Source organism: Pseudonocardia terrae (assembly GCF_021343995.1).
GTDB classification, from domain to species: domain Bacteria; phylum Actinomycetota; class Actinomycetes; order Mycobacteriales; family Pseudonocardiaceae; genus Pseudonocardia; species Pseudonocardia terrae.
Window position 1 is genome coordinate 1 of the sequence record NZ_JAJTTE010000003.1, and the last position, 56,971, is coordinate 56,971.

Consider the following 56,971-nt stretch of genomic DNA (forward strand, 5'->3'; position numbering starts at 1 on the left):
GCCCAGCCGCATCGCCACGGCCACACCGGCGCCCACGAGCACCACGGCACCCACGATCCACGGCCAGACCGGCATGCCGCCGGACTCGGCCGGGGCCGACTGCGCGGCGGGGGCGGCGCTCGGTGCCGCGTCGGCCGGCTGGGTCGGCGCGGCGGGGTGGCCGGTGCCGGTCCCGGCCGTGGTCAGGGTGAAGCCGACCTTGCCGGAGACGGGGTGGCCGTCGTCGGAGAGCACCCGGTAGCCGATCTCGTAGCGACCGGCCGGGCCGAGCGGCCCGACCGTCGCGCTGACCGAGTCCCCCTGGGCCTGGACCTCGCCGTTGACGTAGTCCTCGCCGTTCGGGCCGACCACGGTGATCGTGTTGAAGCCCTGCTGCATGGTGTCGCTGAAGGTCAGCGTGACCTTCTGCGGGCCGGTGGCGAGGCTGGCGCCGTCGGCCGGATCGCTGCCCTCGAACTCCGCGTGCGCGAGGGCCGGGGTGGCGCCGAGCAGCAGGACGAGCCCGGCGAGCAGGCCGGCGGCGGCGAGGCGGGCCAGGCGGATCATTTCTCGCTCCCCACCGTGATGTCCTCGGTCCGCGGAGCCGGCTTCGGGGCGGGACGACGGCTGCGCAGCAGCGCCCCGCCGCCCAGGCCGAGCCCGAGCGCGCCGAGCAGCAGGCCGATGCCGCCGAGCCAGCGGGCGGTGGTGTCGGTCGTCGACGCGGCCGTCCCCTCGGTGCCTGCGGCCGCGGCGCCGTCGTGGCCGCCGTGCCCACCGGTGGTGGCGGCCGTCAGGGTGACGGTCGGGGCCGGGTGCTGCGGCTCCGCCCCGCCCGGGGTGGTCGGCTCGTTCCAGGCGACGACGCGGCCGTCGTCGTAGGTCTGGGTGGCGGGCAGGACCAGCTGGTCGGTGCCCGTCGGCAGCGGGCCGAGCGACAGCGGGAAGTCGACGAACTGGCCGGGCCCGATCCGGGTGCCCGGCTGGGCGGTCCAGGTGACCTTCAGGACCCCCTGGGTGACCTGCTGCCCGTCGACGTCGACGGGCGCCGGCAGCGCACCCTTGGTGACCTCGGCCGTCCAGCCCGCCTGCGGGGTCGTCCGGGCGGAGGTGATCGGGTGGTCGGTCGGGAAGGTGACCTCGAGCTTGGTGGTGCCGGCGGTGTCGGACTCGTTGGGCACGCGCATCGAGATCACGGCGTAGCCGCCCTGCTCGGCGGTGCTCGGCTGGGCGGTGACGTGCGCGAACGCCGGGACGGTCCCGGCGAGGAGGAGGCCGCCGGCGGCGGCGGTGACGGCCGCCGCGCGCAGCGCGGTGCGGCGGGTGCGGGTGAACACGGTCTGGGTCCTCTCGGCGCGCCGGGCCTCGGCGCGCGGGGTGCGGACCGGCCCTCGGGGGGCCGGCGGGTGCGATCAGGTGGCGGCGATCGGACCCGGTGCCGGCGGACCCCGGCGGAGGACGGCGCCGACGGCGGCGCGGCGGACGTGCCCGGCCACCCCGGCCGCGGGCACGGCGAGCGTGCGCAGCGGGGCGTCGGCGCGCAGGGGTGCGAGCCGGCGCGGCAGGACCCGGCGCAGCGCCCGGGCCAGCGCCGAGAGCAGCCGGTCGACGTCGCGCAGGAGCAGCCCGGAGAGCACCGTGGCGACGGCGTGACCCGCCAGCATCTGCGGGCCGGACGCGACGCCGGTGTGGTCGTGTCCGAGGAGCTCGAGCAGCTCGTGCAGCACGAACTGGCCACCGCCGAGCACCAGCAGGGTGCCGAGCGGACCGCGGACCCGCTCGGCGGTCGACGTGACGGCCAGCGCGAGGAGGGGGAGCAGCACGACGAGCAGCCCGAGGTCGCCCAGGGTGCCGCCACCCGCCAGGTGGCCGAGGGCGGTCAGCAGGGTGCTGAGCGAGGCCAGGACGACCCCGCGCAGGACCCGCGCAGGGGCCGGACCGGCCGGTGGGCCGGCCCGGAGCGGGCCAGGCCGGGACTGCATGGGCACAGACGGTAGCCGAGTCCCGGGCCGGCTCCGGGATGGGTCGGGTTACCGGCGGATCCCGAGGAGGTCGAGCAGCTGGTCCTCGATCCGGTCCAGCTCGCCCGCGACGGCGCGGAACGCCGTGCGGCGGCGGGCCGACGGCATCTGCTCGGCGGCCCGGACGGCCACGGCCAGGTCGGCGAGCCGGGGCCGCATCTCGCGCACGAAGGTGGTCGCGGCGGGGCCGGCGTCGGGTGTGTTCTCCAGCTCGGTGAGCGCCTCGCCCGCGCGGGAGAGGCGCGCGTGCAGCGCGCCGCCGCGCCCGGTGTAGCGCCCCAGCTGGTCCGCGGGCACGCCGAGCCGGCGGGCCCGGTAGGTGTCCCACTGGTCCCGGGCGACCGCGCCGGCGGCGATGGCGTAGGGCGCGAGCAGCGGCGCGACGGCCTTCCCGACGGCGATCAGCCGCTTGGTGTTCGCCGGCGTGAGGTCCTTGGGCGCGGCGGTGCCGGCCTCCTTGGACAGCTCCTTCTGCGCCTTCCCGGCCTCCTTGCGGGCCTTCTTGGCCGCCCGCCGCCCGGGCTTGTCCGCGGTGACGGCCTCGACGGCGGCCAGCGCGGTGCCGGCGGCCCGGCTCACGGTGTCGCCGGCCTGCTCGGCCGCCTTGCGGGCCCTGCGCTCGGCCTTGTCCGCCGTCTTCGCGGCCTTGTCCGCCGCCTTCGCGGCCTTCTTGTCGACCTTGGTGGCCTTCGCGGCGGCAGGCGACCCACCTCGTCGCAGTGCCATGTCTCCGGTGCCTCCCGCGTCGCGTACCCGTTTCCGGTGATCAGCGGCAGCCTAGAGGGCGCGGCGCGCCGTGGCCGACGCGGAGTTGTCGGTGTCGGTCTCTACCCTCGGGTGTGTGACGGCGACGATCAACGGTGCGGGCGGGCAGGCGGGCCCCGGTGGCCCGGTGCCCGGGCGCGGCGAGGGATCGGCGCCCCCTCCCGGCGGACCCCGCGTTCCCCTGCTCGATGCGGCGGCGACCACCCGGTGCCGGCGACGGGTGCACCTGGACCACGACCCGTCGGCGGCCACGGCGCCGCGGGCCCTGCCCGATCCGGCGCTGGAGCAGCGCCGGGCGGACGTGCGGGAGCACCGCGCCCGGATCGCGCAGGCGGTGGCCGGTGCGCAGCCCGCGGCGTGGCGGGCGGTGCCCGAGGGCCTGCCCGCCTCGGAGCGCGCCCGGCTGACCGGGGAGCTGGTCGCCGCGGGCGCCGGCGTGATCGGCGGGGCCGTGCTGCCGGTCGACCCGGCGGGCCGGCGCGGCTCGGCCGAGCTGCTGGTGCGGGTGCCCGGCGGCGGGTACGTGCCCGTGGTCGTCGTGCGGCACCGGATCACCGATCCCGGCGCCGGTGCGGCCACCACCCCGCTGACCGCGCCGTTCCCGCAGCTCGCGGTCGTGGACGAGGAGCGCAAGGTGCGCTCGCAGCCGCGGGACCTGCTGCGGCTCGCGCACCTCACGCGGATGCTGCGGACGGCGGGCTGGGCGCCGTCGGGCGAGGTGGACGGTGCGGACCGGGGCGGCGTCGTCGGCCTCGACGCCGACGTCGTGGTGTGGCACGACCTGCGGGCCGGGCACTGGCCGGGCGACCGCAGCACCCTCGAGGAGTACGACGAGCGCTTCGCCGACCGCGTGGCCGTCGCGCTCGCGGCGGCCACCGGGGCCGAGCCGCTGGCCGAGCCCTCGCGCGTGCTCGAGTGCCGGCGGTGCCCGTGGTGGCCGACCTGCGAGGCGCGGCTCACCGCGGAGCGGGACGTGAGCCTGGTGGTCCGCGGCGACACCGCGGTGGCGCTGCGCGAGATCGGGATCCGCACGGTCGACGAGCTGGCGGACCTGGATCCGAGGGCCGAGCCGCCCGTGCCGCTGCCCGGCACCCCGTACCCGGACGTCGTGGCGCTGGCCCGGGGCTGGCGGCGCGGCCTGGCCGTGGCCCGCCGCGTCGAGCGGGTGCCGGTGTACCGGGCGGACGTCGAGGTCGACGTCGACATGGAGAGCTTCGGCGAGTCCGGCGCCTACCTGTGGGGCGCGGCGCTGTCGTACCCGGGCGGTCGGCGCGAGGGCGACGAGCCGGAGGGCTACCGCGCGTTCGCCACATGGGAGCCGGTGCCGACGCCGGACGAGGGCCGCTCCTTCGCCGAGTTCTGGACCTGGCTCTCGGGCGTCCGGGCCACCGCCGAGCGGACCGGCCGCACGTTCGCCGCCTACTGCTACAACGAACAGGCGGAGAACCGCTGGCTGCTGTCCTCGGCCACGCGCTTCGCGGGCATGCCCGGCGTCCCGCCGGTCGAGGAGGTCCGCGAGTTCATCGCCGCGGAATGGTGGGTCGACCTGTTCGCCGTGGTCAACGAGTGGTTCCTGTGCGCTCAGGGCAAGGGCCTGAAGAAGGTCGCCCCCGTGGCCGGGTTCAGCTGGCGGGACCCGGAGGCCGGTGGGGAGAACTCGATGCGCTGGTACCGGGACGCCGTGGGCATGGACGGTGCCCCGCCGGACCCGGCGCAGCGCGAGCGGCTGCTCGGCTACAACACCGACGACGTGCTGGCCACCCAGGCGTTGCGGGAGTGGATGACCACCCGCGCGGTCGACGAGGTCCCGCTCGCCTCGGAGCTGTGACCGTGTCCGAAATCCGCCAGCGCGGGCCGGGAGGACCGGAGCATGCTGGGCGGGTGCAGCTGAGCTGGCGGATCGTCCCCGCGCCCGAACCGATCGGCGCGCTCACCGTCGGGGTGAGCGAGGTGGGCCTGTGCCTGGTCGGGTTCGGGGCCGTGCCGGAGCGGGCGGCGGCGGCCGCCGCGCGGTTGGGCGCCGAGCCCGTCGAGGATCGTGAAGGGACCGCCCAGGCGGCGGCGCAGCTCGCGGAGTACCTCGCCGGCGAACGTCAGGGGTTCGACCTGCCGCTGGACTGGCGGCTCACCCACCGCACCCAGCGCACCGTGCTCCAGGCGCTGTTCGCCCACGTCCCGTTCGGGGCGACCACCACCTACGCAGAGCTCGCCGCACTCAGCGGGGCCTACGAGGGCCACGGCTACACCGCGGCCCGCGGGGTCGGCTCGATCATGGGCTCGAACCCGATCCCGGTCGTCGTGCCCTGTCACCGGGTCATGGCCGCCGGTGGGCTCGGCGGGTTCGGCGGCGGCCGCGCGACCAAGGAGTGGCTGCTCGCGCACGAGGGCGTGCTGGCCCCGACCCTGTTCTGATCTTCCGGCCGCGACCCACATCCCCTGCGGGCCGGACGAGGAACGCCCTCGGCCACGCTTCCGTGCTGGAGAAGATCACCGTCCGGGACCGCCTGCCGCCGCATCCGGCGTTCAACGGTCGCAGGCGACGATCATGGACGCCCTGTCCCTTGTGGTGATCGCCGGTCCGGACCGGATGCGGCCGGTTCCGGCGCTCAGCGGTCCCAACCGGCGATCATGAACGCCCGTGGGGCTTGCCGCCCTGGTCGCGCAGCACCGTCGCGCGGCGATCGTCGGCGCCTCCGCGGGTCGGGCCGGCCCTCCGGTCGCCACCGGCGGCCGGCCGGTGCGAGGGTGGGAGCGTGGCACCCCGCACGTACGAGAAGCTCGGCCCCGCCGGCGCGGCCGCGAGCACCCACCATCTCGGCACCTCCACCGCCCTGACCGTGCTGGCCCGGGGCGGCAACGCCTTCGACGCGGCCGTCGCGGCCGGGTTCGTCCTGCAGGTCGTGGAGCCGCACCTGTGCGGCCCCGGCGGCGAGGTCCCGGTCGTGTTCACCACCGCCGCGGACCCGCGGCCGCGGGTGCTCTGCGGGCAGGGCGTCGCGCCCGCTGCGGCGACGATCGACCACTACCGCGCCGAGGGCTGCACCATCGTGCCGGGCACCGGGCTGCTGGCGGCCACCGTCCCCGGCGCCTGGGACGCCTGGCTGACGTTGCTGCGCGACCACGGGACCTGGGAGCTGGCCGACGTCCTGGCCCCCGCGCTCGGGTACGCCGCCGGCGGGTTCCCGCTGGTCCCGCGCATCCCGGACACGATCGCGACCGTGGCCGAGCACTTCCGCCGGCACTGGCCCGGCTCCGCCGAGCAGTGGCTGCCCGACGGCGGGATCCCCCGACGGTCCCACCGGCTGCCGGTGCTCGCGGCGACCTGGGAGCGGCTGCTCGGCGAGGCGCAGGGGCCGAGCCGGGAGGCGCGCATCGACGCGGCCCGGGCCGCCTGGTACCGCGGGTTCGTCGCCGAGGCCGTCGACCGCTTCTGCCGCACGCCGGTGCGCGACGAGACCGGGCACGACCACGCCGGCGTGCTCACCGCCGACGACCTGGCCGGCTGGTCGGCCACCTACGAGGACGCCCTGGTCGTCGACGCCGGGGCGGGCTGGCAGGTCGCGAAGTGCGGGCCGTGGTCGCAGGGCCCGGCCCTGGCGCAGACGCTGCGGCTGCTCGACGGCACCGAGCTGACGTACACGGACGGCGTCGCGACCGCCGACACCGTGCACACCGCCGCCGAGGCCGCGAAGCTCGCCTTCGCCGACCGCGAGGCCTGGTACGGCGACAGCGCCCCGGTGCCGATGGCCGACCTGCTGGCGGAGGACTACACCGCGGCCCGGCGCCGGCTGATCGGCGACCTGGCCTCGCGCGAGCTGCGCCCGGGCTCGCCCGGCGGCCGGGACCCACGGCTGGCCGCGCTGGCGACCGACCACGACCGGCCCATCGGCAAGGGCACCGAGGGCCCCGGCACCGGCGAGCCGACGGTGGCCCGGCTGGGCGGGGGCGCCGCGACCGGCGAGCCGGCCGCCGAACCGGCGCTGACCAGGCAGGGTGTGGCCCGCGGGGACACAGTGCACATCGACGTCGTCGACGCGGCCGGGAACATGGTCTCCGCGACGCCGTCGGGCGGCTGGCTGCAGTCCTCGCCGACGATCCCGGAGCTGGGGTTCTGCCTGGGCACGCGGGCGCAGATGTTCTGGCTGGAGGAAGGACTGCCCAGCTCGCTGGTGCCGGGCCGGCGCCCGCGCACGACGCTCTCGCCCGGCCTCGGCCTCCGCGACGGCGAGCCCCGCATCGCCTTCGGCACCCCCGGCGGCGACCAGCAGGACCAGTGGCAGCTGTGCTTCCTGCTCGCCCACACCCGGGCCGGGCTCGACCTGCAGGCGGCGATCGACGCCCCGGCCTGGCACACGACGTCGTTCCCGGCCTCGTTCGCACCGCGCGGGTGGGAGCCTGCGGGGCTGGTCGTCGAGTCCCGCCTCGGGCCGGAGACGGTCGACGAGCTCGCCCGCCGCGGCCACCGGGTCACCGACGCGGGCCCGTGGGCGCTGGGCCGGCTGTCCGCCGTCGGGCGGGGGGACGACGGCCTGCTCGCGGCCGCCGCCGACCGCCGCAGCGGCGTGGGCAGCGCCGCCGCCCTCTGAGCCCCTGAGACCGCGTTATGGCTCCATGACGCTCCCGACGGCCCCGTGGCAACGCGTTATGGCTCCATAACGCTCCCGAGAACCCCCGGAGAACGCGTTGTGGCTCCATGACGCACTGGGGAGGGCCTCGGAATGTGCGTCATGGAGCCATACGTCGTGAGAATCTCAGCCCAGGACGGCCTGGATGTCGATGTCGATCCGCAGCGTGCGCCCGATCGCCAGCACGCCGGCGAGGACGCTCTGGTTCCAGGAGATCGCGAAGTCGTCCCGGGAGATCTCGGTGGTGGCCGAGAAGGCCGCCCGGGTGCCGCCCCACAGGTCCGGGCCGGTGCCGCGGTACTGGACGTCGAGGGTGACCGGCGCGCTCACGCCCTTGAGTGTGAGCACCCCGTCGACCCGCCAGTGCCGGGTGTCGATCCGGACGAGCCCGTCGGACTTGTAGCTGATCTCCGGGTAGACGTCGATGTCGAGGAAGTCGGCGCTGCGCAGGTGCGCGTCGCGGTCGGCGTCGTCGGAGTCGACGCTGCCCGGGTCGATCGTGACCTCGACCGAGCTGTTCTCCAGCGGGTCGGCCACCTGGACGCGCCCGGCGAAGCCGCGCAGCCGCCCGTGGATCCGGCTCATGCCCAGGTGCAGGGCGGTGGCGCGGATGCTCGAGTGGTGCGGGTCGATCGTCCAGGTGCCGGGCATGGGCAGGACGTCCCCGCCCACCTTGGCCAGCTCCAGCACGCCCATCGTGGACCGCTCGCCGGCCACCTGGACCGTGCGCGCTGCGGGCTCGTGCCCGGCCGCCGCCGCGATCACCGTGTACGGGCCCTGGGAGAGCCCCTCGAGCACGAACCCGCCGTCCTCGCGGCTCGCCGCGCGGCCGCGCTGCACACCCGTCGCGTCGACGGCCGTCAGCGTGCCCCCGGTGACGGGCCAGCCGTCCGGGGTCATCAGCCTGCCGGTCACGTCGCTCATCGAATTCCCTCCGTCGTCCCGTTCTGCGTCGCCCCGGTCCCCACGGTGCCGTTGTGCGCGCCGTTCTGCGCGGTGCCGTTCGACACGGCACCGTTCCGGGTGGCGCCGTCGTGCGCGGGGGCCGGGAACTCGACGTCGGCCGTGGTCACCCCGCCGGAGCCCACCTGCACCACCGACGCCACCGGCGCGTAGCCGCTGGCCGTGAGCGTGTAGGTCCCGCCGGGCAGGTTCTCGAAGACGAACGAGCCGTCCGGGCCGGTCACGGTCGACGCGACCACGGTGCCCCGCCCGTCGATCAGGGTCGCGAGCGCCTCGCCGACCCCGCGGCCGTCGCTGGCGGCCACCACGGTGCCGACGAGCCGGGCCCGCCGGGGCAGTTCGACGTCGTGGTCGGTCACCATCCCGGTCCGCAGCTCGACCGCCGCGGCGACCGGCGCGAACGTCGTCCCGGTGACGGTCAGCGTGTACCGCCCCTCGGGGACGCCCTCGAGCCGGTAGCGGCCGCCGGCGTCGGGCTGGCCGGTCGCGGCGACGTCGCCCCGCGCGTCGATCAAGGTGATCGTCGCGTCGTCGACCGGCGTGCCCTCGCCGTCGCGGACGAGGCCGCGGACCGCGCAGGTGCCGGCGAGCGGGACGTCGTGCCGCACGGGCCGGTCGGCCACCGCCACCATCGCCGCGTACGGCTGGAAGGCGCCGGAGGTGGCGACGACGAGGTACGTGCCGCCGTTGGCCAGCGGGATGCGGTACCCGCCGTCCGGGCCGGTCACGGCGCGGCCCTCCTGGTGCCCGGCCGGGTCGGTGACGGTCACGACCGCTTCGGGCAGGCCGGTGCCGTCGGCGCGGTGCACGATGCCGTTGACCTCGGGACCGGGGCCGTACCCGGCGGGCGCACCCGCACCGGCCGGCGCGGGAGCCGGTTCGGCCGGCAGCGGCACGGGCTCCCCGGCGAGGTGGTGCCGGCCGCCGTCGGGGCCGGGCGCCTGGCCGGCGCCGTTGCGGGCGGCCACGGCCGCGCCGACGGTCCCGGGGTGGGCCGGGGCGTGCCCGTTGCCGGCGTGCCCGTTGTGCAGGGCCCGGAACTCCTCGATCGGCTCGACCGCCGCGGTCACGGTCGCGGGGGCGGGCGGGGTGCCGGCCTCCTCGGCCAGCCGGGCCTGGGCGCCGGACATGGTGCGCAACGGCAACTCCTTGATGAACAGCACGATCACGAACGCCAGCGCGATCACGCAGGCGGCGACCAGGTAGGTCAGCGTCATCGAGTCGGTGAACCCGACCAGGAACGGCCGGGCGAGCCGCGCGTCGATCTGCTGCAGGAACGCGGAGTCGTTCAGCACGCCGGAGGCGGCCGACAGGTCGCCGGACCGCGCGCCCTGGACGATCTGGTGGTTGGCCGGGTTCGCCACGACCGCGGGGTCGGCGAGGGCGGAGCGGAAGACCTGCCCGGCGGCGCCCTGGAAGGCGCCGGCGATCTTGTCGCCCACCGTCGAGAACATGATCGACAGGAAGATGGCGGTACCGAGTGTGCCGCCCATCTGCCGGAAGAAGGTCGCCGACGCCGTCGCCACACCCATGTCCCGCGCGGGGACGGCGTTCTGCACGGCCAGGACCAGGGTCTGCATGCAGCACCCGAGCCCGAGGCCGAACATCGCCATGTAGAGGTCGAACTCCCACAGCGCGATGTCGACGCTGAGCCGGAAGTGCAGGATCACCAGGGCGCCGGCCATGAGCGCCGTGCCGAGGACCGGGAAGATCTTGTACTTCCCGGTGCGCGCGGTGACCTGCCCGGACACCACGGAGGCGCACATGATCCCCGCGACCAGCGGCAGCATGAGGAAGCCCGACTCCGTGGGCGTGACCCCGTGCACGATCTGCAGGAACTGGGGGAACAGCGCGATGCCGCCGAACATCCCCATGCCGATCACGACACCGGCCAGGCTGGTCAGGGTGAACACCCCGTTGCGGAACAGCCGCAGCGGGAGCAGCGCGTCGTCGCCGTACAGGCGTTCGCAGAACACGAAGGCGAGCAGGCCGACCACGCCGATGACGTAGCAGACGATCGCCGAGGTGGAGCCCCAGCCCCACTCCCGGCCCTGCTCCGCGACGATCAGCAGCGGCACGAGGCCGATCGCCAGGGTGAGCGCCCCGGGCCAGTCGATGCGGTGCGGGCGCGGGGTGTGCGGGACGTTGAGGACCTTCGCCACGACCACCAGGGCGATGGCGCCGATCGGCACGTTGACCAGGAAGATCCAGCGCCAGCCGTCGATGCCGGCGATCGTGGCCTGGCCGGAGAGCACGCCGCCGATGACCGGGCCGAGCACGCTCGACGTGCCGAACACGGCGAGCATGTAGCCCTGGTACCGGGCCCGCTCCCGCGGCGGCACGATGTCGCCGAGGATCGTCAGGGCCAGCGCGAACAGGCCGCCGGCGCCGAGGCCCTGCACCGCGCGGAAGCCCGCGAGCATGTACATCGACGTCGAGAAGGTGCACAGCACCGAGCCGACGAGGAAGATCGAGATGGCGGTGAGGAACAGCGGCTTGCGGCCGAAGATGTCGGAGAGCTTGCCGTAGAGCGGCGTGCTGATCGTGCCGGTGATCAGGAACGCGGTCGTGGCCCAGGCCTGCTGGGAGAGCCCGCCCAGGTCGTCGGCGATGGTGCGGATGGCGGTCGAGACGACGGTCTGGTCGAGCGCGGCCAGGAACATGCCGAGCATGAGGCCGATCAGGATCGTCACGATCTGCTTGTGCGACAGCTCACCGCCCCGGTCGGTCGGGGCGGCCGGCCGCGCGGGCGCGGCGGCGGCGGGTGGGCTGGTCATCGGGGGTCCCCCTCGGTCGTGCGGTGGAGATCGGCGACGAAGCGGCCGAGCAGGTCGGCGAACTGGCCGCGGGACTCGGGGGTCCAGTCGGCCAGGGCGCTGAAGAGCTGGGCGGCCCGGCGCCGTCGTTCGGTGTCGAGGACCCGGTGGCCCTCGGTGGTCGCGGCGAGCAGGCTGGCGCGCCCGTCCTCGGGGTCGGCGCGGCGCTCGACGAGCCCGGACCGGACCAGGCCGGCGACCTGCCGGCTGATGGTCGACGGGTCCGCGCACATCGCCGCGGCGATCTCCCCGGAGCGCTGCGGGCCCTCGGTGGCCAGCCGCGCGAGCAGCGGGAACGACGCCGTCTCCAGCTCCGCGCCGCGGTAGGCCGGCCCGATCCGCTTGATCAGGCGCATGAGCATCACCAGCTCGTGCACCAGACGGTCCGCGACGTAGATGTCGTGGTCGTCGACGGTCCGGTCACCCCGGTCGGAGAGCGGGGGCGCGCCGTCGATGTCGGCCGTCATGCCTGCTCCTGATGGTCTCTTTACCTTGACTTTGCGTGTATCACGCAACGAGTTGCTGTACGCAAGCATGAACCTGCGCATGCCTCCGCGCAAAGCGATTACCCGCTCCGAGGCGGTGATCCCCACCACCCGTCGGGTTACGGTGCCTTCGTGGCGCGGCCGACGGTGGTGGAGAACGTCTTCGATCCCCGGGTGTTCGCCGGCGGCGTCCCGCACGAGGCGCTGCGCCGGCTGCGGGACGAGGCGCCGGTGTCCTGGCAGGAGGAGCACGAGGTCGGCATCTGGCCCGCCGGGCCGGGCTACTGGGCGGTGACCCGCTACGACGACGTCCGGCACGTGCTGCGCAGCCCGGCCGACTTCTCGTCGTCGCTCGGGGCCACGCAGATCCGCGACCCGGACCCGGCGGACCTGCCGTTCATCCGCCGGATGATCCTCAACATGGACCCGCCCGAGCAGGTCCGGCTGCGTACGCTCGTGACCGGCGCCTTCACCCGGCGCCGGCTGGAGCGGTTCGCCGCGACCGTCCGCGAGCGGGCGGCAACGCTGCTCGACGCGGTCGCGGGGCGGGGGAGCTGCGACCTGCCCGCCGACGTCACGGACGACTTCCCGCTGCAGAACCTCGCGGACCTGCTCGGCGTGCCCGCGGCGGACCGCGCGCAGCTGCTGCACTGGACGAACCGGGTGATCGGCTACCAGGACCCGGAGCACGCGCAGGTCGTGCTCGGTGCCGACGGCCGGCCCGTCAACCCGCGCTCGCCCGCCCAGCTCGCGGACATGTTCGGCTACGCCGAGGAGCTGGCCGCGGCCAAGCGCCGGCACCCGGCCGACGACGTGATGACCGCCCTGGTGCAGGCGGAGGTCGACGGCGAGCGGCTCACCGACGCCGAGCTGAAGATGTTCTTCTTCCTGCTGGTCGTCGCCGGTAACGACACCGTCCGCAGCGCACTACCGGGCGGGGTGCTGGCGCTCGTCGAGCACCCGGCGGAGTACGCCCGGCTGCGCGCGGATCCCGGCCTGCTGCCCTCGGCGATCGAGGAGATGCTGCGCTGGCACCCGCCGGTGCTGACCTTCCGCCGCACCGCCACCCGGGACCTGGAGCTCGGCGGGCAGGCGATCACGGCGGGGGACAAGGTCGTCGTCTACCACGTGTCCGCGCACTACGACGAGCGCCGCTTCCCCGACCCGCACCGCTTCGACATCGGCCGCACGCCCAACGACCACCTCGCCTTCGGGCAGGGTCCGCACCTGTGCCTGGGCGCCGCGTTCGCGCGGCTGCAGCTGCGGGAGTTCCTCGGCGAGCTCCTCACGCGGCTGCCGCAGGTGGAGCTCGCGGCCGAGCCGCGGCGGCTGACCTCGAACTTCATCAACGGCATCACCCGGCTGCCGCTGCGCTGGTGACCCCCGTCTAGTCTCCGCCGCAGCGATCACGGGAGGCGTGCCAGTGGGTCGGACGGGCCGGATCGGGAGTGCGGTCACGGGGTTCGCGTTCGTGCTGGCGCTCGCCGGGTGCGCCCAGCCCGGGCAGCTCGGCCGGCCGGCCCCGGCCACCACTGCGGCCCCGGGCGCGCCCGTGGCGCCCGCCGCCGCGGCCCCCGCGGGCCCGCAGACGGTCGGGCGCGGGGTCGTCGACGTCCCGCTGCGCTTCCGGACCCCCGCCGACGCCGCCTACACCGTGCGCACCCTCGACCTCGCCCCGGGCGAGGCGCTCGGCTGGGAGACCCACCCGGGCACCGAGCTGACCCTGCTCGACGCCGGCGAGGTCACGGTGCAGGAGGCCGACGCGTGCGCGCCGCGGGTGCTCGCGCCCGGCCAGGTCGCGGTCGTGGGCGAGGGGGTGGCGCACGTCGTGCGCAACACCGGCACCGGACCCGCCCGGCTCGTGGTCACCAGCTTCCTGGCCCAGCGCGTGCCCGAGGCGACCCCCGTGCCCTCGCCCTGCCCCGGCGAACCCGCCCCGGCCCCCGCCGGCCCGGCGAGCTGAGCCCGCGGCACGACCCGGTCGAACGGGGGCGTCCGGGCCCGTCGGTGTGGGACGATGGTCGCGTCGGGGACCCTTATGACCGGGCGGAGTGCATGGCGAGGAAGACCGTGACCGCCAACGACGGGCGGACGTGGGAGGTCAGCAGGCGCATCGACTGGTCGCCGCCCGCGGTCGGCGACGAGTTCGAGCACGACGTCGACGGTGGCCGCGGGGCCGTCGTGATGGTCGTCTGCGCGCTGATCGTGTTCGGCGTGGCCGTCGTGGCCTGGCCGCTGCTCTCCCAGTCCCAGGTGCACGTACCGGTGGCCTACTGGTTCGCCGCGATCGTGATCCTCGGCTTCTTCCCGGTCCGCTGGTGGCTGCGTCGCCCGTGGAAGATCGTCGCCGAGACGGACGGGCACTACGGCTCCGACGCCGGCCGCGAGCACTGGGTGGGCAAGGTCCGCGGGGTCAGCCGCGCCCAGGAGGAGATGCGCGTGGTGGTGCTCTCGCTGCGCCAGCGCGGCACCCCCGGCCACGCCGACAGCCCCCTGCAGCCGGTCAACTGATGCCCGAGCTCCCCGAGGTCGAGGCGCTCGCCCAGCACCTGCGCGACCACGCCCTGTACCGGCCGGTCGCGCGGGTGGACGTGGCCAGCATGAGCGTGCTCAAGACCTTCGACCCGCCGGTGTCGACCCTGGCCGGCCGGGTGGTCACGGGGGCGAGCCGGTTCGGGAAGTTCCTCTCGGTGGACGTCGAGGACCGGCGGGACGAGCCGGGCCTGCACCTGGTCACGCACCTGTCCCGGGCGGGTTGGCTGCGCTGGCACGAGCAGGCCACCGCCACCCCGCCCAAGCCCAGCGGGCGCGGCCCGCTGGCGCTGCGGGTGCACCTCGACACCGTCGGCGGGCCGGGCTTCGACCTCACCGAGGCGGGCACGCAGAAGCGGCTCGCGGTGTACCTGGTGCAGGACCCGCTAGAGGTCCCCGGCATCGCGAAGCTCGGGCCCGACGCGCTGGAGATCGACCGCGCCGGGTTCGGCGCGCTGCTCGCGGGGCGCACCGAGCGGATCAAGAACCTCCTCACCGACCAGAAGGTGCTGGCCGGGATCGGCAACGCCTACAGCGACGAGATCCTGCACACCGCCCGGCTGTCGCCCTACGCCGTGTCCGGGCGGCTCGACGAGGACAAGGTCGACGTCCTCCACGAGGCGATGCGCGGCGTCCTGAGCGACGCCGTGGACCGGTCCGTGGGGCAGCGCGCCGCGTCGCTGAAGGGGGAGAAGCGCTCCGGCCTGCGGGTCCACGCCCGGACCGGGCTGCCCTGCCCGGTGTGCGGGGACACCGTCCGGGAGGTGTCGTTCGCCGATCGGTCGTTCCAGTACTGTCCGACGTGCCAGACCGGCGGTAAACCCCTGGCCGACCGGCGGCTCTCCAGACTCGTGAGGTGACCACCGTGGCGGACGTGCTGTCGTCGCCGCTGGTGCTCGTCCTCGCGGCGGTCATCGTGGCGCTCGTCGTGGTCATCGTGGTGCTCCTGGTGCGCCGCGCCCGTCGGCACACCTTCGCGAGCCCGCTCGAGCGGGCCACCTTCTCCACGCTGCACACCGTGGCGCTCGCCGCGCCCGCGCTGCGGGACGGACTCAACCCCAACTCCGCCGCGTACGCGCTGCCCTACCTGCGCACCCTGCTCGACACCTGCGCGCTCACCATGACCGACGCCCGGGGCGAGGTCCTGGCGTGGGACGGCGACGCCGACCAGCACAAGCCCGACGTCGTGAGCCTCGCCGACCAGGTGATCTCCACCGGCCGTCAGCAGGTGCTCTCGCACTCGTCGATCGCCTGCCAGTACCCGAGCTGCGACGTCCGCGGCATCGTCGTGGTGCCGCTGGAGAGCGACGGCGCGATCATCGGGACCCTGGCCGCGCTCACCACCCTGACCGCGGGCCCGGTGCTGCTGCGGGCCACCGCCGAGGTCGCGCGCTACGTCTCCAGCCAGCTCGAGCTCGCCGAGCTCGACGAGTCGCGCGCCCGGCTCAACCGGGCCGAGGTGCGGGCGCTGCGGGCGCAGATCTCGCCGCACTTCGTCTACAACGCGCTCACCACGATCGCGAGCTTCATCCGGACGGACCCGGTGCGGGCCCGCGACCTGTTGATCGAGTTCGCCGACTTCACCCGGTACTCGTTCCGCACCGCCGGCGAGTACACGACGCTGTCGGACGAGCTCACCAACATCGAGCGCTACATCGCGCTGGAGAAGGCGCGCTTCGGCAACCGGCTCAACATCAAGCTGCAGATCGCGCCCGAGGTGCTCAACGTCGTGCTGCCGTTCCTCGCGCTGCAGCCGCTGGTGGAGAACGCGGTACGGCACGGGCTGGCCAGCAAGCCCAACGGCGGCACCATCACCATCACCGCCGAGAACGCCGGCGCGGAGTGCGTGATCATCGTGGAGGACGACGGCGTGGGCATGGACCCCGCCCGCCTCACCGAGGACCTCGACGACGCCCACCTCTCCGGCGCGCACGTCGGCCTCGGCAACGTCGACGACCGGATGCGCTCGGCGTTCGGCGACGACTTCGGGCTGGTCGTGGACACCGCCGTCGGCGCCGGCATGAAGATCACGTTGCGGGTGCCGAAGTTCCGCGCGGGCATCCGGGTCTGACGGCGCGGGCCCCGGGCCGCGGGGCCGGACGCGCGGGCCAGCGACGATCACCGCTGCGGCGGGTCCGGATCGGTAGCGTGTGCACATGGACGCCCTCCGCCTGCCCGACCGCCTGACCTCGCGCCTTCCCGGACGGCTCGGGGAGAAGGGCGACGCGCCGGTGGTCCCGCTCGTCCGGCTGCACGGCGTGATCTCGCCGCACCCCGGGCCGGTGCCCCGCGCGGTGATCAACGCGGCCTCGACGGACAAGGTGCTGGAGCGGGCGTTCGGCACCGAGCGGATCGTGGCCGTCGGGCTGCTGGTGAACTCGCCCGGCGGCTCGCCCACCCAGTCCGCCCTGGTCGCGGACCGGATCCGCGGGCTCGCGGACGAGCACGACGTGCCGGTGCTGGCGTTCTGCGAGGACGTCGCGGCCTCCGGCGGGTACTGGCTGGCCTGTGCGGCCGACGAGATCTACGCCCACCCGACCTCCATCGTCGGCTCGATCGGCGTGATCAGCTCCGGGTTCGGGCTGGAGGGCTTCATCCAGCGCTTCGGCATCGAGCGCCGGCTGCACACCGCCGGCAAGTCGAAGTCGCGGCTCGACCCGTTCCTCCCGGAGAAGGACGAGGACGTCGCGTGGCTGCGGGGCCTGCAGGACGAGCTGCACGGCCTGTTCCGCGAGTGGGTCACCGAGCGCCGCGGCGACAAGCTGACCGGCGGCGACGAGCTCTTCACCGGCGAGGTGTGGACCGGGGCACGGGCCGTGGAGCTGGGCCTGGTCGACGGCCTCGGCACGGCGCGGTCCGTGCTCACGGAGCGCTTCCCGGAGGCGAAGCTGGCCCCGGTCGAGGGACGCAAGGCACTGCTCGCCCGGCTGGGCCTGACCGCCCCCGCCGCGGCCCGCTTCGGGGGCCTCGACGCAGGCGGTCCGGCGGACGCCGCGCTGGGGCTGGTCCAGGCGGCCGACATCAGGGCGACATGGGCGCGCTACGGTCTGTAGCCTCGCCGGCGGTGGGCGAGCCCGAGAGAACCCCCGGTCCTCACCCGTTCGACCAGTAGCCGATCGGTCGCAGATTGGTGAGATGCCCTGGCATCCCGCACCGATCACCGTCACCATGGTCGGCAGGGCCGGGGGCCGCCCACCGACGAGGTGCGCGCCCGGTCGCGCACCGGGAACGCAGGATGAGGAGATCGTGGACAGCACCGACAGCTCCGGAGGTCTGGTCGTCCTCGCAGTGGACGACGAACAGCCGGCTCTCGAAGAACTGGCGTTCCTGCTGAACGAGGACCCGCGGGTCGGCGAGGTGCTCAAGGCCTCGGACGCCACCGAGGCCCTCCGTATCCTCAACGCCCGCAGTTCCCGGGAGAGCGTGCACGCCGCCAACGCCGCCCGCGCCGCGGGGGCCCCGCACCCGGCCGCCGGCACGCGCGTGGCGGAGAAGACGGACGTCGACGTCGTCTTCCTCGACATCCGCATGCCTGGGCTCGACGGGCTGGAGCTGGCCCGGGTCTTCTCCTCGATGGCCCAGCCGCCGGAGGTCGTGTTCGTCACGGCACACGACGACCGTGCGGTCGACGCCTACGAGGTCGGCGCCAAGGACTACCTGCTCAAGCCGCTTCGCGAGGAGCGGCTCGCCGCCGCGCTGGACCGGATCATCGCGAACCGGGCCACCGCTGCACCGGTCGATCCGGTTCCGCAGGAGCGGGACGAGGACGAGGTCATCCCCGTCGAGCTCGCGGGCACCACCAAGCTGGTGCCGCGCTCGGCCGTCCGGTACGTCGAGGCCCAGGGCGACTACGCCCGGCTGCACACCACCGAGGGCAGCCACCTGGTCCGCATCCCCCTCTCCGTGCTGGAGGACCGCTGGCGCGACGCCGGGTTCGTGCGCATCCACCGCTCGTTCCTGGTGGCGCTGCCGCTGGTCACCGAGCTGCGGCTGTCCGGGTCGGGCTACGTCGTGCGGGTCGGCTCCGGCCCGGACACCGCGGAGCTGCCCGTCTCGCGCCGGCACACCCGTGAGCTGAAGGACCGCCTGGTCCGCGCGACGAAGCAGGCGTGGAGCCAGAGGTGAGCACCTCTGTCGACGGCTCTCCGCCGTCGATGAGCCCCGACCCGGGAGACGACGGGTCCGACAGGCGCCGGCGCACGGCCCCGGCCGGCCCCGAGGACTCCGGGGCACTGTGGGTGCAGGAGGAGATGCGCCGACGGATGGGCGCCAACGCCCGCTCCGGCCGCGGCCGGCACGCGCGGGACGAGGCGGACACCGAGCAGTTCGGCGTGAGCGAGCTGCGGGCGCGGGTCTCCCGCGGCGTCGCCGGGCCGACCGACTACACGAACTACCCCGACTACGAGGACGAGGACGAGGACGGGGACGACGGCCCCTTCGGCGGCCCCGAGGTCGAGCAGTTCGAACGCGTCCTGGGCCCGGCCAGCGTGCCGCTGCGGATGCCGCCCCCCGAGGCCTACGACGACGGACGCGGTGACCCGTGGCGAGACGGGCACGGCGGACCCGGTCCCGGGCCGGACCCGCAGGGGCCGCCGGCGGGCCCCGGCGGGATGCGGCAGAGCGGCGCCCCCGGCAGCCCGTTGGCGCGGGCGGGCCGGCCCGCGCTCGCGCCGGACTCCCTCGGCGCGCGCCCCCCCGCCCCCCGGCCCTCCGCGGGGGGCGAGCACCCCCAGGCGTTCACCGGCGAGTTCACCCCGGAGCCTCCCTCCCGCGCGGTCCCCCCGCGCCCGGACCCCGACGCCGAACGCACGGACGTCGGCGTCGTCCCGCCGATCCCCGCCGAGGACCCCGGGCACCCCGGACCGCCGTTCGAGCAGGCCCCGGTGTTGGAGGACATGCCCTACGCGGCGGCCGCCGCCCCCACGGACGCCACGCCGGCCGTCGACCCCGCGAGCAGGATCCCGCTCTCCGCCCGCACCGCCGGCGCCCCCGCGCCCGCCGTGGCCCCCGCCGCACCGACCGGCGAGCCGGCCCCGGGCCGACCCGTCGGTGCCCGGTTCCGGCCGGTCGAGGAGGAGCAGCCCGAGGGCGTCCCGCGCCGCGTCCGCGTGGTGCTGTCCGAGCGCAAGGGCGTGGCCCGCACCGTCCGCACGGTGGTCGACGTCCAGGAGGGCACCGCCGTCGGCGAGCTGTTGCGGGCGAACCTCATCGGCGACCAGCTCGCGGTCGCGCTGCGCATCGGCGGGGTCGCGGTGCTGGTGCTCGGCCTGCTGCCCGTGCTGTTCGCCTTCTACCCCGAGCTGGGCCGGGTCTCGGTGCTGGGGCTGCGGCTGCCCTGGCTGCTGCTCGGGGTGCTCGTCTACCCGTTCCTGCTGGCCCTGGGCTGGTGGCACACCCGGGCCGCCGAGCGGGTCGAGCAGAACTTCGCCGACCACGTGCAGGACTGACACCCTCCCGCCCCCCGCCCGTTCCCCCAGAGAGCTCCCCGGTTGCCCACCCCGTCCGTCATCGCGCTGGTCGCCATCGCCCTCGTCGGCGTGGCGTCCGTCGTCATCGGCTCGCTCGGCGTGCGCGTCGCCCGCAGCACCTCGGACTTCCTCGTCGCCTCCCGCACCGTCGGCGCCGTCCCCAACGCCGCGGCGATCTCCGGCGAGTACCTGTCCGCCGCCACCTTCCTCGGGATCGCCGGCCTGGTGCTGCGCCAGGGTGCGACCGCGCTCTGGTACCCGATCGCCTTCTGCGCGGGCTACCTGGCACTGCTGTTGTTCGTGGCCGCCCCGCTGCGCCGCTCCGGCGCCTACACGATCCCGGACTTCGCCGAGGCCCGGCTGCACTCGCCCTGGCTGCGCCGGCTGTGCACCGCGCTGGTGCTGCTGATCGGCTGGCTCTACCTGCTCCCGCAGCTGCAGGGTGCCGGCCTCTCGCTCACCACGCTGACCTCGCTGCCGACGTGGGTCGGCGTGCTCGGTGCGGGCGTGCTGGTGGTGCTGTGCGTGGTGGCCGGCGGCATGCGCTCGATCACCTTCGTGCAGGCCTTCCAGTACTGGCTCAAGCTGACCGCGCTCACCGTGCCGGCGCTCGTCGCGCTCGCCCTGTTCATGGGGGGCGACCGCGGCCTGGACCGGCCGACCGCGCCGGAGTTCCCCGAGGCGACCACGATCGACGTCCGCACCCCGGTGAACCTCGAGGTCGTCGCGTCCACCCCGCTCGAGGCCCGCGGCGAGGTCGACGGCACGACCGTCGACGGCCCGCTGGTCTGGCAGCCGGGCCCGCACACCGTCGAGGCCGGGACCGAGCTGCGGTTCGCCGCCGGCACCGGCGTCCCCGTCCCGGCCGGGTCGCCCGCGACGGACCGCGAGTGGCTGGAGCCGCGATCGGGGCCGATCGACCTCCTCGAGATCTACTCGATCCTGGTCGCCGGCATCGCGGGCACGATGGGCCTGCCGCACGTGCTGGTCCGCTTCTACACCAACCCCGACGGCCGGGCGGCCCGCCGCACCACCGTCGTCGTCCTGGCGATGATCGGCGGGGTGTTCGTGCTGGTCACACTGATGGGTCTGCTGGCGCGGGCGTTCACCCCGCAGCTGCTGGTCGACGGCCGTACGGACGGCGCCGTCCTGCTCGTCCCGACCGCCGCGCTGGGCGACGGCTGGGCGGGCTGGCTGCTGGGCGGGCTGGTGTCGGCCGGGGCCGCGGCGGCCTTCCTCTCGACGTCGTCGGGCCTGGTCGTGAGCCTGGCGGGCGTACTGTTCACCGATGTGCTGAGGGGCAGGCTGCGGGACTTCCGGCTCGCCGCGTTGCTCTCCGCGATCATCCCGGTGGCGACCGCCCTCCTCGTCACGCGGCTGGACCTGGCGGTCACGGTGCCGCTCGTCTTCGCGGTCTCCGCCGCCACGTTCTGCCCGCTGCTCGTGCTCGGCGTGTGGTGGCGCGGGCTCACCCCGGCCGGGGCCACGGCCGGCCTGCTCGTGGGCGGGGTGCTGTCCGCCGTCGGCGTCGGGTTCGCGCTGGCCGGGACGGTGCCGGAGGGGGCCGTGGGCGTGCTGCTGCTGCGGCCCGCCGCGGTGGCCGTGCCGCTCGCGTTCCTCACGATGGTCGTGGTCAGCCGGGCGACCCGGCGGGCCGTGCCGGTCGACGCCGCGCGCACGCTCCTGCAGCTGCACGCGCCCGAACGCCTCGGCCTCACCCGCGACCGGGTGCTCCGGGAACCGTCGTGAGCGCGACGGCCGTCGCTGCGCTCACCGCGATCCTGCTGGTCGCGGTGGCCTCGACGGCCATCGGCATGATCGGGCACCGGGCCCGCCGGACGTCGGACTTCCTGGTCGCCTCGCGCACGGTCAAGCCGGCCGTGAACGCCGGGGCCATCTCCGGCGAGTACCTGTCCGCGGCGTCGTTCCTCGGCGTCGCGGGCCTGGTGCTCCGCGACGGCGTGGATGCGCTCTGGTACCCGGTCGGCTACACCGCGGGCTATCTCTCGCTGCTGCTGTTCGTGGCCGCCCCCCTGCGCCGCTCGGGGGCCTACACGGTGCCGGACTTCGCCGAGCTGCGGCTGCACTCGGCGTCGCTGCGCCGGATCTGCAGTGTGTTCGTGCTGGTCATCGGCTGGCTCTACCTGCTGCCGCAGCTGCAGGGCGCGGGGCTCACCGTCGAGGTCGTCACCGGCCTGCCGCAGTGGATCGGCACCATGTCCGCCGGGGTGATCGTGGTGCTGACCGTCGTGTTCGGCGGCATGCGCTCGGTGACCTTCGTGCAGGCCTTCCAGTACTGGCTGAAGCTCACCGCCCTGGCCGTGCCCGCGGTGGTCGCGCTGATGTTCTTCCTCAACAGCGGGCACCACTTCGACCGGCCGGAGGCGCCGGACTTCCGTCAGCGGACCACCGTCACCGTCGACACGGACGTTCAGCTCGACACCGGCGCGCCCACCCGGGTGCAGATCGGCCCGGCGGGCGGGGTCGTCGACGGCGCCGCGGTGCCGCCGGGCACCGAGCTGACCTGGCGGACGGGCACCCGGCACGAGGTGGACGCCGGGTCGGAGCTGGTGTTCCCCGCCGGCTCGCCGGTCCCGACGACGGCCGGCCGCCCGGCCACGGACGCCCGCTGGCTCACCCCGCTGGCCGGCGACGGGCCCTACCAGCTGCTCGCCATCTACTCGCTGATCGTGGCGACCTTCCTCGGCACGATGGGGCTGCCGCACGTCCTGGGCCGCTTCTACACCAACCCCGACGGCCGTGCGGCCCGGCGCAGCGCCGTGATCGTGCTGGGCCTGCTCGGCGGGTTCTACCTGCTGGTCACGCTCATCGGCGCGCTCTCGCGCTTCTACACCCCGCAGCTGCTGGTGGCCGGGCCCACGGACGCCGCGGTGCTGCTGCTGCCCGAGGCGGTCCTGGGCAGCGGGCTCGCCGGGGCGATCCTCGGCGGCGTGGTCGCGGCCGGGGCGTGGGCGGCGTTCCTCTCCACGGCGTCGGGGCTGCTGGTCAGCCTGGCCGGGGTGCTGTCCACGGACGTGCTGCGCAACCGCGCGGTGGCCGCCGACCGCCGGATGGTCGGGCTGCGCATCTCCACGGTCCTGGCCGGTGCGGCACCGCTGGCGATCACCCTCGGGGTGGCCCGGCTGGACTTCGCCGAGACGGTCGCGCTGGCGTTCGCGGTGGCCGCGTCGACCTTCTGCCCCCTGCTCGTGCTGGGCATCTGGTGGCGGGGCCTCACCGCGCGGGGCGCGATCTGGGGGCTGCTCGCCGGCGGACTGCTCTCGGCGGGTGCGGTCTCGGTGAGCCTGGCCGGGGTCGGCGGCAGCGGCTGGCTCGGCGTGCTGCTCTACCGCCCGGCGATCGTCACCGTGCCCCTGGCGTTCCTCGTGATGATCGTGGTCAGCCTGGCCACGCGGAAGCACCGGCCGGCCAACACGGACGCCCTGCTGCTGCGGCTGCACGCGCCCGAGCGGCTCGGACTGTTCCGCGAGTCCGTCGAGGGCGGGCGCCGACCCTCCGCCTGACGCGTTCACGCCCCGTCATCGGGATGACACGGACGGTTTCGTCCCGGAACCGTCTCGATCGGCGTTCCGAGTCGTTCGCCCTGTAGTGGCACCGGCGCCGGAGGAGGGCGCCGGGCACGCACGGAAGGACAACTCATGAGCACCACCGGTGAGCGAAGCGCCGGGGGCACGATCTACCAGCGGGTCCAGGCGAGCCCCGAGTTCGGGGACCTGCGGCGCCGGCTGCGCCGGTTCGTCTTCCCGATGAGCGCGCTCTTCCTGGTCTGGTACCTGGTCTACGTCCTGCTGGCCTCGTACGCGCCCGACTTCATGGCGACCAGGCTGTCCGGCAACTTCACGGTGGGCCTGCTGATCGGGCTGCTGCAGTTCGTGTCGACGTTCCTGATCACGACGCTGTACGTGCGGTTCGCGGACCGGACGCTGGACCCGGCCGCCGAGCGCATCCGCCGCGAGATCGAGGGGGAGGCGTGACCGTGCAGCTCGCCCAGACCCAGGGCACGGTCGGCAGCGTCGGCCTCAACATCGGCATCTTCGCGGCGTTCGTGCTGCTCACGCTGGTGGTGGTGTACCGCGCCAGCCGCAGCAACCGCACGGCCTCGGACTACTACGCCGCCGGCCGCTCCTTCAGCGGCTCGCAGAACGGCATCGCGATCTCCGGCGACTACCTGTCGGCGGCGTCGTTCCTCGGCATCGCGGGGGCCATCGCGGTCTACGGCTACGACGGCTTCCTCTACTCGATCGGCTTCCTCGTCGCGTGGCTGGTGGCGCTGCTGCTGGTCGCGGAGCTGCTGCGCAACACCGGCAAGTTCACCATGGGCGACGTCCTGAGCTTCCGGATGCGCCAGCGCCCGGTCCGCGCCGCGGCGGCCACGTCGACGCTGGTCGTGTCGTTCTTCTACCTGATCGCGCAGATGGCCGGGGCGGGCGGGCTGATCGCGCTCCTGCTGCAGATCCCGAACTCGAACACGCTCGGGCAGAGCATCGTGATCGCCGTCGTCGGCCTCGTGATGATCGCGTACGTGCTGGTCGGCGGCATGAAGGGCACCACCTGGGTGCAGATCATCAAGGCCGCGCTCCTGGTGGTGGGCGCGTTCGTGATGACCTTCTGGGTGCTCGGCAAGTACGGTCTGAACTTCTCGGCCCTGCTCGGCGGGGCCGTGGAGAAGTCGTCGAAGGGCGAGGCGCTGCTGGCGCCCGGCCTGCAGTACAAGAACAAGATCGACTTCATCTCGCTCGGCATCGCGCTGGTGCTCGGCACCGCCGGCCTGCCGCACATCCTGATGCGCTTCTACACCGTCCCCACGGCCAAGGAGGCCCGCAAGTCCGTGGTGTGGGCGATCTGGCTGATCGGCATCTTCTACCTGTTCACGCTGGTCCTGGGCTACGGCGCCGCCGCGCTCGTCGGGCCGGACGTGATCACCAAGGCGCCGGGCGGGGTCAACTCGGCCGCGCCGCTGCTGGCCTTCCAGCTCGGCGGCGAGGTCCTGCTCGGGCTGATCTCCGCCATCGCCTTCGCCACGATCCTCGCCGTCGTCGCCGGGCTGACGATCACGGCGTCGGCGTCCTTCGCCCACGACGTGTACGCCAACGTCATCAAGAAGGGGGAGACCACGCCGGGCGCCGAGGTGCGCGTCGCCCGGCGCACGGCGCTGCTCATCGGCATCGTGGCGATCGCCGGCGGCATCCTGGCCAACGGCCAGAACGTCGCCTTCCTCGTGGCGCTGGCCTTCGCCGTGGCGGCGTCGGCGAACCTGCCGACGATCCTCTACTCGCTGTTCTGGCGGCGGTTCAACACCATGGGTGCGCTCTGGAGCATCTACGGCGGGCTCGCCGTCTGCCTGGTGCTCATCGTGTTCTCCCCGGCCGTGTCCGGCAGCGAGACCTCGATGATCAAGGGCGTGGACTTCGCGTGGTTCCCGCTGTCCAACCCGGGCATCGTGTCCATCCCGGTGTCGTTCCTGCTCGGGGTGATCGGCACGTTCGTGGGCCGGCGCGAGCGGTTCGACTCGGAGAAGTACGCCGAGATGGAAGTCCGCTCGCTGACCGGCGCCGGGTCGGAGAAGGCCGCCGTCGACGCCTGACGCATCCCCTCACGGACGGCACCCCCGGCTCCAGGGGTGCCGTCGGTGTCTCCCCCGGCCCTCCCCCGGCCCTCCCGCGGCCCTCCCCGGCCCTCCCGCGTGCGTCGACCGCGACCGGATCGGGCCGGTCCGGGCTCTCACCGGCCCGTCACGGGACCGGGTGCCATCATGGGGACATGACCAGCGTTCCGTCCGTGCCCGCCGCGGACCTGCCGGCCGACGCCGCGATGCTCGACGTCCGCGAGGCCGACGAGTGGGCCGCCGGCCGGGCCCCCGGCTCCCGGCACCTGCCGATGTCCGAGCTCACCCAGCGCCTCGCCGAGATCCCCGAGGACGAGCCGCTCTACGTCGTGTGCCGCTCCGGCGGCCGCTCCGCGCGCGTCGTCGCCTACCTGGCCCAGCAGGGCTACCCGGCCGTGAACGTCGACGGCGGCATGCAGGCGTGGGCCGGTTCGGGCCGCGAGATCGTCGCCGACCCGGACCGCACCCCCGAGATCATCTGAGCGGGACCGTGTGAGCCCCACCCCGCCGTCCCGGCCCTCGGGCGGAACCCCCGCCCGGCCTCCCGCGTGCTCGCGGTGCGGGCGGGTCGCGCCGTCCGGGTCCGGGCCGTTCTGCCCGTACTGCGGCCGCTACCTCGCCGCCCTGGCGTGGGTGGCCGAGCCCCCGCCGGACGGGAGGCCGCGCCCATCGGTGCGGCCCCGCTTCCGCTACACCGGCCCGCCCCGCTACCGCGAGGTGCCGCGCTGGGGCTTCCCGCCGCTGCCGTGGCGCGGCGAGCCGGAGGTGGAGCACGAGCCGGCGCTGGAACGGGCCCGCCGGGTCGCCCACCCGCTCGACGTGCTGCTGCGGGTCACCGCCGCCGTCGCCGTGGTGGCCGGGCTCGCCGAGATCCTGCGCTACGTCCTGCTCCTGCTGAGCCGGTCCGACGCGCTGCCGGCCGGGCCGGTCGCCTTCTCCGACGCCGCCGTCGCGTTCGGCGGCTGGGCCTCGCTGGCCGGGCTCGTCGGCTGCGGGGTGCTCATCGTGCTCTGGACACTTCGCGCCCGCGAGGCCGCCGCCGAGCGGACCGGAACCGTGCCGTCCCGACCGGTGGCCGCCGTCGTCGCCGGGTGGGTGGTGCCCGGGCTCAACCTGTCGCTGCCCGGCTCGCTGCTCGCCGAGATCGAGCACGCCGGGCTGGACCGCCCGCCCGCCGAGCGCCCGCGGCCGTCGCGGCTGCTGCTGGTGTGGTGGGCGATGTGGGCCGCCGGGGTGGTACTCGGCGTCGTCGTGTTCCTGTGGTCCTTCCGCGCCGGCGTGCAGGCCATGGCCGACGGGGTCGTCCTGCACGCGGTGCTCGACCTGCTCGCCGCGGCGACCGCGCTGGTCACGGTACGGGTGCTGCGCCACCTCATGGCGCTGCTGGAGCCGGCCCGCCCGGTCCGGCGCGAGACGCTCGTCGCCGTGCGGGCGCCGGGACCGGCGGCGGAGCGGGTCGCGCGCGACGCTACGGTGGCGCCCTGATGGCCAAGAAGAACCGCGACAAGTCCAGCGCCGCCACCGGCGAGAACCCGCGCCGCCCGTGCCCCTGCGGGTCCGGCAAGCGGTACAAGGCGTGCCACGGCGCCGGCGACGACGTGATCGTCACCCGGCCCTTCGAGGGGCTCGCCGCCGAGCCGGACCTCGTCGCGATGCGCGAGTTCCTGCCGTCCGCCGTCGCCCCGCTGCCGCTGCGCGAGACCGGGGAGCGCCCGGTGCGGCTCGCCACCGTGCTGCCGGGCGCCTCGGCCGCGCTCGTCCGGCCGGACGGCGAGATCCTGCTGGGGATGCAGGTGCAGACCCGCTCGGGCGACCTGTCCGCCGACCTCGCGAAGGCGCTGCGCTGGGCCGAGGCGGCCGAGCCGGGGTCGGCGCTGCCGGTCGTCGGGCCCGGGGTGGGGGAGGGCGAGCTCGTCCGGCTGCAGGACCTGCTGGTCGCCGACGCCGAGCTCGACCTCGAGCTGCACCAGGACTTCGCCTGGTGGCTGCCGGCCGACGGCGAGGAGCCCGGCGCCGAGATCGCCGCGACGATCGAGCGCGCCAACTCCGTGATCATGCCGACCGAGGCGCTGGGCGGGGAGGGCGTCCGCGCCGCGTACTGGGTCGACACCGGCACCAAGGCGCATGTGCGCTGGGTGCGCCCGGAGGCCGAGGACGCGCTCATGGCGGCCCTCTCGCGGCTCCACGCGGCCGGCGCGCTGGATCTCGATGAGGGCAGCCGCTACGCGGGCGCCTTCCGCGCCCACGGCCTGCTCGTGCCGGTGTGGGACGTGGACCGGGAGATGCACGCCAAGGAGTGGTCCGCCCCCGCGGTGGCCTTCGCCCAGCGGCTGGAGCGGGCGCTGGCCGCGACGGACGAGCTGTCCACGGCCGAGCGCAGCGCCCGGGACGCCCTCGCGGGCAAGCAGGTCACCCTGCGCTGACCGCAGTACGGAACCATGACGCGCATTTCGGCCGACAGCGAACGCGTTATGGTTCCATGACGCGATCTGTGGGTCGAGTTGTGCGCACTATGGAACCATAATGCGATTTCTGGGCCGGATTGGGCGCGTCATGGTTCCATGACGCGGCCGTCTCAGACGCGGCCGCCGGCGACGGGTGGGGCGGACGGGTCCGCCGCCTCGCCCTTCGTGAGCTCGCGGGCCACGAAGTCCTCGATGTGGAAGAGGTTGTCCCCGGCCCGGCGGACCACGGTGAGCAGCGTCGACATGGAGGCGACCTCCTCGACCTGCTCCTTGAGGAACCACTGCATGAACTGCTCGCCGAGGTAGTCGCCCTCGTCGCGGGCGGTGCGGGCCAGCGTCGTGATCTGCTCGGTGACCCGCTTCTCCTGCCCGAGCGCCAGCGCGACGACGTCCTCGACGGTCGTGAAGTCGTTCCGCACCTCGTCGATCCCCGGGATCTGCACCCGCTCGTGCGTGTCCAGGATGTACTGCACCATGCTCATCGCGTGGTTGCGCTCCTCCAGTGCCTGGGCGTAGAAGTGCGCGGCCAGCTGGGGGAGGTCCTCCCCGTCGAGCCACACCGCGACGGCCGTGTACTGCTGCGAGGCCGTGAACTCGCTGCGGATCTGGTCCTTGAGCAGGGCGAGGAACTTCGAGTCGGACACCCAGGAAGGGTAGCCTAAGAAGCGCTACGGGCGCAGTCCCGCGGGGAGCAGGGCGTACCCCACGAACGCCACGACGTCGATCAGCGCGTGCGCCCCCACCAGCGGCCACAACCGCCCCGTCCGCTGCCACACCCGCCCGAACACCAGCCCCATCACCAGGTTCCCGACGAACCCGCCCAGCCCCTGGTAGAGGTGGTACGCCCCGCGCAGCACCGCGGCCGCGAGCACCGAGCGGTCGGCCGACCAGCCGAGCTGGCGCAGCCGGGTCAGCAGGTACCCGATCATCACGACCTCCTCGGCCCAGGCGTTCGCCGCCGCGGAGAGGATCAGGACGGGGGTCCGCCACCAGACGTCGCCGAGCGTGCTTGGGGCGATGTCGAGGCTCACGCCGAGCGCCCGGGCCAGCAGGTACAGGCCGAGCCCCGGGATGCCGATCAGCGCGGCCAGCCCGACGGCGCCGAGGGCGTCCCGCTTCGGGCGCGTCCGGTCGAGCCCGATCCGGGCGAGCGGGAACCCGGCGCGGAGCAGCAGGTAGGCCGCCAGGGCGCCCCAGCCGACGAGCTGCAGCACCCGGACCAGCTGCAGCGCGAGGTCGACCAGGTCCGCATGCGCCGCCGGCGCGTTCAGCGCGACCTGCTGGTCGGCCAGGGGAGTGGGGGCGAGCAGCGCGTCGACCAGGGACAGGGCGCTGCGCAGCGCGGAGAGCCCGAGCGTCACCGTGAGCACCACGGCGATCTCCAGCCCGATCAGCCGGCGCTCCCGGGGACCGGTGACCTCCGCGACCTCCGACGGCGGGGCCGCGAGCCACCGCCCGACCCGACCACCCGCCACGCCGCCGACGCTACCGCTCCCGGCGGCGGGAGGTCCGCCGCCCCGTGATCGTCGTCCGCGACCGCGGAGCGCCGACCGTGCCGCCGAGACGACCCGAGCGGTGATCACAAACCGGAGTGTCCACACGCGTCCGCCGGCCTCGGCCCTCCGCATGATCGCCGTCCGGGACCGCTGCGTGCCGGATGTGGCGTCGACGCGTCCGGGCCGGTGATCAGGGTGGTCGGTGCCCGCATCTCCCGTCCGCGTCAGAGCTCGTGATCGCCGGCTGCGACCGTCCAGCCGTCGGATTCGTCGCGTCCCGGCCGCAGGCGATGATCACGGGCCCTGGAGCGGCCGATCCGCCGGGTTCTGCTTCTGATCGTCGGTCGGGACCGCCGGCGGCCGGATGTGGCGCCGAGGAGTCCCGCGCGGTGATCACCGACCGGAGCGAACCCTCCGCCACCTCGGCCTCGCGTGATCGCCCGGGACCGCCGAGCGTGAGATGTGGCGTCCACGGGTCCGGACCGGTGATCGCCCGGGCGGGCCGGTGTGCTGCCGGCACCCCTCGGCCCACGTGGCCCGGACGGCGACGACCGCCGGGGCCGTCGTCGGGCCGCGTATCCTGGTCGGCGTGTGGCGCGTGGTGCTGTCCCCCCGCTGGATCCTCTGGCACCTGCTGGCGATCCTCGCGGTGGCCGGCTCCGTGATCGCGGCGATCTGGCAGTGGGACCGCGCGGGCTCGGCGATGGGCTCCGCGCTGAACGTCGGCTACGGCATCCAGTGGCCCATCTTCGCGGTGTTCTTCGCCTACATGTGGTGGCGGTTCCTGCGCCTGGACCTGCGAGAGCACCGCGGCACCCCGGCGACCGAGGCGCTCCCGGAGGCCGCGGAGCCCGTGGCGCCCGCGGAGACCCGGGAGAACGCCGAGACCGAGGCCCGGCCCGAACCGGCCCCCACCGCTCCCGCGGCCGCGGCCGACGACACCCCGCTGCCCTGGGACGACTCCCCGTTCACCCGCAGCCCGGTCGCCGCCCCGACACCCGTCACGGACACCGAGTCGCCCGGGCTGGCCGAGTACAACCGGATGCTCGCCGGGCTGGCCGCCCGCGACCGGGAGACCGCGGACGGCCGGTGAGCCGGCGCGGTTACAGTCGAGGCGTGACCAGCCCCAGGACGTCCACCGCGCAGCGCCCCGTCGGGTGGCGGCTGCCGCTGTACCGCGTGTTCGCCTACGTGACGGGCGTCGGGCTGCTGCTGCTCGTGTTCTACGCGATGCCGATGAAGTACTTCGCCGGAGACCCCGGGCCGGTGGCGATCATCGGCATGTTGCACGGCTTCCTGTACATGGCCTACATCGTGGTCACGCTGGTGCTGGCCGAGCGTGCGCGGTTCACGCCGGTGTTCGCACTGCTGGTGCTGCTCGCGGGCACGATCCCGGTCTGCTCGTTCATCGCGGAGCGCAAGGTCACCCAGCGGGTGCAGGCGCAGGAGCGGGCCCCGCAGCGGGAGGGCTGACGAGGGCCGGGCCGTTCAGGCCTCGTCGGCCTGGGCGTGCGCGCCCCCGCCGACCTGGCGGAACGGGCACCCCACCAGCAGCCCCAGCTGCACGCGCAGCTCCTCGGCCGTCGTGGCCTCCTGCGGCCACGCGAGCCGGACGTCGTGGTCACCCTCGGGCGTCTCCACGCGCAGCCGCAGCCCGCAGCGGTCCACGCCGAGCGGCCGGACGCGCGCGCCCATGGTGCAGCGCAGCGGCGCGGGCAGGTGCCGGGCGAGCGCGTCGAAGACCTCGGGATGGGTCTCCTCGAGGTGCGAGAGCCAGTGGTCCTCCATCCGGCAGAACGGGTCCGGACGGGCGGCGGCCAGGTCGACGGGCGCGAGCGCGGCCGTGCCCTCGGCGTCGGCCAGCACGGCCGAGCTCGGGGTCAGCTTGACCAGCGTGGCGCCGTGGCCGAGGTCGAGCAGCCGCGGGTGCGGGACGACGTCGGCGACCTGCACGGCGGCCCGGCGGGCGGACGTGGGGTCGGGCAGCCGGAGCCAGCCGCTGATCCACAGCAGCGCGCGGACCGGCTCGCGCAGCTCGACCGGCGCTCGGTCGGTCAGCTCGAGCATGGCGGGGATCTCGCTCCGGTCCGAGGTGCGGATCGCCTCCAGCACCGACGACTCGTCGGGGAGCAGTACGACGGCAGAGCCATCGGCGTGGACGTGGTGCACGAGCGGCACGACGGGCTCCGGTCCGCCCGTCCCGACCAGTGCCGCCTCCCCGCCGCGCGCCGCGACGCTCCGGGCGCGTTCGGCGTCCGCAGGTGCCGGCGGACGCCGGAGCCGGGTCTGTCCCACGTAGCTCACCTCCGAGTTAGGTGAGGCTAAGTTAGCTGCCGGACGACGGGCCTGTCCAGGGCGGAGCGGCCACCCCTTGTCGGGGCCGGGTGAACGGCGGGTTAGCGTGCGTACCCGTGACGACCGTGCCCTCGGGATCCTCCGCCGACCCGTGGCCGATCCGTCCCCTGCTCGCCGGGCTGGTCGACGACGCGAGCCTCGTCCAGCCGCGGATGGTCGCCCCGAGCATCGACGCGGTGGTCGCCCGTTACCTGTCGGCCCGCGACGGGGCCTACGGGGGCATGATCGGCCACCTGGTCTGCCCCGTCTCCCGGCTGCCCGCCCTGGTCACGGAGCTGGCCCGGTCCGCGCCGTCGCGGCCGGTCGACCTCTCGCTCGTCGTCGACACCGGGCTGGGCGCGGTGCCGAAGGCACTGTCCACCGTCTTCTCCCGGTCCAGCCTGCTGACCCCGCGCACGGTCGAGACCGCCGCGCCGCCGGACGTCGACGCCGTCTGGCTCGAGCGCGTCTCGGAGTTCGTGCCGGACGAGGTCACCCCCGTCGTCGAGCCGCGGCGCCCGCTCGGCGGCACCGCGGACGAGATCGTCGCTTGGCTCGACGCGGTGCAGCGGGTCGCCGAGCACGGCTGCACCCCCAAGCTGCGCTGCGGCGGCCCCCGGCCGTCGGACGTGCCGTCGGTGGCCGAGGTCGAGCGGTTCCTGCAGGTCACCGTCGGGGCCGGGCGCGGGTTCACCGCGATCGGGCTGCGCGAGGCGGTGCGGCCCACGCCGGAGAACGAGAACGACCGGGGCCGGCACGGCGTGCTCAACCTGCTGCTCGCCGTCGCCCGCGAGCTGGGCACCGGTGGTGAGGGCACGGTCGGCGACGCCCTCCGGGAGACGGACGGGCAGGCGCTGGTCGGCGAGGCCGAGGCGCTGTCCGGGCGCACGGTCGACACGGTGCGCGGCCTGTTCACCTGCTGCGGGATCGACCCCGACCCGATGTCGATCAGCGAGTTCGCCACGCTCGGCCTGCTGTAGGCCGGCGGCCGCCGGACCCCGGGCGCAGGGTCCGGCGACCCCCGGGGCAGCCGGTGCCGAGGATCCCCCGCCCCCCTCGGAACCCGGCTCCCCGACCAGACGTACGGGCCGGGCGGGCCATCGGTTCGTGCGGACCGCGAAGTTCCTCTCTCCGGCCCGGCGGGTTGGTCGGGACGGGGCAGCGCGGCGGCCGCCGGCGGCCCGACTAGGCTGGCCGATCGTGCCCCGTCCCCGATCCCGCATCGGTTTCCTCGGCCCGCACGCCACCTTCACCGAGCAGGCGTTGCGCACGCTGCCGGAGTCCGAGGACGCGGAGCTGGTGCCGCTGCCGGGTAACCCCGCCGTGCTCCGCGCCGTTCGTGCGGGCACCGTCGAGGCCGGCTGCGTGCCGATCGAGAACAGCGTCGAGGGTGCCGTGCCGCCCGTGCTCGACGGGCTGGTCGAGGAGCCGCCGCTGGTGATCGTCCGCGAGGCCGTCATCCCGGTGAAGTTCGTGCTGCTCGGCCGCGCGGGCACGACCCTCGACGCCGTCCGCTCCGTCGCCTCGCACGGCCACGGCATCGCCCAGACCCGCGGCTGGATCGCCGCGAACCTGCCCGAGGCCGAGGTCCGGGTGGCCACCTCGACCTCCGAGGGGGCGGCGCAGGCCGCCCGCGGCGAGGTCGACGCCGCCGTGTCGTCGCCGTTGGCCGCCGAGCAGCACGGGCTCGAGGTCCTGGCCGACGACATCGCCGACAACGCCGGTGCCGTCACCCGCTTCGTGCTCGTCACCCGGCCCGGCACGCCGCCGCCGGCCACCGGCCACGACCGCACGACGTTGGCCCTGACCACGGAGAACCGGCCGGGCTCGTTGCTCGGGCTGCTCACCGAGCTGGCCGTGCGGGGGATCGACCTGACCCGCATCGAGTCCCGCCCGATCAAGGACCGGCACGCCGACTACTGGTTCCACCTCGACTGCAGCGGGCACGTCGCGGACCCGGCGATGGGGGAGGCGCTGGCCGCGCTGCACCGCCGCTGCGACCGGGTCCGCTTCCTCGGCTCCTACCCGCGGGCGGTCGGTGCGCCCGAGCCCGTGGAGGGGGTCGGGGCGCCCGCGGTCCCGCTGCACGGGGCCGACGCCGCGGCGTACCGGGCGGCGCAGGAGTGGCTGGCCGGAGTGCGGAACGGAGAGTGGACATGACCCCCGAGGAGCCCGAGCAGGACGAGCTGCGCCTGGTCCTGCTGCGGCACGGCCAGACGGACGCGAACGTCGCGCGGGCACTGGACACCGTCCCGCCCGGGGCCCCGCTGAACGAGACGGGCCGGGCGCAGGCGACGGGCATCGCCGAGCTGATCGTGGACTGGCCGATCCGCGCGGTGCACGCCTCGCGGGCCATCCGCGCCCGGCAGACCGCCGAGCCGGTCGCGCTGGCTCACGGGCTGGGCGTGACCGTGGTCGACGGGGTGCACGAGATCTTCGTGGGCGAGCTCGAGGGCCGCTCGGACAAGCCGGCCCGCCGCGAGTTCGACGAGGTGTACGACGCCTGGTGGGGCGGCGACCTCGCGCGCTCCCTGCCCGGCGGGGAGTCGGCGCTGGACCTTCGCGCCCGGTACCTGCCGGCCGTGAACCGGATCGTCGAGCAGACCGAGCGGGCGCACGGGCCGGGCGGGATGGTGGTCCTGGTCAGCCACGGCGCCGCGATCCGGCTCGCCGCGGCCGCGCTGCTCGGCGACACCGCCGAGACCCGGTACGTGCCCAACGCGGGCCGGGTCGTGCTGCGCCGGGACCGGTTCGTCGAGACCGGGTGGGCGCTGGAGCTGTGGGACTCCGGGCCCGCGCTGGTCGGCGACGTGACGGCGGGCGCGGCCCCCGAGGCCCACTGACGCGCCCTGGTGCCCACCGCCGCCCTGCGACGCGGGCGCGGAGGGTTCAGCGCTGCGGGACCGGGTCCCGCTGCCGGGCGAGCAGGACGGCCGGGATCAGCGCCAGCACGCCCAGGACCGCGAGCAGCCAGAACACCGCGGCGAAGGCCGGCCCGGCGCCCTGCGGCAGCAACGTGGCGAGGGTGGTGGCCACCAGTGCACCGCCCACGGCCCCGCCGACCCGCTGGAGGGCGTTGAGCTGGGTGGTCGCGTCCGGCAGCTGCTCGCGCCGCACCACGGCGTAGGCGGCCACGGTCGGCGGGATGGCTGCGAAACCGATCGCGATGCCGCGCAGCACCAGGAGGACCTGCACGAGCACGGGGCCCGGCTCGGCGAGGGCGAAGGGGATCGCGGTGAGTGCCAGGCCCACGCAGCCCGCGGCGGCCACCACACCGCCGCCGAACCGGTCGGTGAGCCTGCCCGCCAGGGGTGTCGAGGCCGCCGTCGCGAGCCCGTAGGAGAGCAGCGCGAGTCCGGTGCCGACGGTGCCGGTCCCGCGTCCGAGCTGCAGGAGCAGCGGGAAGACCAACACGGTCCCGAAGAGCGAGGCGCCGGTGAGCGTGCTGCACACGGTCGCGGTGGCGTACCGGCGGTCGGAGAACAGCCGCAGATCGGTGACCGGGTGCGCGCGGTGCAGCGACCGCACCACGAACAGGGCCAGCGCGATCCCCCCGGCGAGCACGGTGCCGCCCACCACGAGGGGTGCGCCCTGCTCGCCCCCCGCCGTCAGGCCGTAGACCAGCGCGGACAGGCCGATCCCCGCGAGGAGCATGCCGGGCAGGTCGAGCGGCCCGGTGCGCGTCGGCCGTCCCCGCGGCAGCACGCGCACGCCCGCGACCACCCCGACCAGCCCGATCGGGACGTTGACCAGGAACAGCCACGGCCACGACGCCACCTCGAGCAGCACGCCGCCGACGACCGGGCCGAGCGCCGGTCCGAGGCTGACCACCGCCCCGAGCACCGCCATCACCCGGCCGAGCCGCTCCGGGCCGACGGCCTGACCGAGCAGCGCCTGCCCGGTCGGGACCAGGAACCCGGCGGCGATCCCCTGCAGCACCCGCGCGCCGACCAGCAGCGCGAGGGTCGGCGCGAGCGCGCAGAGCACCGAGGCCACGGTGAAGCCCGCGAGCGCGAGCACCCAGAGACGCCCGGCACCGATCCGCCTGCCCGACCACCCGCATGCGGGCAGGGCGACGGCCAGGGCGAGCAGGTAGGAGTGCGCGATCCACTGCGCCGCCCCGAGGCCGGCGCCGAGGTCGCGGGCCATCGACTCCAGCCCGACGGCGACCACGGTCGCGTCGAGCATCGACAGCAGCGCCCCGAGCACCACGACCGCGGCGATCCTCCGGGTCGCCGGGTCCCACACCGTCATGCGGGCACCCGCAGGCCGCGCAACGCGCCCGCCCACGCCGTGACCTCGTCGAGCATCCGGCGCAGCGTCGTCTCCCGGTGGCCGGCCGGGGCGATCCGCCCGACGTCGGTCGGTCCCGTCAGCACGAAATCGGTCATGAGGTCGATGCAGACCTGGGTGCGGACGTCGGCGATCCCGACCTCGGCCAGCACCGGGCGTAGCGCCTCGACGGCCCGGACGCCGCCCTGCACGCCGTAGCCGACCAGGCCGGCGGCCTTGTCGTTCCACTCGGCGAACAGGTAGTCGATCGCGTTCTTCACGGCGGCCGGGAAGGAGTGGTTGTACTCCGGGACCACGAAGACGAAGGCGTCGCAGGCCGCGACGGCCGCGGCCCAGCGCAGGGTGTGCCGGCGGGTGTGGTCGCCGTGGATGGCCGGGGTCGGCTCGTCGAGCAGCGGGAGGTCGAAGTCGGCCAGGTCGAGGAGCTCGACCGTTGCGCCGTGGGCCTCGGCGACCCGCTGCACCCAGGCCGCCACGATCCCGCCCCGACGCTGCGGACGGGTACTGCCGACGATGATCCCGATTCGGATGCCGCTGTTCACGAGCGGTAAAGTACAACGTGCATGGCAAAGTGACAACGCTCGTTGCATCGGGTAGGAAGACGAGGTGACCACGGTCGGGACCGGGCCGCGGCGGGGGCTCGCGGACAAGCGGCGCGCGATCCTGCGCGGCGCGCTCGCGGTGTTCGCGCGCGAGGGCTACACCCGCGCGAGCATCGACCTCATCGCGCGCGAGGCCGGGGTCTCCACGCGCACGATCTACAACCACTTCCGCGACAAGGCCGCCCTGTTCGAGACGGTGATCCAGGAGAGCGCGCAGCGGGTCGCCGAGGAGCAGATCGCCGAGATGGAGCGGCACCTCGGCCAGGTCGCCGGAGGGCCGGCGGCGCTGGAGGCGGCCCTGCTCGCCTTCGGCCGGGCGCACGCGCAGCCCACCGCGGGCGAGCACTTCGCGCTCGTCCGGCAGATCCAGGCCGAGGTGCTGCACATCCCCGCCGAGGCGCTCGAGGCGTGGCAGGAGACCGGGCCGCGACGGGTGCAGCGCGCGCTCACAGGGCACATCGCCCGGTTCATGGCCGAGGGCCGGCTGCGCGAGGCGGACCCGCACCGCACGGCCCGGCACCTCGTGCTGCTGGCGGCGGGCGAGGTGACCAGCCGGTCCTTCCACGGCGCGCTCCCGCTGCCGCGGGGCGAGCTCGACACGATCGTCGCCACCGGGGTCGACGCGTTCCTGCGTGCCTATGCGCCCTGACCGGAGGGGCGCAGCTCAGCCCCAGCCGAGCTCGTGGAGCGTGTGCTCGTCGATCCCGAAGTGGTGGGCGATCTCGTGCACCACGGTCACGGCGACCTCGTGCACGACCTCGTCCTCGGTCGCGCATATCCCCAGCACCGCGTCGCGGAAGATCGTGATGCGGTCGGGCAGGACGCCGCCGTAGTCGCTGGTCCGGTCGGTGAGCGCGACGCCCTCGTACAGGCCCAGTAGCTCCGGATCGTCGGGATGCCGGTCCTCGACCAGCACCACGACGTTGTCCATCGCCGCGGTGAGCCGCCGGGGGATCGTGTCCAGGGCGTCGGACACCAGCTCGTCGAACCGGATCCGGCTCATCTCCACCACGACGTCAGGGTGCCTGAACGGGCACCTCCGGCGGCGGGCCGGCCGGAACGGCCGCCGACTCCGTCGCCGACGGAGCGGGCGCCCCCGAGCTCGGCGGCGCCGGCTCGGGCGCCGACGGCGGGACGCTCGGGTCCGTGGTCGGCGCGACGGACTGCGTCGGCGGGGCCGGCACGCCCGGCTTCGGCGTGGTGGTGGCCGCCGGGGCGGGCTGGTCGCCCACTGTCACGGCGCCCTTGACCGGCCCGGTGACCGGCGCGAACCCGCTGCGGTCCGGCAGCAGCGCCGCCAGGTTGCAGTTGACCTTGCGGGTGCCCGCGTTCCAGGAGTCCTCGGTGACGTTGTCCCAGTACACGGTGAGCTTCTTGTCCGTGATGACCTGGGCGCCGCCGGCGTAGTCGCCCGCGATCCGGCTGCACTCCGGCTGCAGGAACCCGTCCTGGTCGCCCACCGCCGGGAAGCCGCTCTGGAACTTCTGCGAGAGGTCGACGACGCCGACCGTCTCCACCGCGTGCGGCCCGGCGCAGTCCGTGGGGTCGCCGACCCGCGGCCCGTCGATCGCCAGGCAGGTCCCGGGCGCGTAGGTCCCGGACTGGTCCTGGTCGGCCGCCTTGCCGGCCAGCGGGTACAGCGCGCCGGAGCGCGAGGCGCTCTGCACGCCGCAGCGCAGCTCGCGGTCCCCCTCGTCCCACTTCTTCTGCGACGGCTTGAGCGCGCCCACCCGGAACTTGCCGTTCGGGTCGAACTTGCCGCCGAGGTACTGCAGCACGACCGGCGTGCACCGCTCGTTGACGAGCTGGCGCATGGTCGCGTCGTCCGGCAGAGTCTGCTGGTCGGTGAGCTGGACGGTCCCCGACTGCTCGAACAGGTGCGGCTGCGCGCAGTCGACGACGGCGGTGTCCGCGGCGTCGGCACGGGCCCAGTTCAGGCAGGTCCCGGGGGTGGTCGGCGGCGGCGGGATGTCCTCGACGTCGGCCGAGGTGCCGTTGGGCGAGGGGAGCGCGGCCAGGGAGCCGAGCACCGGCACGGTGGCGCCGGCGACGGTGTCGAGCGTGGCCACGCCGAGCATCACGCCGGCGCCCACGAGGACGGCCGCGACGATCCGCCGCGCCTGGCGGCGGCCCGGCAGGCGCGCACCCCGGCGGGGGGACGCGGGCGGCGGGCTCGTCCGCGGGGAGCGGGCCGGGCGGTCGCCGACGGCGAGGGGGGAGCGGCCGCCGGACGGGGTGGGGAGCTCGTCCATGTCGGCGACCATCTTGCCGTCCCCGTCCGGGCGACCCGATCCGGTGCCGTCGTCGCTCGGTCATCGGTCGGGCGCGTGCTGCGAGGTGTCGTCGGGGGACGGCGAGGAACCCCGATCCGGTGAGCCTGCGCGACGGGAGGCCTCCCGGGTCGGGTGAACGGTGTCACGATCTTGGTCGGTCCGATACCGAGCCGAGACCGTGGGCGGTTCCGCACGTACGCCCGGAGCGGATACGGTGCGCGGCGGGGGTGGACGCATGACGGAGCACGACGGCCGGGACCAGCCCGGACCGCCGGACGAGACCGGGGAGACCCGGCCCGTCGAGAGGGCCCGCGGCCGGATGACGGAGCAGGACGCGTCGACCACGCCCCGCGAACCCACCCTGGCCGAGAAGCGCGCCCGCGAGCAGGGCGCCCGCCGTCGCGCCGAGGAGGCCCGGCTGGCCGAGGAGGAGGCCGGGCGCCGGAAGAAGCGCAAGCGGATCCTGATCGGCTCCGGCGTGGCGGTCGGCGTGGTCGCGCTGATCGCCGTCGGGTACGCCGTGTCCTCGGACGACGAGGAGGTCCAGGCCCGCTGCGTCGACGACAACAACGTCGTCGTCGACGACGGGAACTGCGTCACCCCGGCCTCGGCCAGCAACAACACCTACTACGGGGGCGGCGGCTTCTTCCCGATCTTCATCGGGGCCGGCGGCCGCCAGTACCACTACAACTACGGCGGCTCGGGCAACATCGGCCAGGTCGCCACCGGCGGGACCACGACGGTGCCGCAGAACGCGACCGTCCGCACACCGTCGGGCAAGACGATCTCGCGCGGTGGCCTCGGCGTGAGCAACGGCGGCTCGTCCTCGGGCGGGTCGAAGGGCACGTCGGGCGGGTCGTCCTCGTCGGGCGGGAAGTCCGGCGGAAGCAGCGGGAGCTGAGCGGTGCGCCGTGAACGCGGGGCCGCGCGCCCCGGCTGGCAGCAGATCGTCCGCGACCAGGGGCTCGTCTACGACGCGCCGGGACGGGACGAGAACGGGCTCGCCCGGCCGTACTGGGACGAGTCGGTGCACTACGTCTTCGAGATGGACGAGATCCTCTCCCTCGAGGCGGACGTCGAGCTCCTGCACTCGATGTGCCTGGAGGCCGTCGACCACGTCGTGACGACCGAGCGGTTCCGCGACTTCGCCCTGCCCGAGTGGGTGTGGGAGAAGGTCGCGGACTCGTGGAAGCGGCACGACCCGCACGTCTACGGCCGCTTCGACCTGCGCTACGACGGCTCCGGCCCGGCCAAGCTGCTCGAGTACAACGCCGACACCCCGACCACCTTGCTCGAGGCGTCGATCCTGCAGTGGTACTGGCTGAAGGACACCCATCCCGACGACGACCAGTGGAACTCCCTGCACGAGCGCCTGGTCGAGCGGTTCGGCGAGATCAAGGGCGCGCTGCCCGGCTCCGAGGTGCACTTCACCTGGTCCGGCGGCGACGCCACCGGCGAGGACCACGTGACCGTCGGGTACCTGCAGGAGACCGCGGCCGAGGCCGGCCTGGACACCGTGGGTCTGCGGATCGAGGACATCGGCTGGGACGTCGACCTCGACCGCTTCGTCGACCTCGCGGAGGCGTCGATCGCGACGGTGTTCAAGCTCTACCCCTGGGAGTGGATCCTCACCGAGGAGTTCGGCAAGCACGTCGTGCGCAGCCTGCCCGAGACCCTCTGGCTCGAGCCGCTGTGGAAGACGCTGCTGTCGAACAAGGCGATCCTCGCCGTGCTGTGGGAGATGTACCCCGGCCACCCGAACCTGCTGCCCGCCTACCTGAACGACCCGGGCCTGCTCACCGAGTACGTGCGCAAGCCGCTGCTGGGCCGCGAGGGGGCGAACGTCGACATCGTCTCGCCCGGCTCGCAGGTCTCGACCGGCGGCGTGTACGGCGAGGAGGGCTACGTCTACCAGCTCTTCGACCCGCTGCCCGTGTTCGACGGCTTCCGGCCCGCCCTGGGCGCGTGGATCGTGGGCGACGGCTCGGCGGGTCTCGGCATCCGCGAGACCGCGGGCCTGGTGACGGACGACGGCGCCGCGTTCGTGCCGCACCGCATCCCCGAGGACTGACGCCGCCGATCCTCGGGCCCCGACCCCCGCTTCCCGTCCCTTTCCTCCCGGAGGACCCCATGACCCTCGCCCTCGATGCGGCGTACTTCGCGAACATCGGCCGCGGCGTCGGTGCGATCCTGCTCTACGCGCTGCTCGGCGCGCTGCTCATGCTCATCGGCTTCTGGGCCATCGACATCACCACACCCGGCAAGCTGAACCGGCTGGTCCGCGACGGCCGCCCGGGCGCGGTGCTGGTGACCTCCGCCGGGATGATCTCGATGGCGTTCATCGTGGTCGTCGCGATCTGGAGCGCCTCGGGGCTGCTGGCCGAGGGGCTGCTCGCGGCGCTGATCTTCGGCCTGGTCGGCATCATCGCCCAGGTCGTCGCGGTGCGGCTGCTGGAGTGGGTCACCGGCATCCGGATCGGTGAGGTGCTGGCGGCCGAGGAGCTGAGCGCCGAGGCGTGGGTGGTCGCGGCCGCGCACGTGGCGCTCGGCCTCGTGGTGGCCGTTGCGATCATCTAGCCCGCGGTCCTCTCCCGGGCCGCGGCTTCTTCCGCGCCGACGTCGGCTTCAGACCCTGTCGCGCACCCGTTCGGCGACGTCCTTCGTCAGCGCCGCGCGGGTGAGCGCGGCGGCGAGCTGCGCGAGCCTGCCGTCGGGGACGAGGGCGGCGAGGTCGTCCGGGGCGGTCGGCAGGCCGAGCTTCTCGGCGCCCTGCCGCGCCTTGCCGTCGAGCGCCGGCCGCAGCTCCGGCCACACGGCCTGGGCCTCGCGGCAGAAGATGTCCGCGCCGGTCGGCCCGAGCCGGGGGAACTCCGTGAGCAGCTCGCGGATGCGGTCCGTGTCGCCGCGGCCCTCCTCGCGCAGCCGGCGCAGGTCGCCCTTCCACCGGTTCAGGAGCAGCTCGGCGCCTTCGCCGAGCGCGGTGGCGGTGCTCTCGTCGTAGCGCGTGTAGTGGGCGCGGCCCAGCGCGTCGACGCGGTCCTGCCAGCTCGCGTCGCGCATCTTCTCCGGCGTGCCCATCCCGGAGCGGACGAGCTCGTGCGCCGCGTCGACGGCGACGTCCGCCCGGATGCGGGTCGACAGCAGCACCGCCAGCACCAGCAGCCGGTACAGCGGCGCGGGCGTGTCCTTGAGCGTGATCCCGGCCTGCTCGGCGTAGGTCTCGCCGGCCTCGTCGAGCAGCGCGGTCACGGTGTCCTGTGGCGCACCCATACCGACGACTACCCGCGTTGTGGAGCCACGATGCACCCCAGCCCGCACCCCGAGGTGAGTCATGGAGCCAGGACGCACGACGCGGCGGCGGACGGCGCCGGGGCGGTGCGGCGGCGCCGGCGGCGGGCGCGCAGGCCCAGGACGGCCAGCGCCACCAGCACCCCGGCCACCGTCGCGACGAGCCGGTCGGTCAGCAGCGTGCCGGTGGGGACCGGGTGCATCGTCGTGCCGACCACCAGGGCGAGAGGCGTGATGAACAGCAGCGCGACGGCGTAGTTGCGCATCACCAGCAGCTCCGCCGCGGTCTGCAGCGCCACGGCGGCGACCACGATCGCCCAGCCCGGCAGGTGCAGCGCCAGCAGCGCCGCGGCGACCGCGAGCCCGCCCAGCGTGCCGCCGATGCGCATCACGCCGCGGTTCACCCGCGCCCGCGAGCCCGTGACCGACAGCGGGACGACGGCCGCGACCAGCGCCCAGTACACGTGGTCCACCCCGAGCAGCACGGCGAGCGGGGCGGTGACCGCGCAGGCCAGCAGGACCTCGAGCACGATCTCCCGGCGCGCCGCCTCGCGCAGCGGGACCGCGAGCAGCGGCGCCCGGCGCCGGACGTGCCCGGGCAGCAGGGCCCCGGCGCTCCCGACCACGACCGCGAACGCGGCCGAGCCCGCGGCGACGGCCACGACCTGCAGCGCGGCGGCGAGGCCGAGCGGGTGGGCACCGGCGAACGCGCCGGCGGCGAAGACGAAGAACAGCGGCCCGCCGGGCTTCCAGCCGACGACCTCGCCGCCGATCGTCCCGGCGACGGCCACGCCCACCAGGACGAGGAGCGCGAGCCAGGGCGAGGCGGGCAGGTGCGCGGCGAGCAACCCGAACGCGACGCTCGCGACCAGCCCCAGACCGGTGAGCGCCTGCACCTGGGTACGGGCCGGCACCGTCAGGTTCCGGCCGTAGATCGCGGCGAAGGCGCCGAAGGTGGCCGCGCCCAGCAGGTCCAGGCGGCCGAGCACGAGCAGCACGAGCATGGGAACCCCTACCGAGATCCCGCACCGCAGTGCGGGCCGGTGCGCCCCGGCGTGGGCCTCGAAACGGACCAGTTCACGGACCAGCGTCCCCTGCACGCATACTCCTTTCACCGGTGTACAAAGTACTTCACCAGTGTACGAAAGGGGAAGCCAGTGACGGCGAACCGTGACGCGATCGACGAGATCCAGGCGGTGTGGTCGGCCCGGCGCCCGGACCTGGACACCGCGCCCATCGCCGTCGCCGGGCGGATCCTGCGGGCCGCGCGGTTCCTGCAGCAGGCGGCCGACGACTGGCTGGCCGACGCCGGCGTGACCCGCGCGGAGTTCGACGTCCTCAGCCAGCTGCGGCGCAACGACGCGCCGCTGCGCCCCGGCGACCTCACCGCCGGCGTGGTGGGCTCCCCGGCGGCGACCACGAAGCGGCTGCACAAGCTCACCGCGGCCGGCCTGGTCACCCGCACCCCGGACCCCGACGACGCCCGCGCCGCCCGGGTCGCGCTGACCGGGGCGGGGGAGCGGCTGGTCGACGAGGTCCTCCCGCGGCAGGTCGCGGCCGAGGCCGAGCTGCTCGAGGTCTTCACGCCGGCCGAGCGCGAGTCGTTGGCGGCCCTGCTGCGGACCGCGCTGCTGGCCTGGGAACCGTGAGCGGCGGGCCCGCGCTGTCCGTCCGGACCGGGTCCGGCGGTCCGGGGCCAGGGCTGCTTCTCGGTCCAGGACCGCTGCTCAGTCCAGGGCGGCCACGTCCGGCACGCGGGCCTCGGGCGGCGGCATCGCCTCCAGCTCGGTGCGCACCTCGCGCGCGTTGGCGGCCAGCTCGCCGTCGGCGACGAGGCGGTGCAGCGCCTCGGCGGTGACCTTTCCGGACAGGCCCGCGCCGCGCCGGGCGATGAGCTCGGCGTTGTGCCGACGGTCCCCGGCCCCGGGCACGGCGAGCTGCGGGATCCCCGCGGACAGCGCGCCCATCGCGGTGCCGGAGCCGCCGTGGTGGACGATCGCCGCGCACAGCGGCATGACGTCGACGAGCGGGACCCAGCCCACCGTCCGCACCCGGTCCATCCCGTGCGCCCGGCGCTCGACCCGCGGTTCCGGCCGGACCAGCACGATCTCGGCGTCGACCTCCGCGGCGGCGGCCAGCGCCGCCGGCATCGGGTCGGCGCCCGGGCCCGGGGCGGTGCTGCGCGAGACGAGGATGCGCGGCCGGTCTGCGGCGTCGGAGGGCACCCGCAGCCAGGCCGGGATCTCCCCGCCACCGCGCTGCACCGGCCGCATCGGCAGCCCGGTCCGCTCGCCGACGACGCTGCGCGGCGCCGTCGTCAGCACGACCTGCGGCGCCGGGAGGCCGCGCTCGTCGTCCAGCCCGTGCCGGCGCAGCGCCCGCCGCATGAGCTTCGAGCCCGCGGTGGCCCGGACCAGCGCCGGCCCGTCGAACAGCGAGTTCTCCAGCAGCACGGTGGGCAGGTCGTACCGGGCGGCGGCGACGCCGGCGGCGACGGCGAGCGGCTCGTGGACCACGACGTCGGGCCGCCACTGCTCGACGACGGTGACCATCCCGTCCGTCAGCTCCTCGTTCACCGCCCCGAACAGCCGCGCGACCATCCGGGTGCCGGCCGTGCCGGTGAGCTCCGCCCGGGCGTCGAGGGGATGGGCGGCCATGTTCCGCGCGGCGATCCGGGCGAAGGAGAGGCCGCGCGCCACGTCGATCACCGGGAGGTTCCCGGTGTCGGCGTTCATCGCGTCGCCGCCGGTGGCGACGAGCACGTCGTGCCCCGCCTCCCACAGCGCCTCACCGAGGGGCAGCATCGGCAGCAGGTGCCCGGTGAGCGGCGCCGACACCACCAGCACGCGCATACCCGCACGCTATCCCGGAGATCGCCCGGACCGCTGCCCGTACGCTGGGGGCGTGTCCGGGCGGGTGGAGTAGTACATGGAGGCCCCGCGCCTCGTCGCGAGCGACGTCGACGGCACCCTGCTCGGCGAGGACCACGAGGTCAGCCCGCGCACCGCCGCCGTGATCGGCAGGCTGGTCGCAGGCGGCGTCCCGTTCGTGCTGGTGACCGGGCGCCCGCCGCGCTGGATCCCGCCGGTGGCGACCCAGCTGGGCGTCGTCCGGTACGCGGTCTGCGCCAACGGCGCGGTGCTCTACGACGTCGAGGCCGACCGGATCGTCGGCTCCCGCGCGCTGCACCCGGAGGACCTCGTCCGCCTCGAGCAGGCCGTCGCGGAGGCCCTGCCCGGCGCCACCCTCGGGGTCGAACGGGTGGGCGAGCGCGCGTTCGACGACCAGGTGGCCCAGTTCGTCGCGGAACCGGACTACGAACACGCCTGGCCGGGCGGCGGGCCGCCGACCGAGGCGCGCGACCGCTTGCTGGCCCACCCCGCGGTCAAGCTGCTGGTCCGGGCCAAGGGGATGTCGAGCGACGCGATGGCCGCCGTCCTGGAGCCGCTGGTCGGCGACGTCGTGGACATCACCTTCTCGCACCCGGGCGGACTGATCGAGGTGGCGCCGGCGGGCGTCTCGAAGGCCACCGGGCTGCGCGACCTCATGGAACGCACGCCGGAGTTCGCCGACATCGCGGCCGACGAGGTCGTCGCCTTCGGCGACATGCCCAACGACGTCGCGATGCTGCGCTGGGCCGGGCACGGGGTGGCGATGGGCAACGCGCACCCGGAGGTCGTCGCGGCGGCGGACGAGACCACGGCGTCCAACGTCGACGACGGCCTCGCCCTCGTCCTCGAGCGCTGGTTCTGACTCCGGTTCCGCCCGGTCCGGTCTCCGGCTGACCAGCACGGACGGGCGGCCGCGGCACGCCGGACCGGGCCCCGGGTGGCTGACGCGTAGCATGGCTGCGCCGTACACCCCGCAGATCGGCGCCCGCGGACCCTCCGCCGCGCGCGCGAGGAGGCCTGCCCGTGACCGACCGGTCGCTCGACGTACCGGCCGTGCCGGACGCACCCGCGGTTCCCGTCCTACCCGCTCCTGCGCCGTCCGAACCCGTCGCACCGGCCTCGCCCGAGGTGCAGGTCCTGTCCGCCGTGCAGCGCGGGATCGCGCGCCCGCGGACGGTCTCCGTGGCCCGGGGCATGTCGCACTTCGGCGAGCACGCGGGCGGCTGGCTCGCGCTGGGTCTCGTCGGTGCGGCCGTCGACCGCCGGCGGCGCGCCGAGTGGCTCTGGTCCGCCGCGGCCGTCGCCTTCGCCCACGGGGCGTCCGTCGGGGTCAAGCGCGTGGTGCGCCGGCCCCGTCCCGAACACCCGTCGGTCGAGGTGCTCGTGGGCACCCCGAGCCGGCTGTCCTTCCCGTCCTCGCACGCCACCTCGACCACTGCCGCCGCCGTGCTCTACGGCCGGCTGCTGCGCTCCCGGGCGCCGCTGGCCGTCGTGCCCGTGATGGCGCTGTCCCGGCTGGTCCTGGGCGTGCACTACCCGACCGACGTGGCGACGGGATCGGCGCTCGGCGCCGGCGTCGCCCTCGCCGCCCGGCGCGTGATCCCGCGCCTGATCCACAGGAAGAAGCGCTGATGACCAGCACGGACGTACCCCCGGCGGTGGAGGCTCCGCAGCGGACCCCGATCGGTCTGGTGGCCGGCGTCGTCAGGACGATGCGCCCTCGCCAGTGGGTCAAGAACGTCCTGGTCCTGGCCGCCCCGTTCGCCTCCGGCGACCTGTTCCACGGCGCGGTGGCCGTCAAGCTCGCCGTCGCGTTCGTGGCGTTCTCGCTGGCCGCGTCGGGCGTCTACCTGGTCAACGACGCCAAGGACGTCGAGGCCGACCGCGCCCACCCGACCAAGCGCAACCGGCCCGTCGCCGCCGGCGTCGTCCCGGTCCCGGTGGCCTACGGCGTGGCGGTCGTCGCCTTCGCCGCCGCCATCGCGCTGTCGCTGCTGGCCTCGGTGCAGTTGCTGATCGTGCTCGGCGTGTACGTCGCCGTGCAGCTGGCCTACTGCTTCTGGCTCAAGCACCAGCCGGTGCTCGACATCTGCATCGTCGCCTCCGGCTTCCTCATGCGCGCCATCGCCGGCGGTGTCGCCGCCGCCATCCCGCTGTCGCAGTGGTTCCTGCTCGCCGCCGGGTTCGGCTCGCTGTTCATGGTCGCGGGCAAGCGCTACGCCGAGATGATGCTCGCCGAGCGCACCGGCGCGAAGATCCGCAAGTCGCTGGAGTCGTACTCCCCGTCCTACCTGCGGTTCGTGTGGGCACTCTCGGCCACCGTGCTGATCATGACCTACGGGCTGTGGGCCTTCGAGATCCGCGAGGCGCACCACAACTCGGTGTGGTCGGTGATCTCCATCGTCCCGTTCGTCGTCGCGGTGCTGCGCTACTCGGTCGACGTCGACAACGGCGACGGCGGCGAGCCCGAGGAGATCGCCCTCGGCGACCGGGTCCTGCAGGTCCTCGCAATCGCCTGGGTGGCGATGCTGACCCTGGCCGTCTACGTCTGACGGCGTTCCCGACCGCGATGTCGCTCGTCCGCCTCGGAACGCGGGTCCGGTCCGTCGGGCAGGAGCAAATCGTTCCCTGCTCACCTTGAGTGACGGCAACTGTGGGGCGTAGGGCCCCGGCTGGCGACGCCTCCGGAAGGCATAGCACCGCTTCAGACGCCTCTTCACACCGCGTGAACCAACTCTCGGGGTGCCGTGGTTCGAAGGTTTACTTACGACTCGACAGACGTCGCGTGTGCCTCAAGGCATGCATGTCCTGCGCAGTACGCTCAGGGATCAATGTCTTCGGACCTTCAACCTTTCGCCTCCTAGGAACAACAACATGGTGCTTCTCGTCCTTCTTGCCTTCTGGTTACCAGGACTCGCCATGGGCGCGGCGCTCGGTTTGAGAGGTTGGACCCTTCTAGCGGCGGCTCCGGCCCTGACGTTCGGCATCGTCTCGTTAGGCGTTGTTGTGCTCGGCCACAGTGGGATGCGCTGGACGCCGCTGTCGGTCGCGATATGGACCGTTGCCCTCGTTCTCGTCGTAGCCCTGCTGACTCGGTTGCTCAGGCGGCGATCGATGGGGGCGCCTCACGGCACGGCCTCGCTCAGGACTGCCTGGCGAAGGGAGGCAGTGCTGTCACACCTCGGGGTGGGAGCCGGAGTGGCCGTCGGCTTGACGGTCGGACTTGTGACGTTCTTCCGTGGTATCGGCTCGCTGACGGTCATCAACCAAGACTGGGACGCACCCTTCCACGCAAATGCGATCCGGTGGATCGCCGACCACGGTGACCCGCTTCCGTCCGCCCTGGCGCCGATCGCGAACGACGCAGGTGATGCCAGCTACTTTTACCCGAACACTTACCATGCGCTGCTGGCGCTCCTTCTGGATCACGCCGGGCTCGCGATGCCGCAGCTCCTGAACTTCGCTGCGATGATGAGTGTTGTTGTCTGGCCGATCGGGGTCGCGGCCGTTGCGCTGGCATGGCGGCTGTCTCCGCTTGCAGCGGGTGTCGCCGCAGCCGTCTCTACTTGGTTCGGAACCTTCCCCTACGATTCGCTCTGGCGCGGGCCGCTCTGGCCGTACGTCGCCGGACTGGCACTCGTCCCGGCCACCCTCGCCGTTGTACGGGAGATCGTCGATCCCAAGCCCCGGGCTCCCCTGGCAGGCCCCGTCGGCGCTGTGCTGGCAATTACCGGCCTCATAGGACTCCACACCAGCCTAGCCTTCGTCCTCTTCGTGTACCTCGGGATGCTGGTGCTTGCGCTTGCCCTACGGCTGGAGCCGGTCAGCTGGAGGAAGGCGGCGAAGCCGCTCGTGTTCTCCCTCGTGCTTGCCGTCGCCGTCGTTGTGCCCGTCGTCCTACCGGCGATGACTAGCGCGGGTGGTGTGCTGAGCGCCCAGTGGCCGCAGCTCGCCAATCCTGCTGAAGCCTTTACTCAGGCTGTGATGTTTTCCAGCCCGGACCCATTCTTGCAATGGTACCTGGGGATTCCGGCGGTAATCGGCCTTGCGCTCCTGGTCAGCCGGAATCGCCTGACCTGGATGGTCGGAGCCTACATTTTCTTCGCTCTTATGTACATCGCAGGGGCGGCATATATACTGCCGCCTTTCCGGGCGCTCACAGGTGTCTTCTACACCGACGTGTGGCGTATTGCGGCGCTCCTGCCATTGGTGGGAGCGCTCGGCATCGGTGAGTTCGGGAGTCGAGTGGTTCGCGCCGGGGCACTCAGGGCCGGCTCGTTGTCGTCCACCCCGTGGCTCCGTCCTGCAGCGGCTATCACCGTGTTCGTTGTCTTTGCGGCGGCGCTCCTCGTACTCACTTCCGGTGCCTATATCGGCCGCAACGCCAGCCGCCTTGCCCAGAACCACGGTGATGGTCCGACGGTGAGCACGGCCGAGCGCGACGCCTATGCATGGCTGGGGCAACGAGTCCGACCAAACGAGCGAGTCGTGAACGATGTTCAGGACGGCGCCGTCTGGATGTACGGCCTCGATGGAGTCATGCCCGTGAACTGGACCTTCTACGGTGCTCGGCCGGGGTCTGATGCGCAGTTCCTCCTGGACAATCTTAATCAGTTGGATCAAAGCCCCAGGGTGCGTGAGACCCTCGCCCGGTTGAACGTCAAGTACGCAATATTCGGGCAGGGGATGGTGCGCCCGGGAGAGACTCGGTCCCCAGGGATGGTGAACCTCTCCTCGGTGGCAGGACTGCAACCCGTATATCAGAACTCAGGTGCCACAATATACGAAATCCTGCCTGCGGCGGTGCCGGCTCGCCCATAACGCCCGCCGTCACGTATCAGGAATATCCGAGACGCACTAATGTGTCTGCAATGATTTCGCTGGGATGAAATTCGTGGAGCGTGGAACGGCGCCGGAACTCGGCGTAATTTTCCAGGAAATGAATGAGTCGGTCCGTCCGCATACCCGTGAGTAGCACATTCCCCTCGAGGCCCTGCCTCCGCTCCGTGTGCGTGCGGTGGATCGCGCACGGCAGACCCAGGTACGCACACTCCTCTTGCAGGCCTCCCGAGTCGGTAACGACGAACTTGGCGCGCGCAAGCAGTGGAATGAACTCCAAGTAGCGCCGCTTCTCCTTCATGATGAACCGCTGATCGTCGAACAAGTAGTGCAATCCGTGGCGTGCGATCCTCTCACGTTCGGGAGCGCCCGCGAAATACACGATCGGGCCTTTTTCGCTTGCGTCACGGAGAAGTTCGAGTACGTCCCGGAACTTGTCCGGGCGCTGCAACAGCTCGAAGCGGTGCAGGGTCGCGAGGCCGAATTCGGTGGGCAGGTCATCCCCCCATTGCGACGAGATCGCATCGCGCATCGCGTCGATCACGGTGTTCGCGCCCGTGTTGACGACGACCCCTCGGGCAGAGCGCAGGTTGTGGACCTCGTTCTGTGTAGGAGCAAAATGTATGTCCGTCATCCGAGTGGCGATGCGACGGTTGAGCTCTTCGGGGAACGGGTTGAGGAGGTTCCCAGTTCTCATTCCCGCCTCGATGTGAGCTACGCGTGAGCGGAGAATCCGTCGTGCGATTGCCGCTCCGTAGGGCGTGGTGAAGGTGTCTCCGTGGACGACGACGACGCCTGGCCGTCCATCGGAGGCGAGAGCAGCTCGCATCTCGGCACGTTGCGTCGTGGCCGTTCTCAGAACGGCCGCCGCCCAGGCTGGGACCTGGGACGGAGTTTCCAGGTTGCGAGCTCGACCGCGAGGCACGAGCCAAAGATCCGGTTCGGGAAGGCGGAGGTCCTCCAGGGTGCTCGCGACCTCGTCGACATGTTGAGCCGTGAACCACAGGACCGGCTTGCTGCCGCGGGCGACGAGGGCGTGGTGAACGGGCGCCAGCTTGATCAGCTCGGCGGTCGTACCCGCAATGAAGGCGATCATGGGACCCCTGAACTTCTGGACGGACGGACCGCAGGATACTGTCAGGCGTGATGCGCACGGGCAAATCCCTCGAAGCAGGTCTCGGAGCACCTGCTCTGAGCGTTGTCATCCCGGTCTTCAACGAGCAGGATTGGATTGCGCGCTCCATTGATGCGCTCCAGTCCGCGTTGGAGAACGCACACTGGTCGGCCCAGATAGTAGTTGTGGACGACGGAAGTACCGATGACACGCCACACCGCCTGAAGCAGCTCGCGGCTCGAAACCCAAGAATATGCATCATTCGGCAGGAGAACCGGGGGCGCTTCTCGGCACGGCTGGCAGGAATCGAAGCTTGCACCGGGGATCGGGTGCTTCTTGTGGACAGCAGGGTGATCGTGCATCCTGAAGCGTTGGCGTACCTGCGTCAACAGCTCAGCGAGAATCCGCCACGACGGGTGTGGAACGGACATGTCCACGTCGATTCCATCGGTGGCCCCTACGGTGACTTCTGGGCCGGTTTGGTGGCTGTGGCGTGGCGCCGATACTTTGCGAATCCCACCTGTACCTCGTACAGCCTTGACGAGTTCGACCGGTACCCCAAAGGAACGGGCTTCTTCTGCGCTCCGCGCGATCTCCTGTTGGCGGCGGCCGGTTCCTTCACCTCGCTCTTCTCCGATGGTCGGTATGCCAGTGACGACACACGAATGCTACGCTGGATCGCCAGTCGTGAGTCCATAAATCTGTCGCCGTCCTTCTCGGCCACCTACCATAGCCGGGATGCGCTCGGGAAATTCCTGACTCACGCATTCTTCCGCGGTACGACGTTCGTCGACGGCTACCTGGACTCACCCGGCCCCGTTCGCCGGGTAGCCGGGCTGGCAACGATCCTCGGCACCGCTGCGATGCCGCTGATCGCCAAGCGCCCGCGATCTGCTCTCGTCGTCGCGGCGACGGCTTGTGGGGCAGCCGGCCTCGCGGTCCACCTGTCCGGTGGTACTGCGCGGCAGTCTCGGGCCGTCGCGTCCCTTCTACCGCTGTTCGTCCTGTCTTTCGGTGCGGGCGTCGCTCGCGGCTTGGGTCTGGCGGTGGGGAGGATGCTGAGACGGTGAACAACAGGCAGGGCTCGACGAGGCCGCCTGGGCGACAAGCGCTCGGAACGGTCGGCATAGCCGTGATTGTCGCTGCGGTCCTGGGTGCAGTTCTGCCGGTTGTGTGTGCACGTCTGATGCCGGCGTCGGACTACCAGTACTTCTTGGCGTACTGGGGACTGCTGTTCGGTCTCGGTAGCGCGATCTCGCCGGTCGAGCAGGAAGTGTCTCGGCAGGCTGCGCTGGCGTCGGTCGTTGGTGCCAAGGCCGGCAGCAGCTCGCTGCAGGCAGTCGGAGTGGTGTTCTGCGGTGTGCTGCTGTTCGGGATGGTCGTGGCACTCCCACTGATCAGCATCCGCCTCTTCGGGCAATTCTCGATCTTGGCGCTGATTGCGGCGGCCGGAGGCGCGGCGTTCGTCGGGCAGTTTGGTATGCGCGGCCTCCTGATCGGTCAGAACGAGGTGAGACGCTACGCCGGCCTGATCGTAGCCGAGGCCCTGATACGAGCCGTGTTGGTCGGCGCGGTGATCGTCGCGGCTGTCGTCGGAATGTACTCACTGGCGCTGGCTGTCGTAGCCGGGTCGTTCATGTGGTTGTTGTTCGTTCGACGAGCAGTAGTGCTGGTCGACTGGCGTGGCGGCCGCGAGCGATGGGCTGCCGTGACAAGGCGAATGGGCGTCCTCGTTGCTGCATCCGGTCTTACCGCTTGCCTGATAACGGGCTACCCGGCCATGGTGAATTTCATCTCCCCTGGTGGCGACGGAGAGGCAGTCGGCGGCCTCTTCGCGGCGCTCACGGTCGCTCGCCTGCCGCTGCTGCTGCTCTCACCGGTTCAAGCCCTCGCGGTTCCGACCGTTGTTCGACTTTCGGCGGACGAGAACGGGCGGCAGCGGCTGCATCGCCTCATGCTCAGGGGATCGGCAGGCGCCCTGCTGTTGGCAGCCGTCGGAGCAGCGTTCGGCGCGCTCGTCGGTCCGTTCCTCGTGCGACTACTCTTCGGCGTCAAGTACAACGTGCCGGCACTGGCTGTGGCCGGCCTTGTCTGGTCGTCCGTGCTCCTTGCGGCCATCCTGCTGCTCGCTGCCGTTCTTGTCGCCCGCAAGCAGGTTGGGCGGGTGTTGATTACGTGGGCGCTCGCCGTGGCGCTCAGTGTCGCCGTACTCGCTGGGTGGCCGGGGGACACGGTGACGAAGGCCACTGTCGGCCTGGTCGTGGCACCTACGGTATCCGTGGTGGTGGCGGCGGCCTTCGTGCTGGGTGACGGTAGGTCGAGGTGCCGCGTGAGGAAGTCCGGTCGTGACGGCGGGCGCTCAGGCTGAGCCCGGTCGGGACCGGCCCGAGACTTCCCCTTGTCTCAAGTACTCGCATCAGATCGCACAACAACTCCCCGCGTCCGGCTGCATCGAGAACGCCCGGCCGGGTCGGCGAGAGCTGAGGGGCAGAAGTTGGAGTTCTTGATCATGCCTGTCCCCTCGAGCTGCCGGGCTCTGCGCATCCGCAGGCACGCTGTGACGATCTCGATAACGTCAGGTCCGCTTAGAGAGAGTTACGTGCGTGACCACTCTGAGCTTGGTTGCTCATCAGGACGACGACCTCCTCTTCATGAACCCCGACGTCGTGTCCGACGTCCAGGCAGGCGAACCGACGTGGATCATGTACTTGACGGCGGGGAATCTCGATCCTGGGCCGGCCGGGATGCCGTACGCGAACAAGCGGATCCAGGGCGCGCGGGCAGCGTGGGAACGGGGAGCTCAGGTCGCCAACCCGTCCTGGACTTTCCGCCTGCTCCTCGTGGACGGTCGGACGTTGCCGAGCAATCGATTGGATGGCACCAATCTAAATTTGGTGTTCACCTTCGTAAATGCGGCGAATGCAGCGGTCAACGACCCTGTTGGCGACCTTGGCAGAATGTGGTCCGATCCAACCTTTACGACGCAACCGATCGACGGAAGGTCGAGCTATAATCATGCTCAATTCGTGGAGATGCTGCGAGGCCTGATAGCGTATGTCGGCCCGGACTTCCTTCGTGTGCAGGACCCGGCCGGGGAGGAAATGGGCGGGCATGTCGACCACGCCAACGGAGCCCGTCTCGCGATGGAGGCGAACAGCTTGGACGGGGTGGTGTCTCATCGAGCGGATACCTACTTCGACTATATCGACGCGCAGATGCCCGAGAACTTCGACGGCTACTGGCGCAACGAGAAGCAGGCGATGTGGAATGCCTACAAGCCTTTCGACAGCGAGGTGGGCCCGACGACGTGGGATGTCCTCGCCGGGAGAGAGCACCGGCGGCGGATCTACTGGCCGGGCGATCGCTGGTCACCCGACCTCTGATGTCCTCTCCTCGAGGCTCGAATCTGCTCGAGGCACTTCGAGGAGCTTGCCGGGCTGTTTGTACTCGCACCCACAGCCGGACCGACACTTGGGGCACACGCAGCTGGAGGACGTTGTGACAGCTGCCGGCAACCGGCGGCCTGCTGGTCAGGCGTACTCGACAACTGTTCCCTTCTCCTCGACGGGTCGGCGAGAGCGAGAACCGTCGGCGGCCGGAGCCTCGAACTACCGGCCGACTACGCTTGTCGGGTGCCCGGGAGTCGGTGGTCTGGACGCGCCCTCGTCGTCGTACCCGCCTGGAACGAGGAGGTCTGTGTTGGCGACACCGTGCGGGAGATCTTCGCCGCGGTGCGCGGCGTGGACGTTGTCGTCGTTGACGACGGGTCCACTGATCGAACGGCGCAACGCGCCCGTGGTGCCGGCGCTGATGTGATCGAGTTGCCGTACAACCTGGGTGTGGGTGGTGCAATGCGGGCCGGGTTCCGGTACGGCGTTCGGCACGGATACGACGCGGTCGTGCAAGTCGACGCAGACGGACAGCATGACCCGGCGGAGATTCAGACCCTCCTGGACGCGCTCACTGACGCGGACGTCGTGATCGGAGCGCGTTTTGCCGACCCCGACGACCCGTACCGGGTCCGAGGCCCCCGACGTTGGGCGATGGTCGTGATGGCGAGGGTGCTGTCGAGGTTGGCCCGTACTCGCCTGACTGATACGACTTCGGGATTTCGCGCAGCACGTGGGCCGGCCATGGAACTCTTCGCCCGCAACTATCCCGTTGAGTACCTCGGGGACACCATCGAGTCCCTCGTCATTGCGGTCCGATCTGGCTTTCGCGTGACGCAGGTTCCGGTGTCCATGAGACCGCGGCGCGGAGGACGGCCGAGCCAGAGTCCACTAAAGGCGCTGGTATATCTCCTGCGCGCGAACCTGGCGCTGATGCTCGCGCTCATGCGGAAGTGGTCCGGGGTCGGGAGCTACGTTGACGAGAAGGCGTTGAATTAGATGACGTCGTATATTGTCCCGCTCATCGGCGCCATCGTGTGCCTGGTTACGATCGCTGAGTTGCTGCGTCGGCGGCAGCTGCGGGAGAAGTATGCAGTACTCTGGATCCTGGTTGGTACGGCGGTAGTAGTTCTGACCGCCTTTCCGGAAGTGCTCAACTGGATAAGTCGGCTCCTCGGCATAATAGTGCCGGCAAACCTGTTGTTCTTTGGTGCGCTCGTTCTGCTGCTCTCGGTGTCCGTTCATCAGAGCTGGGAGCTGTCCAGGCTTGAGGACGAAACGCGCAAGCTGGCCGAGGACGTGGCGATCCTCCGACTGGAGGCCGAGCAAGACCGACGCGGACGGGAAGGCGCGAGCTGATCGGGATCGAGCGAGGGGGTCAGCGCCGCTGTCGGGCCTCCCGGTAACCTGCGCTGTCGTGGACTTCGCAAAGCCCGATCTCGTCATCGTCGGCTCCGGGTTCTTCGGGTTGACGATCGCCGAACGTGCGGCTGCCGCGCCGGAGGACGGAGGGCTGGGCAAGAAGGTCCTGGTGCTGGAGCGGCGTCCGCACATCGGCGGCAACGCCTACTCCGAGCCCGAGCCCGAGACGGGGATCGAGATCCACCGCTACGGCGCGCACCTGTTCCACACGTCGAACAAGCGCGTGTGGGAGTACTGCAACCGCTTCACGGAGTTCACGGGCTACCAGCACCGCGTGTTCGCCCGGTACCGGGACCAGGTCTACGCGTTCCCGATGAACCTGGCGCTGATCAACCAGTTCTTCGGGAAGTCGCACACGCCCGACGAGGCGCGGGCGCTGATCGCCGAGCAGTCCTCCGAGTTCGACACCGCCAAGGCGGAGAACCTCGAGGAGAAGGCGATCTCGCTGATCGGGCGCCCGCTGTACGAGGCGTTCGTCAAGGGCTACACGGCGAAGCAGTGGCAGACGGACCCGACCGAGCTCAGCCCGTCGATCATCACACGGCTGCCGGTCCGCTACACGTTCAACAACCGTTACTTCAACGACACCTACGAGGGCCTGCCCGTCGACGGGTACACCGCGTGGCTGGAGAAGATGGCGGACCACCCGAACATCGAGGTCCGGCTCGACACGGACTACTTCGCGGTGCGGGACGAGCTGCCGGCCGGGATCCCGACTGTCTACACGGGCCCGCTCGACCGCTACTTCGACTACAGCGAGGGCGAGCTCTCGTGGCGCACTCTGGACTTCGAGACCGAGGTCCTGCACGACACAGGTGACTTCCAGGGCACCTCCGTCATGAACTACAACGACGAAGAGGTCCCCTTCACCCGGATCCACGAGTTCCGGCACTTCCACCCCGAGCGGGACTACCCGACGGACAAGACGGTCATCGTCCGCGAGTACTCGCGCTTCGCCGAGTCCGGCGACGAGCCGTACTACCCGGTCGGCACGCCCGAGGACCGCGCCAAGCTCGAGCGCTACCGCGAGCTGGCGCGCAAGGAGACCGCGAACCGCAACGTCCTGTTCGGTGGCCGCCTCGGCACCTACAAGTACCTCGACATGCACATGGCGATCGGCTCCGCGCTGACCATGTTCGACAACCGGCTCACCCCGCACTTCGTCGAGGGCAGGACGCTGTCCGGCACCGAGAGCGAGGACTGAGCCCGGGCTCGGTTCAGCTCAGCTCAGCTCAGCCGGCGAGCCGCGCGAGGATCTCGTACGTCGTGGCGGTCTCGCCGAGGC

The 56,971-nt window shown here is 73.1% G+C and carries 57 protein-coding genes (1 of these 57 cut by a window edge); 38 read left to right on the plus strand and 19 right to left on the minus strand.

Annotation, left to right across the window (positions count from 1 at the left end):
- The 4 genes from LWC33_RS02400 to LWC33_RS02415 all read right to left on the minus strand — a co-directional run.
- Positions 1-546 (minus strand): copper resistance CopC family protein (locus LWC33_RS02400; protein WP_233302488.1); only part of this gene is annotated, 546 nt, incomplete at its 3' end.
- Positions 543-1,316 carry a YcnI family copper-binding membrane protein gene (locus LWC33_RS02405; protein WP_233302489.1) on the minus strand — a complete coding sequence of 258 codons (774 nt, stop codon included), beginning with the start codon at positions 1,314-1,316 and terminating at the stop codon, positions 543-545. The genes LWC33_RS02400 and LWC33_RS02405, both read right to left, overlap by 4 nt.
- A 75-nt stretch (positions 1,317-1,391) precedes the next feature.
- The gene (locus LWC33_RS02410; protein WP_233302491.1) at positions 1,392-1,961 is read right to left on the minus strand and encodes a hypothetical protein; all 570 of its coding nucleotides are present in this window, start codon (positions 1,959-1,961) and stop codon (positions 1,392-1,394) included.
- Between the two features lie 48 nt (positions 1,962-2,009).
- Entirely contained in the window at positions 2,010-2,726 is a 717-nt protein-coding gene (locus LWC33_RS02415; protein WP_233302492.1) for a DUF6474 family protein, read from the minus strand.
- A gap of 166 nt (positions 2,727-2,892) precedes the next feature.
- Between LWC33_RS02415 and LWC33_RS02420 the strand changes: the two genes are divergently transcribed.
- The 3 genes from LWC33_RS02420 to LWC33_RS02430 all read left to right on the plus strand — a co-directional run bounded on the left by LWC33_RS02420 (position 2,893) and on the right by LWC33_RS02430 (position 7,351).
- Positions 2,893-4,593 carry a TM0106 family RecB-like putative nuclease gene (locus LWC33_RS02420; protein WP_233302721.1) on the plus strand — a complete coding sequence of 567 codons (1,701 nt, stop codon included), beginning with the start codon at positions 2,893-2,895 and terminating at the stop codon, positions 4,591-4,593.
- 53 nt (positions 4,594-4,646) lie between these two features.
- Positions 4,647-5,177 carry a methylated-DNA--[protein]-cysteine S-methyltransferase gene (locus LWC33_RS02425; RefSeq protein ID WP_233302493.1) on the plus strand — a complete coding sequence of 177 codons (531 nt, stop codon included), beginning with the start codon at positions 4,647-4,649 and terminating at the stop codon, positions 5,175-5,177.
- 341 nt (positions 5,178-5,518) lie between these two features.
- On the plus strand, positions 5,519-7,351 hold the full coding sequence (locus tag LWC33_RS02430; protein ID WP_233302494.1) for a gamma-glutamyltransferase family protein: 1,833 nt from the start codon (positions 5,519-5,521) through the stop codon (positions 7,349-7,351).
- Between the two features lie 165 nt (positions 7,352-7,516).
- Here LWC33_RS02430 and LWC33_RS02435 read toward each other — a convergent pair whose 3' ends face one another.
- The 3 genes from LWC33_RS02435 to LWC33_RS02445 are packed head-to-tail and all read right to left on the minus strand — an operon-like array spanning position 7,517 to position 11,636.
- Positions 7,517-8,314 carry a YceI family protein gene (locus tag LWC33_RS02435; protein ID WP_233302495.1) on the minus strand — a complete coding sequence of 266 codons (798 nt, stop codon included), beginning with the start codon at positions 8,312-8,314 and terminating at the stop codon, positions 7,517-7,519.
- Entirely contained in the window at positions 8,311-11,130 is a 2,820-nt protein-coding gene (locus LWC33_RS02440) for an MFS transporter (RefSeq protein WP_233302497.1), read from the minus strand. The genes LWC33_RS02435 and LWC33_RS02440 overlap by 4 nt, the downstream gene beginning before the upstream one ends.
- Positions 11,127-11,636, minus strand: a complete 510-nt coding sequence (locus tag LWC33_RS02445) for a MarR family winged helix-turn-helix transcriptional regulator (RefSeq protein ID WP_233302498.1) — start codon at positions 11,634-11,636, stop codon at positions 11,127-11,129. The genes LWC33_RS02440 and LWC33_RS02445 overlap by 4 nt, the downstream gene beginning before the upstream one ends.
- A 150-nt stretch (positions 11,637-11,786) precedes the next feature.
- Here LWC33_RS02445 and LWC33_RS02450 point away from each other — a divergent pair, with 150 nt between their 5' ends.
- The 15 genes from LWC33_RS02450 to LWC33_RS02520 all read left to right on the plus strand — a co-directional run bounded on the left by LWC33_RS02450 (position 11,787) and on the right by LWC33_RS02520 (position 27,703).
- Positions 11,787-13,034: a cytochrome P450 gene (locus tag LWC33_RS02450; RefSeq protein WP_233302499.1), complete on the plus strand. Its 1,248-nt coding sequence runs from the start codon at positions 11,787-11,789 to the stop codon at positions 13,032-13,034.
- 37 nt (positions 13,035-13,071) lie between these two features.
- A complete protein-coding gene (locus tag LWC33_RS35735) occupies positions 13,072-13,617 on the plus strand; it encodes a cupin domain-containing protein (RefSeq protein WP_233302501.1) in 546 nt (181 codons plus the stop codon).
- A 92-nt stretch (positions 13,618-13,709) separates the two neighbouring features.
- Positions 13,710-14,165 (plus strand): hypothetical protein, encoded by a 456-nt coding sequence (locus LWC33_RS02460; RefSeq protein WP_233302503.1) that lies wholly within the window; start codon positions 13,710-13,712, stop codon positions 14,163-14,165.
- Positions 14,165-15,046, plus strand: coding sequence for an Fpg/Nei family DNA glycosylase (locus LWC33_RS02465; RefSeq protein ID WP_233302504.1), 882 nt, complete (start codon positions 14,165-14,167; stop codon positions 15,044-15,046). Before LWC33_RS02460 ends, LWC33_RS02465 begins: the two co-directional genes overlap by 1 nt.
- Before the next feature lie 5 nt (positions 15,047-15,051).
- Positions 15,052-16,257, plus strand: a complete 1,206-nt coding sequence (locus LWC33_RS02470) for a sensor histidine kinase (RefSeq protein WP_233302722.1) — start codon at positions 15,052-15,054, stop codon at positions 16,255-16,257.
- Positions 16,258-16,342: 85 nt separating this feature from the next.
- Entirely contained in the window at positions 16,343-17,239 is an 897-nt protein-coding gene (locus tag LWC33_RS02475) for a S49 family peptidase (protein ID WP_233302506.1), read from the plus strand.
- Between the two features lie 193 nt (positions 17,240-17,432).
- Positions 17,433-18,311, plus strand: coding sequence for a LytR/AlgR family response regulator transcription factor (locus LWC33_RS02480; RefSeq protein WP_233302507.1), 879 nt, complete (start codon positions 17,433-17,435; stop codon positions 18,309-18,311).
- Positions 18,308-19,633 (plus strand): hypothetical protein, encoded by a 1,326-nt coding sequence (locus tag LWC33_RS02485; protein WP_233302508.1) that lies wholly within the window; start codon positions 18,308-18,310, stop codon positions 19,631-19,633. The genes LWC33_RS02480 and LWC33_RS02485 overlap by 4 nt, the downstream gene beginning before the upstream one ends.
- Before the next feature lie 42 nt (positions 19,634-19,675).
- Entirely contained in the window at positions 19,676-21,403 is a 1,728-nt protein-coding gene (locus LWC33_RS02490) for a sodium/solute symporter (RefSeq protein WP_233302509.1), read from the plus strand.
- The gene (locus LWC33_RS02495) at positions 21,400-23,178 is read left to right on the plus strand and encodes a sodium/solute symporter (RefSeq protein ID WP_233302510.1); all 1,779 of its coding nucleotides are present in this window, start codon (positions 21,400-21,402) and stop codon (positions 23,176-23,178) included. The genes LWC33_RS02490 and LWC33_RS02495 overlap by 4 nt, the downstream gene beginning before the upstream one ends.
- Before the next feature lie 135 nt (positions 23,179-23,313).
- Positions 23,314-23,649, plus strand: coding sequence for a DUF485 domain-containing protein (locus LWC33_RS02500; RefSeq protein ID WP_233302511.1), 336 nt, complete (start codon positions 23,314-23,316; stop codon positions 23,647-23,649).
- Positions 23,646-25,259, plus strand: coding sequence for a monocarboxylic acid transporter (locus tag LWC33_RS02505; protein WP_233302513.1), 1,614 nt, complete (start codon positions 23,646-23,648; stop codon positions 25,257-25,259). Before LWC33_RS02500 ends, LWC33_RS02505 begins: the two co-directional genes overlap by 4 nt.
- Before the next feature lie 176 nt (positions 25,260-25,435).
- Positions 25,436-25,762, plus strand: coding sequence for a rhodanese-like domain-containing protein (locus tag LWC33_RS02510; RefSeq protein ID WP_233302514.1), 327 nt, complete (start codon positions 25,436-25,438; stop codon positions 25,760-25,762).
- Positions 25,763-25,772: 10 nt separating this feature from the next.
- Positions 25,773-26,765, plus strand: a complete 993-nt coding sequence (locus LWC33_RS02515; protein ID WP_233302516.1) for a DUF4328 domain-containing protein — start codon at positions 25,773-25,775, stop codon at positions 26,763-26,765.
- Positions 26,765-27,703: a DUF5926 family protein gene (locus tag LWC33_RS02520; protein ID WP_233302517.1), complete on the plus strand. Its 939-nt coding sequence runs from the start codon at positions 26,765-26,767 to the stop codon at positions 27,701-27,703. Before LWC33_RS02515 ends, LWC33_RS02520 begins: the two co-directional genes overlap by 1 nt.
- Positions 27,704-27,855: 152 nt before the next feature.
- Here LWC33_RS02520 and LWC33_RS02525 read toward each other — a convergent pair whose 3' ends face one another.
- Entirely contained in the window at positions 27,856-28,389 is a 534-nt protein-coding gene (locus LWC33_RS02525; protein ID WP_233302518.1) for a ferritin, read from the minus strand.
- 24 nt (positions 28,390-28,413) lie between these two features.
- Positions 28,414-29,220: a CPBP family intramembrane glutamic endopeptidase gene (locus LWC33_RS02530; protein WP_308190892.1), complete on the minus strand. Its 807-nt coding sequence runs from the start codon at positions 29,218-29,220 to the stop codon at positions 28,414-28,416.
- Positions 29,221-29,773: 553 nt separating this feature from the next.
- On the opposite strand from LWC33_RS02530, the gene LWC33_RS02535 reads away from it, so the two are divergent.
- Positions 29,774-30,334: a hypothetical protein gene (locus LWC33_RS02535; protein WP_233302519.1), complete on the plus strand. Its 561-nt coding sequence runs from the start codon at positions 29,774-29,776 to the stop codon at positions 30,332-30,334.
- A gap of 23 nt (positions 30,335-30,357) precedes the next feature.
- Positions 30,358-30,714, plus strand: coding sequence for a DUF3817 domain-containing protein (locus tag LWC33_RS02540; RefSeq protein WP_233302521.1), 357 nt, complete (start codon positions 30,358-30,360; stop codon positions 30,712-30,714).
- Positions 30,715-30,729: 15 nt separating this feature from the next.
- Here the strand turns inward: LWC33_RS02540 and LWC33_RS02545 are convergent, their stop codons facing one another.
- Positions 30,730-31,536 carry a DUF2470 domain-containing protein gene (locus tag LWC33_RS02545; protein ID WP_233302522.1) on the minus strand — a complete coding sequence of 269 codons (807 nt, stop codon included), beginning with the start codon at positions 31,534-31,536 and terminating at the stop codon, positions 30,730-30,732.
- A 116-nt stretch (positions 31,537-31,652) separates the two neighbouring features.
- Between LWC33_RS02545 and LWC33_RS02550 the strand changes: the two genes are divergently transcribed.
- The 3 genes from LWC33_RS02550 (at position 31,653) to LWC33_RS02560 (ending at position 34,418) form a co-directional block, all read left to right on the plus strand.
- On the plus strand, positions 31,653-32,555 hold the full coding sequence (locus LWC33_RS02550) for a hypothetical protein (protein WP_233302523.1): 903 nt from the start codon (positions 31,653-31,655) through the stop codon (positions 32,553-32,555).
- A gap of 220 nt (positions 32,556-32,775) precedes the next feature.
- Positions 32,776-33,735, plus strand: a complete 960-nt coding sequence (gene pheA / locus LWC33_RS02555; RefSeq protein WP_233302524.1) for a prephenate dehydratase — start codon at positions 32,776-32,778, stop codon at positions 33,733-33,735.
- Positions 33,732-34,418 carry a histidine phosphatase family protein gene (locus LWC33_RS02560; protein WP_233302525.1) on the plus strand — a complete coding sequence of 229 codons (687 nt, stop codon included), beginning with the start codon at positions 33,732-33,734 and terminating at the stop codon, positions 34,416-34,418. Before pheA ends, LWC33_RS02560 begins: the two co-directional genes overlap by 4 nt.
- Positions 34,419-34,464: 46 nt before the next feature.
- On the opposite strand, the gene LWC33_RS02565 is transcribed toward LWC33_RS02560, so the two are convergent.
- Positions 34,465-35,829, minus strand: a complete 1,365-nt coding sequence (locus LWC33_RS02565) for a DHA2 family efflux MFS transporter permease subunit (RefSeq protein WP_233302526.1) — start codon at positions 35,827-35,829, stop codon at positions 34,465-34,467.
- A complete protein-coding gene (locus LWC33_RS02570) occupies positions 35,826-36,410 on the minus strand; it encodes an NADPH-dependent FMN reductase (protein WP_233302528.1) in 585 nt (194 codons plus the stop codon). Before LWC33_RS02570 ends, LWC33_RS02565 begins: the two co-directional genes overlap by 4 nt.
- Before the next feature lie 64 nt (positions 36,411-36,474).
- On the opposite strand from LWC33_RS02570, the gene LWC33_RS02575 reads away from it, so the two are divergent.
- The gene (locus tag LWC33_RS02575; RefSeq protein ID WP_233302530.1) at positions 36,475-37,119 is read left to right on the plus strand and encodes a TetR/AcrR family transcriptional regulator; all 645 of its coding nucleotides are present in this window, start codon (positions 36,475-36,477) and stop codon (positions 37,117-37,119) included.
- A 15-nt stretch (positions 37,120-37,134) separates the two neighbouring features.
- On the opposite strand, the gene LWC33_RS02580 is transcribed toward LWC33_RS02575, so the two are convergent.
- Positions 37,135-37,473 (minus strand): metallopeptidase family protein, encoded by a 339-nt coding sequence (locus LWC33_RS02580; RefSeq protein WP_233302724.1) that lies wholly within the window; start codon positions 37,471-37,473, stop codon positions 37,135-37,137.
- 13 nt (positions 37,474-37,486) lie between these two features.
- Positions 37,487-38,722 carry a septum formation family protein gene (locus tag LWC33_RS02585; RefSeq protein WP_233302531.1) on the minus strand — a complete coding sequence of 412 codons (1,236 nt, stop codon included), beginning with the start codon at positions 38,720-38,722 and terminating at the stop codon, positions 37,487-37,489.
- A gap of 256 nt (positions 38,723-38,978) precedes the next feature.
- On the opposite strand from LWC33_RS02585, the gene LWC33_RS02590 reads away from it, so the two are divergent.
- The 3 genes from LWC33_RS02590 to LWC33_RS02600 are packed head-to-tail and all read left to right on the plus strand — an operon-like array spanning position 38,979 to position 41,320.
- Complete coding sequence (locus LWC33_RS02590) at positions 38,979-39,644, plus strand: hypothetical protein (protein ID WP_233302532.1); 666 nt, start codon at positions 38,979-38,981, stop codon at positions 39,642-39,644.
- Positions 39,645-39,647: 3 nt separating this feature from the next.
- On the plus strand, positions 39,648-40,814 hold the full coding sequence (locus LWC33_RS02595) for a glutathionylspermidine synthase family protein (RefSeq protein ID WP_233302533.1): 1,167 nt from the start codon (positions 39,648-39,650) through the stop codon (positions 40,812-40,814).
- A 59-nt stretch (positions 40,815-40,873) separates the two neighbouring features.
- Positions 40,874-41,320, plus strand: a complete 447-nt coding sequence (locus LWC33_RS02600; protein WP_233302534.1) for a DUF350 domain-containing protein — start codon at positions 40,874-40,876, stop codon at positions 41,318-41,320.
- A 48-nt stretch (positions 41,321-41,368) separates the two neighbouring features.
- Here the strand turns inward: LWC33_RS02600 and LWC33_RS02605 are convergent, their stop codons facing one another.
- Entirely contained in the window at positions 41,369-42,013 is a 645-nt protein-coding gene (locus LWC33_RS02605; protein ID WP_233302535.1) for an endonuclease, read from the minus strand.
- Positions 42,014-42,072: 59 nt separating this feature from the next.
- Entirely contained in the window at positions 42,073-43,131 is a 1,059-nt protein-coding gene (locus LWC33_RS02610) for an FUSC family protein (protein WP_233302537.1), read from the minus strand.
- A 57-nt stretch (positions 43,132-43,188) separates the two neighbouring features.
- On the opposite strand from LWC33_RS02610, the gene LWC33_RS02615 reads away from it, so the two are divergent.
- Positions 43,189-43,680, plus strand: coding sequence for a MarR family winged helix-turn-helix transcriptional regulator (locus tag LWC33_RS02615; protein WP_233302538.1), 492 nt, complete (start codon positions 43,189-43,191; stop codon positions 43,678-43,680).
- A 78-nt stretch (positions 43,681-43,758) separates the two neighbouring features.
- On the opposite strand, the gene LWC33_RS02620 is transcribed toward LWC33_RS02615, so the two are convergent.
- A complete protein-coding gene (locus LWC33_RS02620) occupies positions 43,759-44,883 on the minus strand; it encodes a nucleotide disphospho-sugar-binding domain-containing protein (protein ID WP_233302539.1) in 1,125 nt (374 codons plus the stop codon).
- A 76-nt stretch (positions 44,884-44,959) separates the two neighbouring features.
- Here LWC33_RS02620 and LWC33_RS02625 point away from each other — a divergent pair, with 76 nt between their 5' ends.
- The 4 genes from LWC33_RS02625 (at position 44,960) to LWC33_RS02640 (ending at position 49,743) form a co-directional block, all read left to right on the plus strand.
- Positions 44,960-45,784, plus strand: coding sequence for an HAD family hydrolase (locus LWC33_RS02625; RefSeq protein ID WP_233302541.1), 825 nt, complete (start codon positions 44,960-44,962; stop codon positions 45,782-45,784).
- Between the two features lie 191 nt (positions 45,785-45,975).
- Positions 45,976-46,554, plus strand: a complete 579-nt coding sequence (locus LWC33_RS02630) for a phosphatase PAP2 family protein (protein ID WP_372476540.1) — start codon at positions 45,976-45,978, stop codon at positions 46,552-46,554.
- Positions 46,554-47,474: a decaprenyl-phosphate phosphoribosyltransferase gene (locus tag LWC33_RS02635; RefSeq protein WP_233302543.1), complete on the plus strand. Its 921-nt coding sequence runs from the start codon at positions 46,554-46,556 to the stop codon at positions 47,472-47,474. Before LWC33_RS02630 ends, LWC33_RS02635 begins: the two co-directional genes overlap by 1 nt.
- 322 nt (positions 47,475-47,796) lie before the next feature.
- A complete protein-coding gene (locus LWC33_RS02640) occupies positions 47,797-49,743 on the plus strand; it encodes a DUF6541 family protein (protein WP_233302544.1) in 1,947 nt (648 codons plus the stop codon).
- Positions 49,744-49,759: 16 nt separating this feature from the next.
- On the opposite strand, the gene LWC33_RS02645 is transcribed toward LWC33_RS02640, so the two are convergent.
- Positions 49,760-50,857, minus strand: coding sequence for a UDP-N-acetylglucosamine 2-epimerase (locus LWC33_RS02645; RefSeq protein WP_233302546.1), 1,098 nt, complete (start codon positions 50,855-50,857; stop codon positions 49,760-49,762).
- A gap of 50 nt (positions 50,858-50,907) precedes the next feature.
- On the opposite strand from LWC33_RS02645, the gene LWC33_RS02650 reads away from it, so the two are divergent.
- From LWC33_RS02650 to glf, 6 genes are all read left to right on the plus strand, one after another.
- A complete protein-coding gene (locus tag LWC33_RS02650) occupies positions 50,908-51,945 on the plus strand; it encodes a glycosyltransferase family 2 protein (RefSeq protein ID WP_233302726.1) in 1,038 nt (345 codons plus the stop codon).
- Positions 51,942-53,243, plus strand: coding sequence for a polysaccharide biosynthesis protein (locus LWC33_RS02655; protein ID WP_233302548.1), 1,302 nt, complete (start codon positions 51,942-51,944; stop codon positions 53,241-53,243). Before LWC33_RS02650 ends, LWC33_RS02655 begins: the two co-directional genes overlap by 4 nt.
- A 235-nt stretch (positions 53,244-53,478) precedes the next feature.
- Positions 53,479-54,258 carry a PIG-L family deacetylase gene (locus LWC33_RS02660; protein ID WP_233302550.1) on the plus strand — a complete coding sequence of 260 codons (780 nt, stop codon included), beginning with the start codon at positions 53,479-53,481 and terminating at the stop codon, positions 54,256-54,258.
- Between the two features lie 249 nt (positions 54,259-54,507).
- Positions 54,508-55,263: a glycosyltransferase family 2 protein gene (locus LWC33_RS02665; protein ID WP_308190894.1), complete on the plus strand. Its 756-nt coding sequence runs from the start codon at positions 54,508-54,510 to the stop codon at positions 55,261-55,263.
- On the plus strand, positions 55,264-55,623 hold the full coding sequence (locus tag LWC33_RS02670) for a DUF2304 domain-containing protein (protein ID WP_233302553.1): 360 nt from the start codon (positions 55,264-55,266) through the stop codon (positions 55,621-55,623).
- Between the two features lie 58 nt (positions 55,624-55,681).
- Entirely contained in the window at positions 55,682-56,890 is a 1,209-nt protein-coding gene (gene glf / locus LWC33_RS02675; protein WP_233302554.1) for a UDP-galactopyranose mutase, read from the plus strand.
- Between the two features lie 18 nt (positions 56,891-56,908).
- Here glf and LWC33_RS02680 read toward each other — a convergent pair whose 3' ends face one another.
- A protein-coding gene (locus LWC33_RS02680) for an isochorismatase family protein (protein WP_233302556.1) crosses the window boundary here: on the minus strand, positions 56,909-56,971 show its final stretch. It continues 252 nt past the right edge of the window; only the last 63 of its 315 coding nucleotides appear in the window; its start codon lies off the right edge, out of view — the gene reads right to left on this strand; it ends in the stop codon at positions 56,909-56,911.

Coding starts and splice junctions, on each gene's coding strand:
- LWC33_RS02410 (WP_233302491.1), bottom strand. CDS start 1,961: ATGCAGTCCCGGCCTGGCCCGCTCCGGGCCGGCCCACCGGCCGGTCCG.
- LWC33_RS02415 (WP_233302492.1), bottom strand. CDS start 2,726: ATGGCACTGCGACGAGGTGGGTCGCCTGCCGCCGCGAAGGCCACCAAG.
- LWC33_RS02435 (WP_233302495.1), bottom strand. CDS start 8,314: ATGAGCGACGTGACCGGCAGGCTGATGACCCCGGACGGCTGGCCCGTC.
- LWC33_RS02440 (WP_233302497.1), bottom strand. CDS start 11,130: ATGACCAGCCCACCCGCCGCCGCCGCGCCCGCGCGGCCGGCCGCCCCG.
- LWC33_RS02445 (WP_233302498.1), bottom strand. CDS start 11,636: ATGACGGCCGACATCGACGGCGCGCCCCCGCTCTCCGACCGGGGTGAC.
- LWC33_RS02460 (WP_233302503.1), top strand. CDS start 13,710: ATGGCGAGGAAGACCGTGACCGCCAACGACGGGCGGACGTGGGAGGTC.
- LWC33_RS02465 (WP_233302504.1), top strand. CDS start 14,165: ATGCCCGAGCTCCCCGAGGTCGAGGCGCTCGCCCAGCACCTGCGCGAC.
- LWC33_RS02475 (WP_233302506.1), top strand. CDS start 16,343: ATGGACGCCCTCCGCCTGCCCGACCGCCTGACCTCGCGCCTTCCCGGA.
- LWC33_RS02500 (WP_233302511.1), top strand. CDS start 23,314: ATGAGCACCACCGGTGAGCGAAGCGCCGGGGGCACGATCTACCAGCGG.
- LWC33_RS02510 (WP_233302514.1), top strand. CDS start 25,436: ATGACCAGCGTTCCGTCCGTGCCCGCCGCGGACCTGCCGGCCGACGCC.
- LWC33_RS02520 (WP_233302517.1), top strand. CDS start 26,765: ATGGCCAAGAAGAACCGCGACAAGTCCAGCGCCGCCACCGGCGAGAAC.
- LWC33_RS02560 (WP_233302525.1), top strand. CDS start 33,732: ATGACCCCCGAGGAGCCCGAGCAGGACGAGCTGCGCCTGGTCCTGCTG.
- LWC33_RS02565 (WP_233302526.1), bottom strand. CDS start 35,829: ATGACGGTGTGGGACCCGGCGACCCGGAGGATCGCCGCGGTCGTGGTG.
- LWC33_RS02580 (WP_233302724.1), bottom strand. CDS start 37,473: ATGAGCCGGATCCGGTTCGACGAGCTGGTGTCCGACGCCCTGGACACG.
- LWC33_RS02585 (WP_233302531.1), bottom strand. CDS start 38,722: ATGGACGAGCTCCCCACCCCGTCCGGCGGCCGCTCCCCCCTCGCCGTC.
- LWC33_RS02590 (WP_233302532.1), top strand. CDS start 38,979: ATGACGGAGCACGACGGCCGGGACCAGCCCGGACCGCCGGACGAGACC.
- LWC33_RS02600 (WP_233302534.1), top strand. CDS start 40,874: ATGACCCTCGCCCTCGATGCGGCGTACTTCGCGAACATCGGCCGCGGC.
- LWC33_RS02605 (WP_233302535.1), bottom strand. CDS start 42,013: ATGGGTGCGCCACAGGACACCGTGACCGCGCTGCTCGACGAGGCCGGC.
- LWC33_RS02620 (WP_233302539.1), bottom strand. CDS start 44,883: ATGCGCGTGCTGGTGGTGTCGGCGCCGCTCACCGGGCACCTGCTGCCG.
- LWC33_RS02625 (WP_233302541.1), top strand. CDS start 44,960: ATGGAGGCCCCGCGCCTCGTCGCGAGCGACGTCGACGGCACCCTGCTC.
- LWC33_RS02635 (WP_233302543.1), top strand. CDS start 46,554: ATGACCAGCACGGACGTACCCCCGGCGGTGGAGGCTCCGCAGCGGACC.
- LWC33_RS02640 (WP_233302544.1), top strand. CDS start 47,797: ATGGTGCTTCTCGTCCTTCTTGCCTTCTGGTTACCAGGACTCGCCATG.
- LWC33_RS02645 (WP_233302546.1), bottom strand. CDS start 50,857: ATGATCGCCTTCATTGCGGGTACGACCGCCGAGCTGATCAAGCTGGCG.
- LWC33_RS02650 (WP_233302726.1), top strand. CDS start 50,908: ATGCGCACGGGCAAATCCCTCGAAGCAGGTCTCGGAGCACCTGCTCTG.
- LWC33_RS02670 (WP_233302553.1), top strand. CDS start 55,264: ATGACGTCGTATATTGTCCCGCTCATCGGCGCCATCGTGTGCCTGGTT.